Consider the following 54554-nt stretch of genomic DNA (forward strand, 5'->3'; position numbering starts at 1 on the left):
GGGTCAAACGCATCCGAAACCCCCAGCGATTTCGCCGTCGAGGGCATCAGCTGCATGATTCCCTGCGCGCCGCAGCTTGACACCGCGTCGGCTTGAAAGCCGGATTCCGCCTTTGCAACCGCTTTGAGCAGATTTTCCGGTACGCCGTACGCGTCGGCCGCACGCTGAAAAATATCATCCAGATTCTGCCCGACGCTTTGGCTCACCGCGCTTTTCAGCGCTGCGGCGAACCCACCCGCCGCGGCGCCCGCCTTAGCTGTCTGAGGCGCCTGATACTGTGCCGAAGCGACCGCTTCTATTTTCAACGGAGTCTCCCCCTTCTGATTCTTTATTTTTATATCATACCTGAATTTTTGGAAAAAATCAACGATTCCGCTCAGAAAGTGTGTTTTCACCGAAAGATGTTTTCCCTCATAGTATTGAACAGGGATTAGAGGACGGAGGGAGAAACAAAATGTCTTTCGGAATCGCTTTGGCCGGGGGCGGGATCCGGGGCGCGGCCCATGTCGGCGTATTGCTCGCGCTGGAGGAAAACGGCCTCCGGCCGGAATCCGCGGCGGGTACCAGCGCGGGAGGGATTGTTGCGGGGCTTTATGCCGCCGGCGTCTCCGCCGCCCGGCTGAAAAAAATTGTTCTGGAACTGTCGCAATCCGGTCCGTCGTTTTTTGATCCGGACCTGACGGGACTCGCTTCCCTGATCCCGAATTTGCTGTTCCGCAGAACTTCCGGATTTTCGGGACTGCTGAAAGGGAACCGGCTGGAACGGTACCTGTACCGGCTGACCGAAGGGAAATTTCTGTCCGAATCCCACATGCGGATCGTGATTCCCAGCGTTGACCTATGCTCCGACAGCACGATCGCCTGCACCAACACACTGAAAGGGGTTCGCCCGATTCGCCGCGTGCGCTGGACGGATCGGATGCGGTTTTCGGATGCGATGCGCGCCACCTCCGCAGTGCCCGCTGTGTTCCGCCCCAAGATTATCGACTGCATGTGTCTGGTGGACGGCGGCGTGACGGATGTTCTTCCCATCGACCTGCTCCTCGCGGCGGGGGAACGAAACGTGCTTGCCGTGGATGTGTCGGAGGATTACGAGATGCCGAAAAACCTCAGCCTGATTGAAGTTGCTTCGCATTCTCTCGCGATTATGGAAACACGCCTGCGCGAATGCGTTACGCGCGGGGAAAAGATGATCCTCGACCCCGATCTTCCGGAAACCGACGGCCTGCTGAACCTTTCACAGATGCCCATGTGCATGGAAGCCGGATACCGCGCCGCCCAACGGGCGATGCCGCGCATCCGGAGCCTGTTCGCATAAGCGTATCAAAAAAAGAAGCTGCTCTTTACAGCTCCTTTTTTATAATTTATAACTTTTATTCGTGCGGATGATTCTGCAGGTACAAAAGCGCGGAATGCGCGGCGTTCGCGCCGTCGGAGATTGCCGTGACAATCTGGTACAGCTCTTTTTTTCTCAGGTCGCCGGCCGCGAACACGCCGGGGAGCGGTGTTTCGCAGGTTTCCGGAGCCTCAACAAAACCGTCCTTTAACGGCAGAACCCCTTTGAGCAGCTGTGTATTCGGCAAAATCCCGATTGCCACAAACACGCCGTCCAAATCCAGGATTTTCTGTTCCCCGCTGCTCCGTTTCTTCAAAACCAGATGTTCCACCTTTTGCGACCCCTGAATTTCGACGGATTCGTAACCATACAAAAACTCGACGTTTTCGTGTTCCTTCGCGCGTTCGACCAGATATTCCATTGCGCGGAGCTGATCGCTTCGGTTCACCAGAATCACACGTTTACATAATTCTGAAAGCTCGATGGCGTCGCCGACCGCCGTGTTGCCGCCGCCGACCACCGCCACCGTGCGGTTCCGGAAAAAATTGCCGTCGCAGGTCGCGCAATAGGAAACGCCCCGTCCGGTAAACTCCTGTTCGCCCGGAATATTCAGTTTCCGGCGTTCCGACCCCTGCGCCAGAATCACGGTTTTCGCCGAAAAATCGTGTTCCGCCGTACGAATCGTCTTCACCGCGCCCGAAAGTTCCAGTTTCCCGGCGCTTTCCGCCGCCGTTTGCACACCGGCGGACTGAACATGCTCCGAAAGCTTCCGCGCCAGGTCGGTTCCGTAAATCACCGGAAAGCCCGGATAGTTTTCCACAACGTTGGTGTATGCGACCTGCCCGCCCTGTGCCGGTCCCGTCAGCAGGAGCGTGGAAAGCCCCGAACGCGCCGCATAGATGGCGGCGGTCATCCCCGCCGGTCCGCCGCCCGAAATCAACACATCATACAACAAATCCGTATCCCCGCTTTCCATTTATTCTGCTTTCCGCTCCCGTCACAGAGCGGCTTTTACAACGGATTCCAGTTCCTCCGGAGTCACGGTCGGCTCAAACCGGCGCACGCTCTCTCCGTCGCGGCCGATCAGAAACTTGGTAAAGTTCCACTTGATTCCGTCGCCGGTCAGGTTCTCGGGATAATGCTCTTTGATCACGCCGTAGATAACCTTTCCCATTTCCTTTGAAAGCTCAAACCCCTGAAATGCCGCTTTCCCCTTTAACCAGGTGTAAAGCGGATCGGCTTTCGGGCCGTTCACGTCGATTTTTGAAAAAAGCGGAAAGGTTACGCCGTAATTCACTTTGCAGAACGAGGATATCTCGTCGTTGCTGCCGGGGTCCTGTTCCAGAAACTGGTTGCACGGGAAGCCGAGAATCACAAGGCCCTGATCCTTATATTTTTGATAGAGCTTTTCCAATCCTTCGTACTGCGGAGTAAAACCGCATTTGCTCGCGGTGTTGACCGCCAGAACCAGTTTGCCCTTATAATCGGAAAGGGATACCTCCTCTCCTTTGATGTTTTTCATTTTAAAATCGTACAGGCTCATTTTACTCCAACCTTTCATTTATGGAATTGATTGTTATTGTTTTCCTGTTTCTGTTCTTACTATACCACAAGAAAGGCGGCTTGTAAATAGTAATAATTATTATTTTTAAAATAGAAGTGCTCTTCCCCACTGGTTGAAGTCCCGGCTCTTTGATCTTACGTTCAATTCCTCTTTTCTGGGGCTTACCGGCATGGTGTCGGAACGCCTCCACGCAAAGCTGTCCCTATCATGCTTCCTGACAATTTTCCAGAGAATTCCCCCTGGTTCGATTCCTATTCGTATTATTTTCAATAAATTCCCCTTATAGTAAAACAAAGTACATGCTTTGGGAACTCAATCGTCCATCAAAATGAAAGAATCCTATCCCTTGCTGAGAGCATTTCTAATTCCTCAAAAAATAAATAGTTATCTCTATTGCAGCTTGTCAAAGAGACTTCTCATTCAAAATATCTTTCTGTTTTTTCATCAATCTTTCCTTTTGTTATCAAGTTGACTTTAAGATAATTATCATTTAGAATATTAAAAGCAATTCCCAAAAAGGAGATTAAAAGCTTTCATCAGGCCACCCGCAGTGTTAATTACAGTAAAGATATTTAAGTTTAAAGTCCGCTCTTATCCAACACCATATTTATGAGGTTTTGCATTTGTGTGTATGAAGCCTACTTCAAAAAATCGAAATAGCCTTTTTACGAAAGAAAAACATCCGCCTTCGGAAAACCGATGGCGGATGTTTTCATTCTCTTGAGAGCGGCTTTGTTCCGTCGCACCAGGCAGATCGGCCGGCCGCGGGCCGTTAGGCTCAGCAACTTGCCGCCTAGCGCTCGAAGTCGGTGCCGCCGAACTCGGAAAGCCTGAGCCCCCTGTTGTGGTCAAGCGCCCACTGGATGCTCCAGTTGTTGCAAAACAGCAGCAGATTGTTTCCGCGCACATCCTGCACGCGCTTGGTGTCGCTGGTCAGGTCGAGCGTTTTCAGATCGAGCTCCGCACTTTCGATCCAGCGGATTTCCTCATAAGGCAGGGGCGTCATGCGGATTTCCACATTATATTCGTTTTTCAGCCGGTACTGCAGAACGTCGAACTGGAGGGTCCCGACCACGCCGACCACGACTTCCTCCAGACCGGAATCCGGCTCGTGGAAAATCTGAATGGCGCCCTCCTGGGCAATCTGGGTCATTCCCTTGACAAACTGCTTGCGCTTCATGGTGTCCGCCTGCTGCACGCGGGAGAAATGCTCCGGGGCAAAGGTCGGAATTCCCTCGAACCGGAACGGTTTGTCCGCCGCGCAGAGCGTGTCCCCGATGGAAAAGACTCCGGGGTCGAACAGGCCGATGATGTCGCCGGCATACGCTTCCTCGATCACCTCGCGGTCCTGCGCCATCAAATGCTGCGGCTGCGCGAGCTTGACCTTGCGCCCGCCCTGCACGTGGAATACTTCCATTCCCTTTTCGAACTTGCCGGAACAGATGCGGATAAACGCGATGCGGTCGCGGTGCGCTTTGTTCATGTTCGCCTGAATCTTAAAGACGAACGCCGAAAAATCCGGGTCGAACGGATTGACTACGCCGGAATCCGAGTTGCGCGGCAGCGGCGCCGTCGTCATCTGCAAAAATTCCTTTAAAAAGGGTTCCACGCCGAAATTTGTCAGCGCGGAGCCAAAAAACACCGGCGACAGCTTTCCCTCCCGGACAGCCTCCAGGTCAAACCCGTCGCCCGCTCCGTCGAGCAGCTCCACGTCGTCCCTCAGCTTCGCGGCAAAATCCGCGCCGATGGCGGATTCCAGATGCGGGTCGTCAAGCGAAACTTCGGTTGATTTAACTTCTTTGGATTCAAAAACCGCGTCGCTGTTCGCGTGGAAAATCAAAATCTTTTTCGATTCCCTGTCGTAAACGCCCTGAAATTCCTTTCCGGAGCCGATCGGCCAGTTGACCGGGCAGGTGCGGATACCGAGAAGATTTTCGATTTCCTCCATCAGCTCGAACGGGTCGCGCGCGGCGCGGTCCATTTTGTTGATAAACGTGATGATCGGGATATGCCGCAAAGTGCAGACCTTAAACAGCTTTCTGGTCTGCCGCTCGACGCCTTTGGATGCGTCCAGCACCATCACGGCGGAGTCCGCCGCCATCAGCGTGCGGTAGGTGTCCTCCGAAAAATCCTCGTGGCCCGGGGTATCCAGAATATTGATGCAGCATCCGTCATACTGAAACTGCATCACGGAAGAGGTAACGGAAATTCCCCTTTGCTTTTCAATTTCCATCCAGTCGGAAACCGCGTGCCGCTGCGCTTTTTTTCCCTTGACGGAACCGGCAAGAGCGATCGCCCCGCCGTACAGCAGCAGCTTTTCCGTCAGAGTGGTTTTGCCCGCGTCGGGGTGTGAGATGATTGCAAAAGTCCTTCTTCTGCCGATCTCGCTTTGAAAGTCAGACAATCTAGTTCCTCCAGCCTGTACAATAGTATTCTTATTTTAAGACTTTCCGGGTAAATAATCAAATGGTACGGCAAAATATTTTCGAAATCAGGACGGCCCCGTCCGTTTTCCCCCGCGGCTCTCCGGCGCGGCACCCATTGAAAACCGCCCCGCAACATGATAAAATAAGTTTATCCTGCTATGACAGGCTTGGAGGAAAACAATGAACGAACTTAACAGCAACAGCATCAATCCTTCGCGTCAGGTGAAAATCACGGCGGACAGTACGTGCGACCTTTCCGACGCCGTTTTGGAAAAGTATGATATCGACCTGATTCCCCTGTACGTTGCGCTGGGGAACAAGTCTTACCGCGATAAATTTGAAATTTCGCCGGACGACCTGTACGACTATGTCCGGAAGACCGGAAAGCTCCCGAAAACGTCGGCCGTTACGGTCAAGGATTATCTGGACCGGTTTCTGCCGTACAAACTTGCCGGCAGAAGCATTCTCCATTTTACCATCAGCAGCTCCATGTCCGCATGCTACCAGAACGCGGTTATTGCCGCCGAAGAGCTTGGAAACGTCCGCGTGATCGACACCGCCAACCTCTCCACGGGAATCGGTCACCTCGCCGTGCGCGCCGCGGAGCTGGCCGCGTCGGGCCTCGACGCCGACCATATCGCGCGTGCCGTCACGGAGCTGATTCCGAAGGTTGAAACCAGCTTTGTCATCGATACGCTGAGTTACCTGCATAAAGGCGGCCGCTGTTCCGCCGTCGCCGCGCTCGGCGCAAATCTGCTTTCTCTCAAGCCCTGTATCGAGGTTCGCGACGGCGCGATGAAAGTCGGAAAAAAATATCGCGGAACTCTTGAAAAATGCCTGACCTCCTATGTATCGGACCGTTTGCAGGGCCGCGCGGACATCGATTTGCGGCGGATTTTCGTCACGCATTCAAAACTGTCTCCCCGTGTGACGGAATCCATCCTCAAGCAGATCGGCAGGCTGGCAAAGTTTGAAGAGGTCATCGAAACCGAAGCCAACAGCACGGTCTGCACCCACTGCGGCCCCGGAACACTGGGAATTATTTATATGAAAAAATAGTAAAACGCACCCCGACCGGTTTTCAAAGCCGCTCAGGGTGCGTTCTTCCCTATGGATTCAATTTTGCCTTTCCCGATTCGCCTTCGCCGATAGGGCCGCTTCTCTTCCGTGCGCTCCAGCAGATAATCCACGCTGACTTCATACCGATCGGCAAGAGCTCTGGCGGCGTTTTACCCCTTCGCCCTCGCGCTGACCGGAATTCGGATCACTCTGGAAACCGGCTTCCACGCGGCGACGGAAATTCCGAAATCGACCATGCTGTGGATCAAGCCGCCGAGTCCGATCAGCAACAGCGCAAACATGACATAACCGCTGGAGTAAACCGCACTGGAAAGCCGGCCGCCGAAGTAGAAAAACGTAACCACAACCACTTCACTCGCGGCATGGATCACGCCCAGAAAAAGGCCGAACAGGAAAGTCTTCGCCGAAAACATCATCGCAGCCGGCCTCTTCTGCAGCATGACGGAGCCGATCACAACAAAAATGATGTGGCTCAGCGCGCGCAGCGTAATGACCAGCGGAAGCCCCGACAGGAAGAATCCGAGCGTCGTCCCAAGAGTGACCGCCACGGCGACCCCCGGCGAGATAAACATCGCCAGAAAAATCGGCACATGGCTGGCTAAAGTGAACGAAGCCGGCCCAATCACGATTTTTGGAAAGGTCATGGGAATGACGATTCCCACGGCGCACAGCAAAGCCGCGATCGTCATGGTCTGGATGTTCTGCATGGCATTTTTGCGGTTCATAATGATCACTCTCCTCAGACTCCCATTCGGGATATGTCATTTCATATGTCTTTACACCTGTTAAGACTATTCTAGCAGGAGAATGAAAAAAGTCAAGCCCCGACTCTCAATTATTCCCGTTCAAACAAAATATTTTCCTGTTTCAGCTTTTCCAAAACACGCCGGTACGCGTCTTCGTTCGGGCAGGAGATGGTGTGAAGATGCACCCCGCCCGTCAGATCGCATAAGGGAAGCGACCGGCTTTTCTCCAGCTTCCGGACAAAATCGTCCGCGTCAAACCGCGAAAAAATCTGAAGCCGTCCGGAAATCTGGCCGTAAACGGCGTGTTCCACAATCACGTCGAGCACCCCGCAGCCGTTGTCCACGGCGGCATACAGCTCGCGGGCGATGCCTTCCCGGTCATGCCTGCAGGCAACGGTCCGCAGCAGCTCGCCCGGCCGAACCTCTCCGCTTTCCAGGAGGTAGCCCCTGGGCGTTGCGGTGATCGGCTGATTCGCCGCGCGCAAAAGAGCGATATCCCCCACGATGACCTGCCGGCTGACATTCAGTTCTCCGGCCAGTACCCCCGCGCTGACGGGCGAATCGCCGCTCTTTAAAATTTTAAGAATCTGTTCCCGACGTTGTGTTGGATTCACTGCCGACCACACCCTTTCTTTCCGATTATCATACCATAAACGCTTAAAAAAATCACCCCGCAAGGGGGTGATCGAAGCGCCGTTCATAAAACGTCCGTATTATTCTGCCAGGGATTTTTTCAAAGCGGAGATTTTCCTCATATGATTCGCCATCAGATTCGCGACGATCGAACCGGAAAAATTGTGCCACACACTGAAGATCGCGCCCGGAATCGCGGCGGCCGGTGAAAAATGCGCGGCGGCAAGGGTGACGGCAAGCCCGGAGTTCTGCATGCCGACCTCAATCGCCACGGCGTTGCGCTTCGCGGCGTCCATCCCAAACAGCTTCGCACCGAGAAAGCCAAGGCCGTAGCCGCACATATTATGAAGAATCACAACCAGGCAGACCAAAAGGCCGCTTGTCATGATCTTCGCGGCGTTCCCGCCGACGACGGCCCCGATGATCAGCGCGATGGCGGTTACGGAAACCAGCGGCAGAACATCGTTGAACGCGGTAACTTTGTCTCCGAACAGCCTATGGACCATCAGCCCGAGTACAATCGGAAGCAGAACAACCTTGCAGATGGAAAGGAACATCGACCAGAACGACACCGAGACCCAGGTTCCGGCCAGCCACCAGGTCAGCAGCGGCGTCATCAGCGGAGCGGCGGCGGTGGAAACCATGGTCATGCTGACGGAAAGGGCCACGTCGCCCTTGGCGAGATAAGTCATGACGTTGGAAGAAGTGCCGCCCGGACAGGTGCCGACCAATATCACGCCGACCGCCAGGTCGGCGGGCAGCTGGAAAAGCTTTGCCAGCGCGAACGCGACAATCGGCATGACCGTAAACTGGAACAGAAAGCCTGCGAAAACATCCTTCGGTCTGCGGAAAACTTCTCTGAAATCAGAAAACTTGAGCGTTAAGCCCATCCCGAACATCACGACTCCCAGCAGCAGCGTGATGTGAGGAGCAGCCCAGGTAAAGGCACGCGGGGAGAGCAGGGCGACAACGGCGACAGCCAGCGAAAGAACCGCCATGTACTTTCCGGCAAGGTCACTCAGTTTTTTCAAAGCATTCATAATTCTTCCCTCCAAAATTTGAACACATCGAGACAACCGCGCATGATCTGCGGAATCTGCCGCACAGACGCAAAAAGGGCTTTTGCCTCCAAAGAGGCAAAAGCCCTGAAAAGCTTCTGCGGTACCACTCTTCTTGCCGTCCTTCGGGACGGCCGCTCGTTAGGCATCGTTTTCAATGCCCGGCAAGGTAACGGCTGCCGGCCGTTCGCTCCTACGCAGGCCGAAAGGCCCTTCAGATGAATGCTTATGGGTGATATTTCACGCGGTCCCCGCCATGCCTCGCACCGACCGGCAATTCTCTTCCGCGGAGAAAGCACGCTACTTTTCCCAATCATCGCATTTGTCTATCCGTGTTTTTCTTAACTATAAACGACCGTTTCAGATTTGTCAAGAAGTTTTCCCGAAAACTTAACGAGGGCTCCGGCGGTATCCGCCGGAGCCCTGCAATATAAACTGTGTGAATTGTCTTGTCTTTCGTCCCGGCAGAAAACCGATTCGCCAGAAACCGGTTTTGCCGCGGGAAAAAACTCCCCAAATCAATACATCGGAATCACCAATTAAATGTTTCTCCGGTCCGAGCCCACATGCGTTTTTCACTGAGCCGCCTTGTCATTCTGTCCCGGAAGAAAGCTTCATTTCGAAGCCCGAATCAGCTGTGAAAGTAACCTGCGGTGCGCCGGCCGGGCAAAAATCCGTTCCTGCAATAGGCCGTTATCCGCTTCATTCCTTTCCTTGATTTTCTGAAAGTCCCCGCCCAACGAACGACGGCTGCGCTGTCTGCCGGTCCTCATCCCTGCCCATTGGACTCACTCCCTTCTCAGCAGAAAAGTTCGTTTCTTTTCGATGCGCTTCCTTTGTTTCCCTTTCTCCTGCAGCCCCGGCCGCAAATGGGAAACCGCATCGATCTTTGTTTTCCCTTTTCCTTACATTTATATTATAAAGACTATTGTGGTATAAGTCAATATATTTTTTAAAAATATCAAAAAATTTTTAGTATAATTTTTACTCGTATAATTTTCCTGTTGACTTGTCGGCCCTATCAGCGTAGAATGATAACGACGAGAAAACAGAAATGAATCGTAAGGAGAGTTCCCTGATGCAAGACGAATTCGGCCCTGATATCCTGACCCTGGTGGACGATGAAGGCAATGAGCATGAGTTTGAAATACTGGATGTCATCGACAACGACGACGGTTGCTTTTACGCTTTGCTGCCCGTTCTCAGTGACCCTCAGGATAAAATCGACGCAGAAGGAACCTATTATATTTTTGAATCTATAGAAGAAAACGGTGAACAGCAGCTCGCAGAGGTGGATGACGAAGCTCTGCTTGACCGGCTCGCGGAACAGTTTGAAAGCCGGTTTGAGGAGCTGTACAGCGATGAAGACGACGATTCCGACGGCGATTTGCCGGAGGATGAGAATAATATCGAAGACTGATTTTGTTTGTATCCTGCCTGGTGCGCGGATTTGTGCAGAAATAACCCTACAATTATGAATCGGGAGCTTCGGCTCCGGCGGCGGACTTCAGACCTCCCGGCTTTTGCCGGACGAAGGGAGTGCGAAGCCGCCGGGCGGGCACCCACCTGCTACTGGTAGCAGGTTATTCAGCACGTTACGGCCAGGCGGGTCTTTTATATTTATAAAGATTGTCCCTGAATTTCAGGGGCTTTTTTCTTTTTATCCATCATTTTATGGACAAAATTGGCAATAAAAGGTATAATGTGTTTAAAAAGACAACCACCAATTCCGGAAAGGGGTTCCGATGAAATGAGCGATTACAGAATTATAACGGATTCCAATACCGATCTGACCCAAGAGCAGACAGAAAGACTGGACCTTGCCGTCATCCCCATGAGCTTTACGATCGGGGACGACTCCCTGCTGGATTATCCGGACGAACGCGATCTCTCCTCCCATGAGTTTTACCGACGAATTGCCGCGGGCGAAACTTCCACAACCAATCAGATCAGCATTGCCACCTTTACGGAAACCTTCGAGCCGTATCTCGCCGCCGGGCAGGACGTTCTCTACCTCGGCTTTTCCTCAGGCCTGAGCGGAACCTATAACAATTCCGTGATCGCGGCGAAGGAGTTAGCGGCAAAGTATCCGCAGCGCAGAATTGCGACGGCTGACACGCTGGCAGCTTCCATGGGGGAGGGCCTGCTGGTGTACCACGCCGCGATGATGAAGCGCGGCGGCGCTTCCCTGGAGGAAGTCCGAAGCTGGATGGAGCAGAACCGCAACCGAATGCACCATTGGTTCACGGTCGACGACCTGAACCATTTAAAGCGCGGAGGAAGAATTTCCGGCGCTTCCGCTCTGGTCGGGACCATGCTCGGTATTAAGCCCGTCATGCACTTTGACGATCAGGGGCATATCATCCTCATGGAAAAAATCCGCGGGCGCAAGCAGTCGCTGGACTCGTTGATCAGCCACATGGAAAAGACCTGCATCGAACCCGACAAACAGATGATTTTTATCAGCCACAGCGATTCGCCGGAGGGCTGCGAGTACGTCGCCTCCGAGATCAAAAGACGTTTTGGCGTCAACCAGATTGAAACGGCGCCGATCGGGCCGGTTATCGGCGCACACACGGGAACCGGAACCGTCGCGCTGTTTTATCTGGGGCAGGACCGGGAATACGAGCAGCAACAGCAGTAGATAGCGGCCCAAAATAGAAAAGCGGAAAGCTTCCCGACCCGTTTACGGGGTTACGGACGCTTTCCGTTTTTTTGATTTCTGCGAAAGGCAAGGTAATCCTGCAAAATCACCGTAGCCGCGACGGCGTCAATGACCGCTTTGCGCTTTTTCCCGCGCGTATCCGTGTCATTCAGATACCCGTGCGCGGTGATTGTTGTTCCGCGCTCATCCCAAAGCTCGACCGGCAGGCCGCTTTGCGCCTTCAACAGCTCCGCAAACTTTCTGGCGTTTTGGGCGCTTTCGCCCTCCGAGCCGTCCATGTTGCGCGGCAGGCCCACAACGATCTGTTTCACTGCGAGGGTTTTCGCTTCCTGCGCGACGGCTTCGGCCAGCCGTTCCCGGTTCCGCTGAGCCACAACGCGGACCGGCGAGGCCAGCACCTCGCCCTCGTCGCACACAGCCAGCCCGGTTCGCGCCATTCCGAGGTCGACGGCAAGAATCTTCACGGCGCGACCGCCTTGGCGTCCGACAGATCCCTCCCGTTTCTGCGGTAAACGGAAAGCTCCGGCGGAATATGGGAGGCGTCGTTCATTTTGACGACCTTCGCCCTCAGCTCGTCGTCAAAGTCAACCACGCTGACGGCCGTGTTGTCGCACCAGCCGATCTCCCCGACCCGGTCGACCGGCCAGCCCAAAGCATGGCACAACAGGTTCCGGATCGCGCATCCGTGGGAAACGACACAGACGGTTTTTCCCAGATTAGCCCCGGCGATTTCCAACGCGGCCGTCCACATGCGGTCGTAAACCTCCCGCATCGACTCTCCGCCCTCCGCATGGAACTTTCCGGGAAATTCGTTCCAAACGGCAACCATCGGGGAATCCTCGCGCTCAATTTCCGCCCAGGAACGCCCTTCCCAGACTCCGACGTCGATTTCCGAAAGGCGCTTATCCACCTGAATCGGAAGATTGTGGTAGCGGTTGATTGCCTGCGCCGTCTTGAACGCGCGCTTGAGCGGGCTGGAATATATGGCGTCAAACGGCTCGTTGCGCAGGCGCATGGAAACCAGCTCCAGCTGAACCGCGCTGTTTCCGCTGACGTCGCAGTCCGTGCGCCCCTGAAGAACGCCCTTTGTGTTCCCCTCCGCCTCGCAGTGGCGGACGAATACCAATCTTGTCAATTTAGTTTTCCCTCCGTTTTTTTCTCTCTTTCACAGTACGGCGGATTCCCCGGCCTGTGATGATGTTCTCTGCACGCCTCACAATCACCGTGCCGTCTGCATTTGAGGCGCGGGCACGGACAGTTTTCCTTTTTCTCTACCATGGCTTCACCTTCCCGGTCAGCTCCGAAACCGCCGGAATTTCATTCTCATTCAGGTAAGCTTCCAGCCCCTCCAGAATTTTAACCGGCGCGTAGGGATCGGAAAACAGGACGGTGCCGATCTGCACGGCGGACGCACCCGCCAACAGCATTTCCACCACATCCCGCCAGGTTGAAATGCCTCCGAGGCCCACGACCGGGATTTTCACGCGGGAGCTTGCCTGCCAGACCATCCGCAGGGCGACCGGCAGCAGCGCCGGGCCGGAAAGGCCGCCCGTGTTGTTTTTCAGAATCGGGCGGCGGGTGCGAAGGTCGATGCGCATGCCGGTCAGCGTGTTGATCATCGACAGCGCGTCCGCTCCCGCGCCCTCGACCGCCGCCGCGATTTCCCCGATGTCGGTGACGTTCGGGGAAAGCTTAACCATCAGCGGCTTTTTGCAGTACCTGCGAACCGCCGCCGTAACCGCCGCCGCGCTTTCACACGACGTTCCGAAGGCCGCGCCGCCCTGCTTCACGTTCGGGCAGGAGATGTTCAGCTCGACCATGTCAACCTCGGCTTCCGAAAGACGTTCCGCCATTTTGCAGTACTCCTCCGGCGTGTTTCCGGCAATATTCGCGATCACCGCAGTGCCCTGTTCCCGCAGCCAAGGCAGATCCTCCCGGATAAAATGCTCGACGCCCGGGTTCTGCAGCCCGACCGAGTTCAGCATCCCGCCCGGCGTTTCGGCGATGCGCGGCGGCGGGTTGCCGGCCCGCTCCCGGAGCGTCAGGCCCTTGCAGGCGACGCCTCCAAGCGTGGAAAGCGGATAGAACTGTGCGAATTCCCTGCCGAAGCCGAATGTGCCGGAGGCCGCGATCAGCGGATTGCCGAACGTTACGCCCGCAATATTCACCTGTAAATCCGCCATTTTCATTCCTCCCACACAACGGTTTCCGCATCAAAAACCGGGCCGTCTTTGCACACATGCCCAAAATAATCCCCGTTTTCCCCGCGCAGCTTTACCGCACAGCCAAGGCATGCGCCGATTCCGCACGCCATGCGTTCCTCCATCGAAACATAGCACGGAACGCCGCGCTCTGCCGCAAGCTTCGCGATCGCGCGGAGCATCGGCTTCGGCCCGCAGGCAAAAACGACGTCGAACGCAAGGTCCCCGATCAGGTCCAAAACCAGCCCGCGGCGCCCGAACGAACCATCGTCGGTCGCAATGCGGGTTTCGCATCCGGTCGATTCAAAGTCGTCTTTCAGAATCACCGCGTCCCGGCTGCGGAATCCGGCGGCCAGAACCGCGTTTTTCCCGAACGGCTTCGCCGCCTCCAGCAATGGCGGAACCCCGATTCCGCCGCCGACAAACAGCGCCCGGCGGGATGTGTCCCCCAAATCGAAACCGTTCCCAAGCGGCGCGAGCAGGTTGACCGGTTCGCCCGGATTCAGAAGGGACAGCGCCCGGGTCCCCTCGCCCCGAACCTGAAATACAAAGCGCAGCGTGCCGTTTGCGCGATCAATGCCGCAGATTGAAATGGGACGGCGCAGGGTTTTCCCCGGCACCAGAAACTGGGCGAACTGCCCCGCGCGGGCCTTGCGCGCCGCCTCCGCGCAGGAAACGGTCAGGTCAAAAAAGCCGGGCGCGATTTCGGCCTTTTTCAGAATTTCACAGGCTGCCGTATCATAGGATTTCACAGACGGATCCTCCCGATTTTCGTCAGGATCGCGTCGCGCATCTTTTCAGCTTCTTTCGCGGCGGCTTTGGCGTAGTCCTCCGGCGCCGTGTTCTGCTTCTGCCACGCGCAGAGAATGGAGCGGGATGCGTTTACCACCGCGCCGAGGCCGTTTTGCTCGAACGCGGGCGCCGCGTCCTCCGCGCCGCCGCCCTGCGCGCCGTAACCCGGCACCAGGAAAAAGGTTTTCGACAGCATCCCGCGCAGTTCCCCGAGCTGCGCCGGCCAGGTCGCACCGACCACCGCGCCGACCCCGGAGTATCCGTATTTGCCGGGCAGGGCCTCGCCCCACTCCTCACAGTACTGCCCCATCGTCTCATACAGGGGCTCGCCGCCCTCCAGCGCCTGATTCTGAATTTCGTCGGAGGAACGGTTGGAGGTCTTGACCAGCACGAAGATTCCCTTGTCCTCCGCACGGCAGACATCCAAAAGCGGAAGAATCCCGTCGGAGCCGAGGTACCCGTTCACCGTCAGCGCGTCGCCGCCGAACGCGGCCGCCGTTTCGCCCGCAACCTCTGTTTTGCCCAGGTGCGCCGCGGCGTAAGCCTGCATGGTGCTGCCGATGTCGTTGCGCTTGCCGTCCGTAATGACGAACAGCTCTTTTTCCCTTGCGTACGCGATGGTGTCGTGCAGGGCTTTCATCCCCTGCCAGCCGTACATTTCGTAATACGCGCACTGCGGCTTAACGGCCGGAACAATGGGGCACAGCGCGTCGATGATTCCCTTGTTAAATTCCAGAATCGCGGCGGCGGCCCCGTCCAGCGTTTTTCCGTACTGCCGGAACGCCTTTTCCTTTATATCACCCGGGATGTAGTCCAGTTTCGGGTCGAGCCCCGCCACCGTCGGGTTCTGCTTCTTTGCAATGGCTTCAATCAGTCGGTCCAGCGCCATGTTGGTTCCTCCTTACAATTCCTTTTGATAAACAATCATTCCATTCAGGATCGTCATGATGACGCGGCCCGTCAGCTCCATACCCTTCATAACCGCATTCCGGCTCTTCCCGTGCAGTTTTGACGGGTCGACCGTCCAGCGCTCCGCGGGGTCGAACAGCACGACGTCCGCCGAAGCGCCGGGTTCCAGCGTTCCGCCCGGAATGCCGAGCAGGCGCGCCGGAGCGACTGACATTTTCCGGATCAGCTCCGGCAGGGACAGAAGCCCCGGCAGAACCAAAAACGTGATTCCTGCCGCGAGACTGGTTTCCATGCCGACCGCGCCGCTCGGGGCGCTTAGAAAATCCGCCTTCTCCCGCGGCGTGTGCGGCGCGTGATCGGTCGCGATCACATCGATCGTTCCGTCCCGCAGCCCTTCCGCCACAGCTTGGCGGTCTTCCTCCGTGCGAAGCGGCGGATTCATGCGGTAATCCGCGTCGCGCCGCAGCAGCTCCCTTTCGGTCAGAGCAAAATAATGCGGCGCGGTTTCACAGGTAACCGGAGCCCCGCGCCGCTTTGCGTCCCGAATCATCCCGACGGAGGTTTTCGTGCTGACATGGCAGATGTGCACCGGCAGACGATACGCCTCCGCCAGCGCCAGCTCGCGCGCGGTGCCGCAGTCCTCCGCGGCGGCGGGAATCCCCGGAACGCCCAGCGCGCGCGACACCTCGCCCTCGTTCAGCTTCCCGCCGCCCGCCAGCGAAAGGTCCTCGCAGTGGGAAGTGACGAAAAGGCCGAGTTTCGCCGCTTCCCGCATTGCTCCGGCCATCAGAACCGAGTCGGCGACCGGCCTGCCGTCGTCGCTGACCGCCGCGGCTCCGGCCTCTTTGAGTTCTTTCAGATCGGTCGGCTCCGCGCCCGCAAGCCCTTTGGTGATCGCGGCGGCAACATAGACGCGGGCATCCGCTTGTTTCGCCTTATCCAGCACCCCGCGCACCGTTTCCGCGCGGTCCAGAGCGGGGCGCGTGTTTGGCATGCAGAGCAGGCTGGTGACCCCGCCCGCCGCCGCCGCGCGGCAGCCGGACAGAACATCTTCCTTTTCTGAAAACCCCGGGTCACGCAGATGGACGTGCAGGTCCACGAGGCCCGGCGCGGCGACAAGGCCGGACGCTTCGATCACCCGCGCGTCCCCGCAGTCGACCGTTCCGCCCAGCTGCGCGATTCTGCCGCCGCAGATCAGCAGGTCTCCGGTTTCATCCATTGCGCGGGACGGGTCCACAAGCCGCGCGCCGCGAAGCAAGAGTTTTTCCATGTGCACCTCCGTTTGACTGACTGGAAAAAGGGCCTGCCTTACGGCAGGAGCAGATAGGCGGACAGCGCCAGCAGCTCCCGCGCCCAGCAGGCCGAGAAAATATACCACGGCGTATGCGCGGGAACCGCCCACGCCGAAGCGCCGAGCCCGCGCGCAATCGAACAGGCGCGGTATTCATGATATTCGTCCGTGACGATCGCAAGCCCGCGGTTCAGACCGTTTTGACCGATGATCTTTTGTGCGTTTGAGATATTTTCCTGCGTGGAGGTCGACCGGTCTTCCAGAAAAACGCGGGAAGCGCCGACTCCCCGGCTGACCAGACCTTCCCGGATGACTTCCGCTTCCGTGCGGTTTTCGCCGCGCCCCTGCCCGCCGCAGGCAACGCAGGCCGCGGCCGGATGCGCGTTCAGATAATTCGCCGCCGCTTCAATCCGTTCCCTCAGATCCGCGCTGGGAACGTTCCCGCTCACCTTACTGCCCAAAACCAGCACCGTCGCCGTTTCCGGCGGGGCGGAGGCCGCGCCCGAAACCATCAGGCCGGTCAGCGCCGCCGTCCACAGAAGGCCGGCGCAGAACAGAACCAGAACCGCTGTTTTCAGTTTTTTTACCGCGCGGTTTTTGCCGCATAAGGCATTGATCCTGCCGGACAAAAGCACACACGCCAAAATCAACAGACAAACCGCAATCCCTAAAATATTGCCGATATTCAGCACGTTCCAGTGGATCGGCCCGATAAACCAGACAAGCCCCAAAGCGGAAAGGATTCCAAGAACCCAAAGCGCCGCGCGCCTGAATTTTCCCAACGGTATCACCTCTCCGGTTATTATAGCATAAAACCGTACGGGTTCAAACAGATGCGTTTAAAAAAGCGCCCGCCCCAAAAGCAATCTGCTTCAAGGCGGGCCTTTTACCGAAAGTTACCTCATGTACTTCGCAATGACCTCTTTATAAATGTTTTTGTAATTGGCAGCGTCATCTTTGCCAAGGTTCAGCTCTTCATTCGACATGGAATCAACGGACGGCGCGCGCATCAAATTTCGCGTCACAACAGGATAGCGGCCAAGTTCGTTATCAACGGGAGTGTAGTTTCCTCCGTACCACTCTTTCTTTTTAGTTTCATCCGCAAGAAAGAATAAATATTCCTTCCCTGTTTCAGACGGCAGGTAATTTCCATCATATCGAACCGTCTTACTTTGCCCCTCGTCCACGGTAAAATAATTTTCCGCGAGCGGTATGATTTCTCCTTTCGTAAAATTTCCGCGATAAACCTCTGTTATTTTTAACGATGAAACCGTAATCCCCATATAAGGTACTTTTTGCCCCGTTTGTTGCACTTCAAAGTACTGCAGCTTTTGTTTCGCATCATCCTGTAATATCCCCTTGACAATACAAGTACTTTCGTCTTCTATCTTCTTCAATGTCTGTGGAAGCGTCCCTGTTCTATCCAACTTTTCCTGTGAATATTGAACCGTTTTGCTATGAGGCATAGAAGATATCGATTCAGATCTTGCTGTAGTAAATTGGGAGTTCACCGCACAGACTAGTAAAAGGACAAATGTCAAAATCACGCCAGTGAAAAACTTTTTCATCACAATTACCTCCTTCATTTGTAAAGAGCTTTCAAACTAAACACATCATGCGGCTGAATTGTATATGCTCTAAGCGGATCCCACGTTTGTCTCATAATTGCAGTATCTCCGCATGTGGGATGTGCTAGACCAAAAACATGTCCAAATTCATGTGTAATTGTTCGCAATTGGTCCTTAGAATCTTCCGTATTAAAAGATTCCGTATTTAAAAATACTATTGCAAAAGCATATGAAGAACTATCAGTTTCTACATCGTTAATAAAGGTAAGCCTTCCACTTGAATCCTTTTTATATAATTGCGTCTGCGCCAAAACCTCGCTGCTCCCCTTATAATTGAAAGCTGTAGCTTGGATAGCGACAGGTATTTCATTATCAATTTTATTTGTATTGGTAACCTGTACATTCCCATATGAAGCCCTTGAAACATGACCATTCCACTTTTTTATTGCGGTTGTCACATGAAGCAAGGCGTTGTCACCAGCATTGTCATTTTGAATCTCTTTAGCACCAGAAGAACAGATTTGAACATCAAGTCCATCGGGATTCTTCCACTTTCCAGCAAATGTTTCCACATCATACAAAGCGTCCACCGAACACTTGGTAGAATTATTAGACCGGTCCAAATCATTGGTTTTCTTATCCGGATCAACTTTTAACGTGAATGTATACCGTCCCGCTTTATGAAATTCAATGGATAACCGGCCTCTTTTTAAAGTTTTTGCTTCAATGTAAAACGACCGGGAATATAAAGTAGTGCCATTGACGTCCAATTCAACCGGTACATTTTCCGCATCCAACGTCCCCCGATTAGAAAATTCAAAAGTAATTGTTTTGTCCTCCATGGTTGGGGTCACGGAAAAACCAGCCGATACAGAATCAGCTTTCAAGGCGATGCAAGCCTTCCATTGAAAAGTGCCAACGCCCGTGTTGTTGTCGTAGTCAGATTCCTTGACATCTCTCGACTCGTTAACAACTACCTTTATTGTATGAGAACCACCTACTTTACTGTCCATATAAAAGCTGGCCGTTGCCTGCTCCCCCGGGTTCAAAGAACCGGAGGCCTTCATGGACGTCTGATACACATCGTCTACATAAAAGGTAAATACCATGCTATTTACAGAGGCCGAACCCACGTTAGCTACCTTGGAATAAAATTTAATCGGTGTAGCGTCCTCAAACGGCTGTGACATAGCAGATTTGATAGATGTCATCTGTAAATCAGGCAGTGCGGACTGCACTCCCATCTTGTTACTGTCTTTCACGTTTTCAAGCAATTCATCCGGTACCCGGTCCGTATTTTCTACTTTTACATCCGACACCGTGAAAGCCCCAGACAATTTCTCTGGCGCGGAATTGCTAATTTTGGAATTTTCTATTGAAGGTACGTTTACCGTGAAGTCTCCAGACTCATAACTGTCCTTAACTGTTCCGGGAGTTGTGGAACTTTGAGCAAAGGCTGGGCCCGTCACACTAATTGCTAATAGAACTCCCAAAAAACAAGAAATTGCTTTTGTCCTAATTTTTATCATAGTTTTTCCTCACTTTCCGCTCATCTTCATTTTCAATACTGATTTTCATTTTTTCTTACTGCATTGGTATCGCCTTCCTCTTTAAAATATTTCATTAATGTAACAATCGAAGAGGGCGTTTTGTTACAGAAATTTTCGGGATTTTTTTATTTTGTAAGATTTATATAAATTATCTCTGATTATTCAGGATAAAATACGTCAGGATTTTCCTGTAAAGGGGAATCCCTTACAACACCAAAAGATCCGCGAAACAGACCGATCAACTCAAGCCTTAACAAATAACGGCATCGTATGAAAAAATATCACTTTAGCAATGCAATTCGCTGCTTGCGTTTTCCAGCAAGCCGCATTATAATTAATAATTATTGGTTAGGCTGAAAAAACATTAAATTGGAGGTTCATCATGAAACGTGTGTACAACTTTTCCGCAGGCCCATCCATGCTGCCGGAAGCCGTTCTTCGCCGCGCCGCGGACGAAATGCTCGATTATAAGGGCTGCGGTCAATCCGTCATGGAGATGTCCCATCGATCCGGCGAATACGAGGGGATCATCTGTTCCGCGGAGAATTTGCTTCGCGAAGTAATGGAAATTCCCTGCAACTACAAGGTTTTATTCCTGCAGGGCGGCGCCTCCTCCCAGTTCGCGATGATACCGCTGAACCTGATGAACAAACATCATAAGGCGGACTTTGTGCTGACCGGTCAATGGGCGACAAAGGCCTGGAAGGAAGCCGCCCGCTACGGCGAAGGCAATGTGGTCGCGTCCTCCAAGGATAAGACCTTCACCTATATTCCGGAGCTTGACCCCGGCACCTTCTCCAAGGACGCCGATTATTTCCACATCTGCCTGAACAACACGATTTACGGCACCGTTTATCATGAGCTGCCGCAGACCGGCGACGTTCCGCTTGTGGCGGACGTATCCTCCTGCATTCTGAGCGAACCGATCGACGTTTCCAAATTCGGCCTTCTTTACGCGGGCGCGCAGAAAAACATGGGGCCCGCGGGGCTGACGGTTGTAATCGTCCGCGACGACCTGATCGGCGACGCGATGGATTTCACCCCGACCATGCTGAATTACAAGACGCACGCCGACAACGGCTCGATGTTCAACACTCCCCCGTGCTATTCGATCTACATCTGCATGCTGGTGCTTGACTGGCTGAAAAACACCGTCGGCGGGCTTTCCGAAATGGAAAAGATCAACCGAAAAAAGGCCGGTTTGCTTTACGATTTTCTTGACAGCTCCAGGCTGTTCCGCGGCACGGTCGTTCCGAAAGACCGCTCCCTGATGAACGTTCCGTTCGTGACGGGCGATACCGCGCTTGACGCGAAATTTGTTTCGGAAGCGGCGGCGGAGGGCTTTGTCAACCTGAAGGGGCACCGCACCGTGGGCGGAATGCGCGCTTCCATTTACAATGCCATGCCGGTTGAGGGCGTGGAAAAGCTGGTTGCGTTCATGAAGGATTTTGAACGGAAAAACGCGTGAGAACGGAGGAATCAACCCATGTACCAGATTAAGTGCCTGAACAAAATCTCGCCCGTCGGGACCAGCCGTTTCGGCGAAAACTACAGCTGCTCCGACAGCGTGGAAAACCCGGAAGCAATTCTGGTCCGCTCCGCCTCGATGCACGAAATGGAGCTGCCGGCAAACCTGCTGGCGGTTGCCCGCGCCGGAGCGGGGGTTAACAATATCCCGATCGACAAGTGCAGCGAAAAGGGAATCGTCGTGTTCAACACCCCCGGCGCAAACGCGAACGCGGTCAAGGAGCTGGTTCTCGCCGGGCTGCTGATGTCCTCCCGAAGGATCGTGTCGGGAATTGAATGGGCAAAAACCCTGAAAGGCAAAGGGGACGAGGTCGGCAAACTGGTCGAAAAAGGCAAAAGCCAGTTCGTCGGCCCTGAAATCAAGGGAAAAACGCTCGGCGTCATCGGCCTGGGCGCGATCGGAATTCTGGTCGCGAACGCGGCTCACTCTCTTGGGATGGAGGTGCTCGGCTACGACCCGTATCTCTCGGTGGACGCCGCCTGGGGGCTCTCCCGATCCGTAAAGCACGCGCATTCTCTGGACGACATTTACGCGGAAAGCGACTATATCACCGTCCATGTGCCGCTGCTGCCCGATACCAAAGAAATGATCAACGCGGAAGCGATCTCTAAAATGAAAGACGGCGTTCATCTTCTCAACTTCGCGCGCGGCGGGCTGTTCAACCGGCCGGACGTACTGGCGGCGGTGAAATCCGGAAAGGTCGCCACCTATGCGACCGATTTTCCGGACGACAGCCTGCTTGGCGTGGAAAACGTTCTCGCCTTTCCGCACCTTGGCGCCTCCACGCCCGAATCGGAGGACAACTGCGCGCGGATGGCCGCGGACGAGCTGATCGATTATCTCGAAAACGGAAATATCCGCAACGCGGTCAACCTGCCGTCCGTTTCGATGGCGCGCAACGGCTTTACCCGCATCTGCCTGTTCCACAGGAACGTGCCGAACGTCATCAGCAAGCTGTCCGGCATTCTGGCGAACGCGAATATCAACATTGAAAACATGCAGAGCAAGGCGAAAAAGGACTATGCCTATGTGATTCTCGACGTGACCGGAGAAGTCACCGAGGACACCGCCGAGCATCTGGAACAGCTTCCGGAAATTGTGCGCGCGCGCGTGATTCCGGCAAAAAACAAATAAGTATCCTCGCCGCAGCAAGGGAGCCGTTCCCCAACTTGGGAAACGGCTCCCTTTTCGATTGACGTTCTTTCCTCCCGACACGCAGTAGGAGCGTCCGGTGACAATATTTACGTGTCGACCGCTGCTTTCGGTTAATTTCAAATAAGGAGATCCCCGCCTCATATAAAATTGCTCCCGCAGCCGCAGCAATACTCTGTATGATTCTGAAGCGGGCAGATTCTGGAACCAGCTCCCCGAATTAGTTTTCATGCCTGCCGGGAAGTACCCCAATTTCTATCGGTACAGCGACGAGGGCCGTAACATTCTTTTCAGAAACAAGCGAAGATAGCGTGAGATCCACCGCACCCATTTGGCGAGTACGGCGGAAAAGATACGGAAAAACAATGCAATCAGTAAAATGGCCAGAAACATGAAAAATCCGTTTTTCAACGCTTCTATCCAGAACTCCATCTGCAAATCCCTTTCCTCTCAATTTAGTCCCGAAAGCCTACCGCCGACCTCCGTTCTTCAAAAAATAACATGAGGTGGTTAGCTGATACCCGGCCGCATACAGGAGAGACGGGACAAAAATCAGCGCGGGAGTCAGCATCGTCGGCTTGTAGGGAACGATCTGATGCGCAAGGCCCAGGAGCAGGGCCGCGCATAACGCAATTAAAAATACGGAATATGCCAGTTTGATCAGGCAGAGGGATTTTTTTGTAATATCCGCACGGCGCGCCAGAAATAGATCAAGGGTAATCAGCGCCGCAGAAAAAACGGTCAGAAAAAACTTCCAGCCCCATAAGCACCGTGCGGAAGCCTTTGCCGTCATCATCTGCAGCCCGTTTTCGGCAAATGCCATCAAAATGAGCAGCAGCGGTAGCAAAAGCAGATAGACAAGATATGCAGCCCTTTTTTCTTCACCGTTCTCATCTCTTTTTGATTATTTCATAATAACCATAGCACTTATAAATTCTTATGTCAAATAATAGTTCCCATCCCCGGCACAGCCGGGAGTTCTTCCTATACGTGCAAAGTCCTGTTTTTACCGGCTGCGCCTCAAGGCGCCCGGGGCTTTTTCCCGCGAATGACAAAAAACCGGATGCGCTCCATGCGGAGTACATCCGGTTTTCTATTAAATCAAAGAATTACAGAAGTTCGATAATCGCCATTTCGGCTGCGTCCCCGCGGCGGGGTCCGATCTTCGTAATGCGTGTATATCCGCCGTTGCGTTCGGCGTATTTCGGCGCGATCTCAGCAAACAGCTTGTGGGTAACATCTTCCTTCGTTACAAAGCCGTTTACAAGGCGCTTATTGGCAAGAGTATCTTCTTTCGCAATGGTGATCATCTTTTCCGCCATGGAACGGACTTCCTTGGCGCGGGTCACCGTTGTTTCGATTTTACCTTTTTCCAAAAGAAAGGTTACCATCGCCCTGAGCATAGCCGTTCTGTGGTCGGTGGTTCTTCCGAGTTTTCTGGTTCCGGGCATCGAATGTTCACTCCTTTACCTTAGGTTCCGCAAAGGACTATTCATCGTCCTTGCGCAGATTGAAACCGAGAGAGGCCATCTTCCAGACAACCTCTTCGAGGGATTTGCGTCCAAGGTTGCGGACCTTCATCATGTCGTCTTCCGACTTGCCGATGATGTCGCCAACCGTGTTGATTCCGGCGCGCTTGAGGCAGTTGAAGGAACGGACCGAAAGGTCCAGCTCCTCAATCGTCATCTCAAGCACTTTCTCCTTGCCCTTGTCGTCCTTTTCCACCATGATCTCGGTGCTGCTGCCCTTGTCGGACAGGTCAACAAACAGATTCAGGTGTTCGGTCAGGACCTTCGCGGCAAGGGAAACCGCCTCCTGAGCCCCGATCACCCCGTTGGTCCAGACCTCGAGCGTCAGCTTGTCGAAGTCGATGCTCTGGCCGACGCGGGTCGGTTCCACGTTATAGTTCACCTTATAAACCGGAGTGTAAATGGAATCCACGGGAAGCACACCGATAATGCTGGCGCTCATGTTCTGCTTGTTCCGCTCTGCGGAAACATAGCCGCGCCCTTTGTCCAAAGTGAGTTCCATATACAGTTTGGCGCCGTCCCCCAACGTTGCAATGTGCATGTCCGGGTTGAGGATTTCCACCTCGCTGTCGCACTTGATTGAGTCGGCCGTCACTTCACACGGCCCTTCGGCGCAAATCTCAACCGTTTTGGGTCCGTCGCAGTGCAGCTTCGCCGTCAGTCCCTTGATATTCAGGATGATCTCGGTGACATCCTCTTTCACGCCGGGTATGGTCGAAAACTCATGCAGAACGCCGTCGATCTTGATCGACGTTACCGCAACTCCCGGCAAGGACGACAGAAGTACGCGCCGAAGGCTGTTGCCCAGCGTGGTGCCAAACCCCCGTTCCAGAGGCTCGACGATGAATTTGCCGTACGTACCGTCGCCCGATAGTTCATTCGTCTCAATTTTAGGCTTCTCAATCTCGATCATTAGCGACCCTCCTTGATCTGTAGCGGATCAATTTATCTGCCGTGATGGCTCCTGCGCTGCAGAACACGTTACTTGGAGTACAACTCAACAATGAGAGTCTCGTCAACCGCAAGGTCAATCTCTTCACGCGTGGGCAGTGCAAGGATTTTGCCTTCCAGGGTCTCGCGGTTTACGTCAAGCCACTTGGGCACGGGACGGGAAGCATTCGCCTCGAGCACCGATTTGAATTTATCGCTCTTGCGGCTTTTGTCCTTAATCGAAACCACATCGCCCGGTTTCACCAGGAAAGACGGGATGTCGACACGGCCGCCGTTTACGGTAAAGTGACCGTGAACAACAAGCTGGCGGGCTTCCGCTCTGGAGCTGGCCCAGCCGAGGCGGTAAACAATATTGTCAAGCCTGCGCTCCAAAAGGATCAGCAGCTCGTCGCCGGTCTTGCCTTCCTTTTTGGTGGCCATTTCATAATATTTCAAAAACTGGGATTCCAGTACGCCGTAGTAGCGCTTCGCCGTCTGCTTGGCGCGCAGCTGAAGGCCGTACTCAGAGGTCTTCTTGCGGCCCTGGCCGTGCTGGCCGGGCGCATATGCTCTGCGCGTTACCGCGCATTTGTCCGCGTAGCATCTTTCGCCTTTCAGAAAAAGCTTCTGGCCTTCTCTGCGGCAGAGCTTGCAGACGGAATCTGTATATCTTGCCATATTTTGGTTGCACCTCCTAAAAAATCGGTTATACGCGTCTTCTCTTCGGCGGACGGCATCCGTTGTGGGGAATCGGCGTTACGTCCTTGATCATGCTGACCTCCAGCCCGGCGCCCTGCAGCGCGCGGATGGCGGCCTCACGCCCGGAGCCCGGGCCTTTAACGTATACTTCAACCGATTTCATGCCGTGTTCCATGGCCGCTTTCGCAGCGGTTTCCGCTGCGGTCTGGGCGGCAAAAGGAGTGGATTTTCTGGAGCCCCTGAATCCGAGTTCGCCGGAGCTTGCCCAGGAAACCGCGTTGCCCTGAACGTCGGTAATGGTAACAATCGTATTGTTGAAAGTGGACTGAATATGAGCGGAGCCACGATCGATATTCTTGCGTTCACGGCGTCTGCGCACACTGGAACCCTTTTTTGCTCCCGCGTTTTTCTGTGCTGCCATTTATGATATCCCTCCCAGATTATTTCTTCTTGTTGGCCATGGTCTTTCTCGGTCCCTTGCGGGTACGCGCGTTGGTCTTCGTGCGCTGACCCCTGACCGGAAGCCCTCTGCGGTGACGGACACCGCGGTAGCAGCCGATTTCAATCAGCCTTTTGATATCGAACGCGATGTCGCGGCGAAGGTCGCCTTCCACGCGGCAGTGATGCTCGATGTATTCCCTGATTTTTGCCGCGTCGTCTTCCGAAAGATCCCTGACACGGACGTTCGGATCTATGCCTGCTTCCGCGCAGATCTGGGTAGCCGTCTTGCGGCCGATACCGAAAATATAAGTTAGAGCAATCTCAATGCGCTTATCCCTCGGCAGATCAATACCTGCTATACGCGCCATACTGGTTGCACCTCCGTTGTTAGTTAGGTTTGCGCCTTAGCCCTGGCGCTGTTTATGCTTGGGGTTTTCGCAGATCACCATGACCTTACCCTTGCGCTTAATGACTTTGCATTTTTCACACATTTTCTTTACAGAAGGTCTGACTTTCATTCGAGGTCCCTCCTTGCAGAGATCTTCAAGTTATTTCGAACGCCACGTAATGCGCCCGCGCGTCAGGTCGTACGGCGACAGCTCAATGGTAACCTTGTCGCCGGGCAGAATGCGGATGAAATTCATCCTAAGTTTGCCGGAAATATGCGCGAGAATCGTGTGGTGATTGGGAAGCTCCACCGTAAACATGGCGTTCGGCAGGGCTTCGGTAACGATGCCTTCAGTTTCAATTACGTCCTGTTTCGACATACATGTGCCTCCTCTTGTGGAAAGCGGTCCCCGGCTTCAAAAGCGGCAAGGGCCCGTCGAATTTCACGATTGGTCTGCAATGATTGTTCGGGCAGCAGCGTTTTTGTGGGAAAAAGGTGTATCACATTTTTCTTCTTGGGGTGCTGCAGGCTGCGCCGCTTTCCGTCACAAATGGTGACGGAACCGGCCTGTGCCCCAAGCACCGCGAAAAAGCCGCCCTTGTCACGCCCGGCAGCGGACCGGACCACCAGTCCTCTGATGAATTCCATGTCTGCCCCCTTAATCCGGAACGGTCAGAATGACCGGTCCGTCCGGGGTAATCGCAATGGAATGCTCAAAGTGAGCAGCAAGCTTTCCATCCGCCGTGACGGTCGTCCAACCGTCCTCCAGCGTCTGTACTCCCGCCACTCCTTCATTCACCATCGGCTCGATGGCGATGGTCATGCCCGGCAACAGGCGCACGCCCCTTCCGGGGGTGCCGTAATTGGGAACACTGGGGTCTTCATGCATCTTCGCGCCTACTCCGTGGCCGACAAAATCACGTACCACCGAGTAACCGCGAGCTTCGGCATACCGCTGAACCGCGCTGCCGACGTCGCCGAGCCGGTTTCCGGCCACGGCGGCCCGGATGCCCTCGTAAAGGCTTTCCCGCGTCGCGTCCATCAGGGCCTGTGCCTCCCGGCTGACCTTGCCGCACGGAAAGGTAAAGGCGTTGTCACCGACGAAACCCTCATAGGTCGCGCCGACGTCAATACTGACGATGTCGCCCTCCCTGATGATCTGTCTTTTGCTTGGTATGCCATGGATGACTACATTGTTTACGGAAACACAGGCGCTGGCTGGAAATCCGCCGTACCCGAGGAATGTGGGCTTCGCGCCCGCTTTCTCGATTGTGCGGCGGGCCACATGGCTGATTTCCCACGTGGAAACGCCAGGCTCAACCGCGGCACCCGCTGCTTTCAGCGCGTTCGCCGCGATCCGGCCCGCCTGCCTCATGATTTTAAGCTCTCTTGCAGTTTTCAAAACGATCATAAAATCAAGCCTCGATTGCATCGAGTACGGCCCGGGTCGTATCGGAAACAATGTCGCAGCCCTGCACTACGCGGAGCTTGCCTTGTTTCTCATAATATGCCTTAAGAGGTTCCGTTTGCTCGTGATATACTTTCAGCCGCGCCTGAATCGTCTCCGGCTGGTCATCCTTGCGCTGAACAAGGGTGCCTCCGCAAAGGTCGCACACGCCCTCCACCTTTGGCTTTTTGTTTACCACATGGTAGGAGGCGCCGCAATTTTCGCAGACACGGCGTCCGGACAGCCGGGCAAGAATTGTTTGTTCCGAGACCTCGATGTCGATGACCCGGTCGATGACGATGCCCATGTTGTCCAGAGCCTCGGCCTGGGGAATGGTACGCGGAAAGCCGTCCAGAATAAACCCGTTCTTGCAGTCCGGTTCGGCGAGGCGCTCACGGATAATTCCGATCACGATCTCGTCCGGAACCAGCTTGCCGGATTCCGTATAGGCCTTCGCGCGCAGTCCCATCTCCGTGCCGCTTTTCAGCGCGCTTCGAATGATATTGCCCGTTGATATAGTGGGAATTCCCTTTTCGCGGGAAAGGACCTCCGCCTGGGTCCCCTTCCCCGCTCCGGGTGCGCCAAGAAAAATAAAATTCATATGAACCACTCCTTCATCAATCGAGGAAGCCTTTGTAATGCCGCATCATCATTTGTGATTCCATCTGTTTTACGGTTTCCAGGGCTACGCCGACAAGAATCAGGATGGATGTGCCGCCGACCGAAAGATTGCTCATCCCGGTTGTCGCGCCGAAAATAATCGGCATCAGCGCAATAAACGCAAGGAACAGCGAGCCGATAAAGGTTACCTTGGAAAGGACCCTGGCAATGTAATCACTGGTCGACTTGCCCGGACGAATGCCGGGAATGGTGCCGTTGCTCTGACGAAGATTATTGGCCATCTCAATGGGATTATACTGAATTGTCATATAAAAATATGCAAAGAGAATAATGAGAAGGAAGTACAAAAACGAGTAGAGCCATCCCGTCGAAGAGAACGCGTCAAAGAAGCTTCTCCAGAATCCCGTGGCAACACGGTCGCCCATGAAGAGCTGAATAGTGCTTGGAATCACAAGGATTGAGCTGGCAAAGATAATCGGCATAACGCCGGACATTCCGATTTTGATCGGAATATGGCTGCTCTGCCCGCCGTACATTTTCCGCCCGACCACGCGCTTCGCGTACTGAACGGGGATACGGCGTTCGGCGTCATACATAAAGACGATGACCCACACGATCACGAGGAACAGAACGGCAAACATCGGAACCAGGAAGTAATACTTTCCGAAGCTGGTCGGGTCCTGAGACGCGGCCTGCCAGAAAGTGCCCAATGTCTGGATTGTGTGCGGCATTCTTGCGACAATGCCGGCGAACAGCAGAATGGAAATTCCGTTGCCGATGCCGAACTGGTTGACCTGCTCGCCCAGCCACATCATCAGCGCGGCGCCCGCCGTGAAGGTCATGATAATGACGAACGCGGCAAACACAGCCTGCCAGCCGTGTGTGTATTCTGCGATCGGAGTTCCCTGATAGGAGCTGTTGCGCAGATAGAAATAATAGGAGGTCCCCTGAATCAGAGCCAGCACGATTGCCACATAACGGGTAATCGCACCAAGGCGCTTTCGCCCTTCCTCCCCTTCCCTCGCCATGCGCTCCAGAGCCGGAATCGCGACGGTGAGAAGCTGGATGACGATGGAACTGTTAATGTACGGCGTAACGCTCATTGCAAACAGCGTTGCGTTTGCAAAGGCGCCGCCGGACAGCATGTCTAGATAACTCAGCGCCGTTCCGGTCTTGCCGACCTCCGTCATTAATCCTTTCAGGGCGTCCGTGTTCAAGAACGGTACAGGGATGGCCGCGCCGAAACGGAATACGACGATAATGAACAGCGTAAAGAGCATCTTTTGACGGAGATCGGGAATCGACCAGGCATTCTTGATGGTTTTGAACACCTCAGATCACCTCGGCCTTCCCGCCAGCGGCCTCGATCTTCTGCCTGGCGGATTCAGAGAAGGCAGAAACCTTTACATTCAGCTTTTTCTCCAGCTTGCCGTTGCCGAGGATCTTGACCCCGTCGCAGCAAACCTTGACAATGCCCGCATCGATGAGTGCCTGTGTGTCGACCGTTGCGCCGTCTTCAAACTTGTTGAGGGTGCCTACGTTCACAGTCTTGACGCTGCTGGCAAAAATATTGGTGAAGCCCCTTTTCGGGAGGCGGCGCTGCAAAGGCATCTGGCCGCCTTCGAAGCCCGGACGAATTGAGCCTCCGGAACGCGCCTTCTGGCCCTTGTGGCCTTTGCCCGCGGTTTTACCCTGGCCGGAGCCTGCCCCTCTTCCGATCCTTTTGGGCTCTTTTGTGGACCCCGGTACCGAAGTTAGATCATGTAACTTCATACATTCGCACCTCCTTATCTTACGCTTTGCTTACCTCGATGAGGTGGATAATTTTCTGCACCTTACCTTTGGTCTGCTCATTTTCGGGCTGAACCGATGAATCGCCGATTTTGGTAAGACCAAGGGACCGGGCGGTTGCAATCTGGTCCTTCTTGCTGCCGATCAGGCTTTTGACCAGCGTGATTTTCAGCTGTTCCATCCTGCGCGCCCTCCTTATGCAAATAATTCTTTAACCGATTTACCGCGCGTTTTTGCGACCTGTTCCGCACTGCGGAGTTTTTTCATGCCGTCCAGCGTCGCGCGGACGACGTTGCACGGGTTGTTGGACCGAAGCGCCTTGGTACGGATGTCGCGGATGCCGGCGGCTTCCACGACCGCACGGACCGGGCCGCCGGCGATGACGCCGGTACCGGGTGCGGCGGGTTTCATCAGGACTCTGCCCGCGCCGTACGCGCCGATAATTTCATGCGGAATGGTCGATCCGCGCATGGAAACTTTGATCAGGTTCTTTTTCGCGTCTTCAATTCCCTTGCGAATCGCGTCGGGAACTTCGCCCGCCTTGCCGATGCCGAAACCGACGGTTCCGTTGCCGTCGCCGACAACGACCAGTGCCGCGAACTTGAAAATGCGGCCGCCCTTTACGGTTTTCGAAACGCGGTTGATGGCAACCACATGCTCTTTCATTTCCGTTTGTGATGCGTCAAATCTAGCCAAAAGTTTTTCCTCCTCCTTTGTCAGAACTTGAGGCCGCCCTCACGGGCGCCTTCGGCCAGCTCTTTGACGCGGCCGTGGTAAAGATAGCCGCCGCGGTCAAAAACGACCTGTTCAATGCCCTTTTCGACGGCGTGTTTTGCAATCAGCTCGCCAACCTTGCGTGCGGCTTCCTTGTTTCCGCCGTTACCATTAAAATCCTTGTCCAGTGAGGAAGCCGAGGCAAGCGTTACTCCCCTGACATCGTCAATCACCTGGGCGTAGATGTTGTTGGTAGAGCGAAATACATTCAGGCGCGGGCACTCGGCCGTGCCCGAAATCTTGCCGCGCACTCTGCGGTGGCGGTTCAATCTGGCTTTGTTGGTGTCAGCCTTATTCACCATTTATGATTCACTCCTTCATTACTTCTTTGCGCCCTTACCGGCTTTGCCTTCCTTGCGGCGGACGTGTTCATCCGCGTAGCGGATTCCCTTGCCCTTATACGGCTCCGGCGGACGTTTCTCGCGGACTTCAGCTGCGAACTGCCCGACCTGCTGCTTATCAGGGCCAAGGATCACGATCTTGTTCGCCGTGGGGCATTCAATGGTAATGCCATCCACTTCCGGAACCGTTACCTGATGGGAATAACCGAGGTTCATGACCAGGTTCTTCCCCTGCTTCAGAACACGGTAACCGACGCCGTTGACGTCCAGTTCCTTCTTAAAGCCCTCCGTTACGCCGACCACCATATTGTGAATGAGCGAACGGGTCAGGCCGTGCAGGGATCTGTTTTCTTTTTCATCGTTGGGACGGGTCACATGAATCAGGTTTTCCTCAACGCTGACGGTCATATTCGGATGAACCCTCTGCGTCAGGGTCCCCTTCGGGCCCTTCACCGATACAACGCTGCCGTCAACCGATACGGTGACGCCGGCGGGAATATTTATGGGTTTTCTTCCAATTCGCGACATTGCTGCACCCCCTTGTTACCAAATAAACGCGAGAACTTCGCCGCCCACGTTCTGCTTGCGGGCTTCGCGGTCCGTCATGACTCCCTTGGAAGTCGAGATGATCGCGATGCCCAGGCCTTTCATGACCTTGGGCAGCTCCTCGGCGTTGGAATAAATGCGAAGGCCCGGCTTTGAAACTCTGCGCAGGCCGTTAATGACGGTGGTTTTTCCCTCGCCATATTTCAGGTTCACTTTGATGATTCCCTGCTTGCCGTCCTCTATCACCGTATAGTTCCGGACATAACCCTCGTCCACCAGAATCTGCACAATCGCTTTTTTCATGTTGGAAGCGGGGATCTCCACGGAATCATGCTTCGCGGAACTCGCATTGCGGATGCGGGTAAGCAAATCGGCAATCGTATCTGTAATCTGCATGCCGTCTCCTCCTTCTTTACCAGCTCGCCTTTTTTACGCCGGGAATCTCGCCCTTATAGGCAAGCTCCCTAAAGCAGATGCGGCAGATACCGAATTTGCGAAGATAGGCGTGCGGCCTGCCACAGATTTTGCAACGGTTGTACTCACGGGAAGAGAATTTCTGTTCCCTTCTCTGTTTGACCTTCATAGAAGTTTTGGCCACAAGAATCCCTCCTTATTTCGCAAACGGGGCGCCGAGCAGCGTTAAAAGCTCTCTGGATTCCTCGTCGGTTTTCGCGGTCGTCACAAAGCAGATGTCCATTCCGCGGACCTTGTCGATTTTATCGTAATCAATTTCCGGAAAAATCAGCTGTTCCTTGACGCCCATGTTGTAGTTGCCCCTGCCGTCGAAGGAATTCGGGTTAATGCCGCGAAAGTCCCTGACGCGCGGAAGCGCCACGTTGAAAAGGCGGTCCACGAATTCATACATTCTGTCGCCGCGCAGCGTAACCTTGACGCCGATTTTCATCCCGGCGCGCACTTTAAAGTTCGCGACGGACTTTTTCGCGGTGGTCACAACGGGTCTCTGCCCGGTAATAATGGAAAGGTCGCTCATTGCGGAGTCGATCACCTTGGAATTTTCCTTGGCTTCGCCGGCGCCAATGTTAATCACGATCTTATCCAGTTTGGGAATCTGCATGACGCTTTTGTAGGAAAACTTCTTCATCAGCGACGGTGCGATTTCCCTCTGATATATCTCCTTCATCCTTGCCATGTTTATCCTCCTTACAGCGCTTCGCCGCATTTTTTGCAAATGCGTTCCTTCGTGCCGTCCTCATACAGCTTGTGAGAGACACGGGTGGTTTTGCCGCAGTGGGGGCAGACAAGCTGAACCTTGCAGGCGTACAGGGCGCCCTCGGCTTTCACGATGCCGCCCTCCTCGCCCATTTTACGGGGCTTTACATGTTTACTCACCATGTTAATGCCCTCTACAATGACCTTACCCTCTTTGGGGCTGACTTGAAGGACTTTGCCCTTCTTGCCGCGGTCTTTGCCGTTTAAAACAATAACGGTGTCACCGGTTTTAACATGAATCTTTTTTATCATCAGCGAGCACCTCCCATTAAAGCACTTCAGGGGCAAGACTTAAAATCTTTAAATAGTCCCTGTCGCGCAATTCCCTGGCCACCGGGCCAAAAATACGTGTGCCCGTTGGATTTTTGTCGTCCTTGATGAGCACGGCGGCGTTCTCGTCGAATCGGATATAGGTCCCGTCCTCGCGGCGAACACCCGAAGCGGTGCGCACGATCACCGCCTTGACCACGTCGCCCTTTTTCACGGTGCCGCCCGGCGCCGCTTTCTTGACCGACGCGACAACGACATCGCCGATATTAGCGTACCTTCTGCCGGTACCGCCAAGCACGCGGATGCACATAAGCTGCTTCGCGCCGGTATTGTCGGCAACGTTGAGGTATGTCTGTTGTTGTATCACGGTGCGTTCCTCCTTTGCTTAGGGGCCAAGATTACTTGGCCTTCTCCAATATCTTGACAAGACGCCATCTTTTGTCCTTGCTTAACGGACGGGTTTCCATCACGCGCACGCGGTCGCCGATGGTGCATTCGTTGTTTTCATCATGCGCCTTCAGGCGAATGGTGCGCTTGACTACTTTCTTGTAAAGCGGGTGCTTCACGCTGTCTTCCACCGCAACGACGATGGTTTTATCCATTTTGTTGCTGACGACTTTGCCTACCTCGGTTTTTCTGATATTTCTGTCGCTCACGCTTAATCCTCCCTTCCGTTACGCATTGGCGCTGTCTTTGAGTTCATTTTCGCGCAAAACGGTCTTGATGCGGGCGATATCCTTCTTAACAGCCTTAATACGCATCGGGTTGTCGAGCTGATTAATGGTAAGCTGGAAACGGAGGTTGAAAAGCTCGGCCTTTAAATCCTTCAGCTTGCTTTCAAGCTCTTCCGCGCTTAATTGTCTGACTTCCGTTGGCTTCATGACTGCTCACCATCCGTTTCTTCCTTGGCAACAAATTTGCACCGGATCGGCAGTTTGTTGGATGCGAGACGAAGAGCTTCCCTTGCGGTCTCTTCGGAAACGCCGCCCATTTCAAACATAATGCGGCCCGGTTTCACAACGGCCACCCAGTACTCGGGGGCGCCTTTACCGGAGCCCATGCGGACCTCGGCGGGTTTTTTGGTCACCGGTTTATCCGGGAAAATTTTAATCCAGACCTGCCCGAATCTTTTGGTGTAACGGGTCATGGCAACACGGGCCGCCTCGATCTGGTTGGCGGTAATCCATGCCGGTTCCAACGCCTGAAGGCCATACTGACCGTAAGCAATCTGATTGCCGCGGGTACATTTGCCGGTCATGCGGCCGCGCTGTACTTTGCGGTATTTCACGCGCTTTGGCATCAGCATTATTTGCTGCCCCCTTCCCTGCGGGGCTTGCGGCTGTCCTGCAGCACCTCGCCCCTGTAGATCCAGACTTTCACTCCGATCCGCCCGTAAGTTGTGGCGGCCTCGGCAAAGCCGTAATCGATATCGGCACGAATGGTCTGCAGAGGAATCGTGCCGTCATGATACTGTTCTCTTCTCGCGATTTCCGCGCCGCCCAGGCGGCCGGAGACCTGCGTTTTAATTCCCTTGGCGCCCATCTTCATGGCGCGGCCGATGCTCTGTTTCAGCGCACGGCGGAAGGAAATTCTCTTTTCGAGCTGCTGCGCGATGTTTTCGGCAACCAGCTGCGCGTTCAGGTCCGGGCTTTTCACCTCGACGATATTAATCGTAACGGGTTTGCCCAGCGCCTTTTCGCACTGAAGACGAAGTTTGTCGATTTCACTGCCGCCCTTGCCGATGACAATGCCCGGCTTCGCGCAGTGAATATGAAGGCGAACTTTGGAAGCGTCGCGTTCAATCTCTATTTTCGGTACGCCTGCCGGTTTCAGCTGCTTTAACAGCTGCTTGCGCAGCTTGTAGTCTTCGACAAGCGTGTCGCCGAAGGCGCTGTCCTTCGCAAACCAGCGGGAATCCCAGTCTTTGATAATGCCCACACGGAACCCGTGCGGATTGACTTTCTGGCCCATAATTTACCTCCTCCTTACGCTTATTCCTGTTCTTTGAGCACCATGGTCACGTGCGAAGTCCTCTTTAAAATCTGGAACGCACGCCCCTGCGCTCTTGGACGGATGCGTTTGAGGATCGGACCAGGGGAGACAAAGCACTGAGAAACATACAGTTTGGAAACATCCATATTGTGATTGTTCTCGGCGTTGGCCATGGCCGATTTCAGCAGTTTTTCAAGGCTCTCGCTCGCGGCCTTCGGCGTATGCTTCAGGATAGCCATCGCAACGTCGACCGGTTTGTTGCGGATCAGATCCAGAACAATCTGAACCTTGCGGGGAGAGATGCGGGCGTATTTCAGATAAGCCCTTGCTTCCATGCGATACACTCCTTTCAGCCGTTATTTGCCCGGCGCCGTTGTTTTAGAGCCGGAATGTCCCTTGAAGGTACGGGTGGGGGCGAACTCGCCCAGCCTGTGACCCACCATGTCCTCCGTTACATAAACCGGGACATGCTTGCGGCCGTCGTGAACCGCTATCGTATGGCCGACAAAGTCGGGGAAAATCGTTGAGGACCTGCTCCAGGTCTTGACGATTTTCTTTTCGCCGGCCGCATTCATCTCCTGAATCCTTTTAAGCAGCACAGGCTGAACATAAGGACCCTTTTTTATGCTTCTGCTCATAACTTGCAAGCTCCTTTCTGCACGCCTTATTTGCCGTTTCTACGCTTGACAATCATCTTGTCGGAGCGATTGTGATGAGCGCGGGTCTTGTAACCCAGGGTCGGCTTGCCCCACGGGGTAACCGGTCCGGGGCGTCCGATTGGGGCTCTGCCCTCGCCGCCGCCGTGCGGGTGGTCGTTCGGGTTCATGACGGAACCGCGTACGGTCGGCCTGAAGCCCATATGGCGTTTGCGCCCGGCCTTGCCGATCTTCATGTTTTCGTGGTCTACGTTGCTGACCTGGCCGATTGTCGCCATACAGGTGATCGGCACGTTGCGAAGTTCGCCGGAGGGCAGGCGCAGCAGCGCCATTCCGTTTTCCTTCGCCATCAGTTGGGCCATGATGCCTGCCGCGCGGGCAAGCTGGGCTCCCTTGCCGGGATACAGTTCAACGTTGTGGATGAACGTACCGGTCGGGATGTTTTCCAGCGGAAGCGCGTTGCCGGGCTTAATGTCCGCGGAAGCGCCGGAAACCACCGTATCGCCGACCTTCAGTCCATCGGGAGCGATGATGTAGCTCTTGTCGCCGTCTTCATACTGAACCAGCGCGATGAACGCGGAACGGTTCGGGTCGTACTCAATGCTGACGACCTTGCCCGGCGCGTCGAATTTCTGGCGCTTGAAATCGATCAGACGGTACTTTCTGCGGTTCTTGCCGCCGCGGTGGCGGACGGTGATGCGGCCGTAGCTGTTGCGGCCGGAATTGTTCGGAAGGGACTCTAAAAGGCTCTTTTCCGGTGCCTTTTTCGTCAGGATCTTATAATCCGTAACGGACATGTTGCGCCGGGAAGCCGTGGTCGGTTTAAAATTTATGGTTGGCATTCTTTCACACTCCTCATGATGGCTTTGCGGGGAAATGCCGCTTCCCCATCCATGCCTCTGCTCTATTTCATGCAGGCAGAGATTACATCATGCCTTCAAAAAATTCAATCGTTTTGCTGCCCTCGGTCAGGGTGACAACCGCTTTCTTCCAGGAGCTGGTGTAGCCCTGGGTTTTGCCCTGACGGCGCAGATGGCCGCGGACGTGGAGGGTGTTGACCTTGTTGACCTTCACGCCGAACAGTTCTTCCACGGCGCGGGCAATATCAATTTTTGTCGCGGATTTGGCAACTTCGAAGGTGTACCTTTTCTCGCCGATGCCGGCCATGCTTTTCTCCGTCACAATCGGGCGGAGGATAATATCCTGTGCTGCCATTTAAGCATACACCTCCTCAATCTGAGCCACCGCGTCCTTGACGACAATGAATTTGTCGGCGTCCAGAATATCGTAGACGTTCAGCGTGTTGACCACAGCGGTCTTTACGCCGGGGATGTTCCGGGAGGAAGCAATCACTTTTTCGTCCACGTTCGGCAGAACAATCAGGGCCTTTTTGTCGGATCCGATTGCGCTGAGCATCGCCGCGACGGATTTGGTCTTGTATGCGTCCAGGGAAATGCTGTCGAGCACGATCATAGCGCTGTCGAGCACCTTGCTGGAAAGAGCGGATTTCATCGCGAGACGGCGCACCTTCTTATTCAGCGTATAGCTGTAGTCGCGCGGCTTCGGTGCGAAAACGATACCGCCGTGTCTCCACTGCGGAGAACGCGTGGAGCCCTGTCTTGCGTGGCCCGTACCCTTCTGCCTCCACGGTTTTCTGCCGCCGCCGGAAACTTCCGCGCGGGTTTTTGCCGACTGTGTGCCCTGGCGCAGATTTGCAAGATGGTTTACCACCATGTCGTGCATCACCGTTTTGTTCGGTTCAATTCCGAACACCGCCTCGGCCAGGTCCATCTTTTCGACTTCCTTGCCGGCCATATCAAGTACTGCTACTGTAGGCATTCCGATTCCTCCTTCCCTTACGCCCTGGCAGCTTTCACGCTGTCGCGGATCACTACAATGCCGCCGTTGGGGCCGGGAACAGCGCCCCGGATGGCGATCAGGTTGTTTTCAACGTCCACCTTCGCAACGGTCAGGTTCTGCACCGTTACCTGCTCCGCGCCCAGATGGCCGGCCATCTTCATGCCGGGCAGTACCCTGGACGGAGTCGAACACGCGCCGTTGGAGCCGCCGTGGCGGGCAACAGGGCCGGAACCGTGGGTTTCCTTCAGGCGCTGGAAGTTCCAGCGCTTGATGACGCCGGCGTATCCTTTTCCTTTACTGGTACCGGTTACGTCGATCTTGTCGCCGGCTTCAAAGACATCCGCTTTGATCAGGTCGCCGACGTTGTAAGACGACGTATCCTCAAAGCGGAACTCACGAAGCGTTTTCTTCGGGGCGACGTCCGCTTTGGCAAAATGCCCCTTCATCGGTTTGGTCACCTTTGCCGCTTTCAGATCGCCGTAGCCCATCTGAACGCTCTCGTAGCCGTCGTTTTCCGCGGTCTTCTTCTGCGAAATCACGCAGGGGCCGGCTTCCACGACCGTTACGGGGATGACTTTGCCGTTTTCGTCAAAGATCTGCGTCATGCCGATCTTCTTGCCGATAATCCCTTTTTTCATTCCTTATTACCTCCTGTGCAGGTTATTGGTTGGCTTAATAAGCCAACTTGACCCCGGCCGCCGGTTGGTTAAAGTCAGAGCTTAATCTCAACTTCAACGCCTGCGGGGAGCTCCAGACCCATCAGGGCCTCAACCGTCTTGTTTGACGGGCGCAGAATGTCGATCAGTCTCTTGTGGGTTCTCATCTCAAACTGCTCGCGGCTGTCCTTGTATTTATGAACGGCGCGCAGAATGGTGATGATCTGCTTTTCGGTCGGGAGCGGAACGGGTCCGGAAACCCTTGCGCCCGTACGCTTTGCGGTTGCAACAATCTTTTCGGCGGACTGGTCCACCAGCTGATGGTCGTACCCTTTGATTCTGATCCTGATTTTCTCCTTGACTGCCACTGGAAAATCGCCTCCTTATTGTAGTTGGCGGGCGACGTTTAAAACCTGAACACCGTGCCGGGTGTTTCTTCATTTCCAAATGAAAAACCGGATTTCTTTTTTCAGACGAAATCCGGGTAGGTTCAAAACGTCTGAGCGCAAAAGGCCGCAAAGCGGAACCCTCCGCACGCTCAAAATATTTGTCGCCCGGTTTAAAATCGGACATACTCCACGGAAAAACCGGCGCATTTGCGCCGCAACCTCCCGCTTCAACGCATATCTGTCGCAGTCGTGCTTTATTATAATACCACACTCGCCCCCGGTTTGCAACCATTATTTTTCGCGCGAACGAGGAAATTTATTCCTCATACAATAACATTAATAGAAAAGGATTTTCCGCGGTATGGACCGTGGAAAATCCAAGTCATTTAAATGAAATTCTTCCACACAGCGTTATTCGTCACAAAAGGTTTTATCTCATCGTAACCAATCGTAACCCGAAGCAGCTTGCTCTGAGACATCACCGCAAAACCTACTCCGCTTTCCGTAAAATACATCGAGGTTTTGTCGAGATCCTTCTTAAGCGCGGAAGCGGTTGCTGCCGAAGCATATTCCGAGCTGAACTGTGCTTTCGCATCCTTTGCAAGAGCCGCGTAAAAGGAATCGCTTTCTTTTATTAAATCCGAAAAAGACAGAGCGGTTCCGGTAGTCAGGTTAAGGTTGACGGTTCGAAGAGCGTGCGTCGTCTTTCCTTTTGGGGAAAGAGTAACATATTCGTTAAAGCCGATGCTGATAAAGGTTTTTCCCTGATAAGTTGCGTCTCCGGCTGTCTTTACCCTCGTCTTGACTTTTTTGGCGCCGGTTCCAAGGGAATTAACAGTTTTCAGCGCGCAGTTTTTAATCGCGGCATTCACTTTGTCCTGCTGCGAGGCAAGACCGGTCAGTTGAGGATAGGATACCGAGTAGTCGTTGTTATCCTTTTTTAATGAGAAGTCGACCGATTTGATTTTGTAATTACCGTCATTTTTTGAAGCCTCCGCTTTGGCAGTCGGCGCTCTGGAAGCGTCCTGAAAAGCGGGAGTTACCGAAGAAGTATCGGACGTAACCCCCGAATAGAGGCTTGCGGAGGAGGATGTCCCGCCTGCCGACGAAGATGAGCCCGCAGACGTGCTTCCACCCGACGAAGCGGGCACGGACGAACCGGAAGAAGCTCCGTTCTGGCCTTGGCATGCGGCAGAGGACGCCAGAATCGCGGCCGATAAAAGGATCATGAGTATTTTTTTCATCAAATTAATTCGCACTCCCATTATTATGTTGAAGTCGTTGATATTCGTACCGCCGGAAAACAGAAAAAAGGCAGGAAGTCTTTTCTTTATTCTTGCGCTATTATTTTACTCGTAATCATTGGGGGATTCAAGTAACAAATTTTTGCAGAATTGTCACAAAACTATGAACAGTCTGAAAGGATCTGTTACTCTTACATCTTCTTGGAATAATAGTTGGAAAAGTATACAAAAAGAATCAGTTCAACGGCGATTAAACCGGCGGCTGTCAAAATCAAATACGGCGCTGCGCCCATGACGCCAAGCACAATTATAAAACTGTCAAGGACATAATTCATATATTTCGCGGTCTTTGCCCCCGCTTTTTCCCGAATCCTGACATTGCGTTCGTCGTTGACTTCAATCTGCTTGATTCTTCGGACCTCTTCCGTTTCCGCGGCGGAAACGAGCAGGGAATCCGCAAACCACCCCACGCCCAGCACTGCCGCCGCAGCGCCGATTCCAATGCAAAAACCGGAAATCGTTTTTTGACTTTCCGCGGTGAGCCCGAACCCGCCGGCTGCAATCAAGGCTCCCCCGGCCAAAGCCAGTAGTAAAAACCACACTTGCCTGCGTTTCATTTAATTTCCTCCTCATAGAGAAAAATTTCTTCAATCGCCAGATGAAAATACCGGGCAATCTTGAACGCCAATAAAATGGATGGGTTATAGCGTCCGTTTTCCAGAGAGCCGATTGTTTGCCGGGACACCTCCAGCACGTCGGCCAACTGTTCCTGACTGATCCCGTACTGTTTCCGGATCTGCTCCAGCCTGTTTTTCATATTCGAGCCTCTTTATGAAATGTAAAGTTCGCTTTCCATTACCAGAATACGCCGAAATACAGAAAATGTCAAGCCTGCTTTCCATTTTTACGGGAAGCAAAAGCCGCGGGAAAATCCGCGGCTCTATTAGTAAGATACCCGATTAATACGCCTTGCCCCAGTAAACCAGTTTTTCCGCCGGTTTTCCGCAGCAGACGCAGGCGCCGTGCTCATGCTCGTGCCCGAACGGGATACAGCGGGAAGAAACCCCCGCGACTTCCTTGAGCTTTTCCTCGCACGCCGGGTCGCCGCACCACATGGCCCGAATAAAGCCGGGCTTCGAATCGGCGATTTCTTTCATCTCGTCAAGCGACTTTGCCTCATAGGTTTTGCCCTCGCGGTTTTTCAGCGCTTTTTCATACATATCGTTCCTCACGCGCTCCAACTGCTCCGCGACGGCGTCTTCCAGATTGTCGAGCGGAACAAACACCTTTTCCCGGTCGGTGCGGCGGACCAGCACGCACTGATTTTTTTCGATATCCTTCGGCCCGATTTCCAAACGAAGCGGCACGCCCTTCATCTCATACTGGGCAAATTTCCACCCGGGCGACTGGTCGGAATCGTCCGTTTTCACGCGAAAGCGCTGTTTCAGCCGGGTTTCAATCTCCTTCGCCTTGTCTAGCACGCCGGGTTTATGCTGCGCGACCGGCACGATCATCACCTGAATCGGGGCGACCGCCGGCGGCAGAACCAGGCCGCTGTCGTCGCCGTGAGTCATGATAATCCCCCCGATGATCCGGGTGCTCATGCCCCAGGAGGTCTGGAACGGATGGCACAGGGAATTGTCCCTGCCCTGGAATGTCACGTTGAACGCCCTGGCGAAGCCGTCGCCGAAATAGTGGCTGGTTCCGGATTGGAGCGCTTTACCGTCGTGCATCATAGCTTCAATCGTATAGGTCGCAACCGCGCCCGCGAATTTCTCGCTTTCGGTCTTCTGCCCGCGCAGAACCGGAATGGCAAGCTGTTTTTCGCAGAAGTCCGCGTACACATCCAGCATCCGTAAAGTTTCCGCACGCGCGTCCTCTTCGGTTTCGTGCATGGTGTGGCCCTCCTGCCAGTGGAATTCCACCGACCGCAGGAACGGGCGGGTCGTTTTTTCCCAGCGGACAACGGAGCACCACTGGTTGTACAGCTTCGGCAGATCCCTCCAGGAGTGAATCACGCGCGCGTAATGCTCGCAGAACAGCGTCTCCGAAGTCGGGCGCACGCAAAGGCGCTCCGGCAGCTTCTCGCTGCCGCCCGTCGTCACCCACGCGACCTCCGGCGCAAAGCCCTGCACATGCTCCTTTTCCTTGTTTAAAAGGCTTTCCGGAATAAACAGGGGCATTGAGACGTTCTCATGCCCAAGCTCTTTAAAACGCGCGTCCAGATAGTCCCGGATATTTTCCCAGATGGCCCAGCCGTACGGCTCGATGACCATACACCCGCGCACGCTGGAATAATCCATCAGCTCCGCCTTTTTCACAATATCCGTGTACCATTGGGCGAAGTCCTCCTCCATGGGAGTGATGGCCTCCACCATTTTTTTCTGTTCCGCCATTGCTGTTTCCCCTTTATCCTCAAGTCCGCGGTCCGCTTTTGCGGAACCGTCGGTATCGTCAGTCCTTGTTTTTCGTCCAGCGGTTTAAAGCTACGATCACCAGAAAGATCAGCAGCATGACGACAAAAATTCCCGCCATGCCCTTGCCCATCAGCTCCAGCGAGCGGCCGACGTCGGCGCCGTTCACCGGGCCGACCGGCCCCTGATAGTCGGAAAGTAAAAATCCGTAATTCACCCCGGCGCCTCCTTTACGCTAAAAAGTTACTTGCAAGCGACAAAATGATGCCGCCCGCAACGACCGAACCGATCTGCCCCGCCACATTCGCGCCGATGGCGTGCATCAGCAGGTGGTTCTGGTTGTCCTCTTTCAATCCCATCTTTTGAATCACGCGCGCCGACATCGGGAAAGCGGAAATCCCCGCCGCGCCGACCATCGGGTTGAATTTTCTGCCCTCGGGCAAAAACAGATTCAGCAGCTTTGCAAACAAAACCCCGCCGACCGAATCGAACACAAAGGCGACGAGCCCGAGCGCCATCACCGCCAGCGTGTTCCAGCGCACAAACACGTCCGCGCGCATCTGGAACGCGATCGTGATGCCGAGGAAAATGGTGATCAAATTCGCAAGCGGGCCCTGCGCGGCCTTGGAAAGGCTTTCGAGCCGCCCGCATTCCCGAATCAGGTTGCCGAACATCAGCAGTCCGACCAGCGCGACGGAATCCGGGGCGATCAGCCCGGCGATCATGGTAACGATGATCGGAAACAGAATTTTCGTCGTCTTGGAAACGGAATCCGGCTGATACGGCATGCGGATGCTCCGTTCCTTTTTGGTTGTGACCAGCCGGATGGCAAACGGCTGAATCAGCGGCACCAGCGCCATATAGGAATAGGCCGCGACGGCGACGGCCCCTTTGTAGGCGCTGTCCAGAACCTGGGAAACCAGGATGGAAGTCGGCCCGTCCGCAGCGCCGATCACGCCGATCGACATCGCGTCCCGCAGCGGGAAGCCGAGCAGGACCGCGGCGCTGATCGTGAAGAAAATTCCGAACTGCGCGGCGGCTCCGAACAAAATCATCCTCGGGTTCGACAGCAGCGGCCCGAAATCGATCATGGCGCCGATGCCGACAAAAAGCAGCAGCGGCATGGCCTCCGAAGAGGCGATTCCCTTGTTGAACAGCCATTCGATAATGCCGTTGTCCCCCAGAACGCCCGTGTAAGGCAGGTTGACCAGGATGGCCCCGAAGCCCATCGGCAGAAGCAGGGAGGGCTCAAAATCCTTTTTGACGGCCAGCCAGATCAAAAGTCCTCCGACCGCCCACATGACGGCCATCTGCGGGGTAACGCCGGAAACCCCGTGCAGCAAAAAGTCAAATTGACTCAACAGCTTTGACACTCCTTTATTTTTGGCAGCCCCGGCAGAAGGAACCAAAGCTTTCCGTTCTTTTCGTCATTCAGGAATCATTATAGCGGAAACTCCGCGTCATTTCAAGAAAAAACCGGCCCGGTTTTAAACGGAACGTAAAAAAATCCGCCATGCTGCCGCACGGCGGATGACAGGATTCGTCTTGCTCAGACGTGGTCCTCAATGTATTTGACCAGCTCCCCGACCGTCTTGATATTTTCGACTTCCTCGTCGGGAATTTCGATTTCAAATTCATCCTCGATTGACATCAGAAGGTCGACCACGTCGAGAGAGTCCGCCCCCAGATCATCGGCAATATTCGTATCGGCAGTAATCGTATCCTCCTCAACGTCAAACTGCTCGCTTAAAATCGCCTTAACCTTTTCGAAAACCATGATATATCCTCCTTAGATCTTAAAAAAATCACTCATGTGCAAAACAAAAATCCCAGTGTGGACAAAGGAATCCCGGCTGTGCTAAAATTGCACAGGGTGATTTACCCTGGAGTCCCGGGTTCTGAATGCCTATCCACATATTATTAGCAATGCTTCGCTTTGTCAATCATTTTTTTGATTTTATTTCTTGGGGGTCGTTTGATTTGGAAACCTTGCATTTTGCCGTCCTCGGCCATCCGATCGGCCACACTATGTCCCCGCTGATTCATTCCCGCCTTTTCTCCCTTTCCGGCACCGCCGCGCGGTACGCCGCCCTCGACGTCGCGCCGGAATCGCTCGGCGATTTTCTTTCCGGGCGCGGCGAGTGGAACGGATTCAACATCACTATCCCCCACAAGCGTGCCATTATACCTTTTTTGGATTCGCTCGACCAAAAAGCTCTGCTGACCGGCTCGGTCAACACCGTAAGAAACGAAGCCGGAAAACTCACCGGGTACACAACGGACGGCGACGGCTTCCGTCTTGCGCTGGAACACGCCGGAGTCTTTCTTCGGGACTGCCGCACGGTCATCCTCGGAGCGGGCGGAGCCGCGCGCGCCATGGCCTTCGAAACCGCGCTCGCCGGAGGGCGGGTCACGGTGGCGGCAAGGGAGCATTCCCTTGGCGCCGCCAAAGAGCTCTGCGCGGATCTGACCCGCAAAATTCCCGGCGCGGCGGCGGACGCCTGCCCGATCGGGGAAATTTCCGGCGGGATGGACCTTCTGGTCAACGCGACGCCCGCCGGCATGTACCCGAACGTCAACTCCTGCGCGGCCGAGGAAGACCTGATCCGGCGCGCGGGCTGCGTGTTCGACGCGGTTTACAATCCGGACGAAACCATGCTGATCCGTCTCGCGGAGAAAAACGGCATTCCGGCGGTCCGAGGCATGGCCATGCTGGTGTGGCAGGCCGCCGCCGCACAGACGATCTGGACGGGCGCCCGGTTTCGCGCGGAAGAAATCGGCCGTCTTTGCGGGGACGCCGTGCTGGAAATGAAGAAGAAATTCGGGAATCTCGTTCTGTGCGGATTCATGGGCAGCGGAAAGACAACCGTCGGCAGGCTCCTGGCCGAACAAACCGGCCGCCGCTTTCTCGACATGGACCAGTGGATTGAAGAAAAGGAGGGCTGTTCCGTCGCGCAGATTTTCACGAAACGGGGCGAAAGCGGATTCCGCGCCCTGGAGCGGGAAGCGGCTTGCGAGCTTTCACGGAAAACGGGGCTGGTCATCGCCGCCGGAGGCGGGGCTCTGCTGGACCCGGAAAACGCGCGGGCGCTCCGCTCCGGCGGTACCGTCATCCTGCTCGACGCGTCCCTGAACGCCGTGCGGTCAAGGCTGGAAGGCGACCGGACGCGCCCTCTTCTGCGGGACGGCGGCGGGGAACTGGAGCGGCTCTACGGCGCGCGCCTGCCCGTTTACCGGGAACGCGCGGATGTAGCCGTGCCCGCGGACGGCTCGCCGGAAGAAACGGCCCGCCTGGTGCTGAAAGCGCTGGAACCCGTCCGCTGACTCAGCTCCGCGCAATCTCGTCGATTTCGCTCGTGTAAACGCGGAACGAATCCTTCCCGCTCTTTTTCGCCGCGTACATCGCGGCGTCGGCCTTCCGGAACAGCTCCTCATAGGAGTTTCCGTCATACGGATAAAAGGAGATCCCGACGCTTCCCGAAACGCAGACCGGTCCGGAGATGCTGTTCTCCCGGAACGCGTTCCCGATGCATTCCGCCTTTTTCACCACCAGATTGACGGAGGTAATGCCGCGGAGGAACACGACGAATTCATCCCCGCCGATGCGTCCGACGATATCCTCCTCCCGGAACAGCCGCTTGATCCGCGCCGCCGTTTCCACGATCAACTCGTCGCCTTTGAGATGCCCCAGGCGGTCGTTCACATTCTTAAAGTTGTCGATATCGATGACAAAAAGGGCATGGCGCTCTTCCCTTTCGCTGCGGGCTATCACCTTTTCGATCTTGCCGACCGCCGTAACCCGGTTGTAAAGGCCGGTCAGCAGGTCGTGCTCCGCCCGCTGCCGCAGGGCGATCGACTCCTTTTTGCGCCGGTCGATGTCGGAGATGACGACGATCAGGCGCGCGGCTTTCCCCTGCTCGTCGAAAAAGGCCGCCGGGTGCACGTTGCACCAGATATAAACGCCGTCCGCCCCGAGAAAGCGAAATTCGTCGTCCTCCAGAACCTCTCCGTGCAGCAGCCGGTCCGCTTTTTCCGTCAGCCTTCTCCGGTCCGGCTCATAAATCAGCGAAAGCTCCGGCAAATCCGCCATCAGATTGCCGTATTGCGGGAATCCGGTCCCGAATCTCGCCGTGAAAGCAGGCGAATAATAGATACGGCTGGTTTTCAGGTCGAAATCAACGACCGGATCGGCTGCGTGCTCCAGAATCATACGGTAGCGCTCTTCGGTGGCGGCCAGCTCTTCCTGCGCCTTCTGGGTCTCCGTGATATCCATCAACACGCTGTACAGCCAGACGTTCCCGTTGCAGTCCTCCTGCACTCTGGATTTGTCGAGAACCCAGATCAGGCGGCCGCTTTTCCCCATAATCCGGTAAGTCAGCTCCGCGGCCCCGTCGCGCCTCATGCGGCCGCCCGCCTGCCGCAGCAGAAGGTCGCGGTCTTTTTCATAGATCATCTGAATAAAGCGGCTGCCGAACTCCGCGGCGATCTCATCCCTGCGGTAGCCCGTCATGCGGCAGAATCCCTCGCTGACAAAATTCAGCGTCAGGAATTCGTCGCTCCTGCAGCGCAGCACGCCGCAGGGGACGTTGGCCGTCAGGGCCTCCAGCTCCTGCGCCTGTTCCAGCCGCTGTCTGCGGGAACGCCTGCGCAGGGTAATGTCCTCCAACACGCCGCTGAAAAACTCTGCGCCGTCCTGATCCTTCTGCAGTCTGACCCGGTAGGAAGCCCAGATGTGATGCCCGTCCTTTTTAATCAGACGGAGCTCCGGATTTGCAAACCCCTTTGCCCTGATTTCTTCCCTAATACGCTCCCAGTCGACCGGCGGATTGTTTCGAAGGACCGGTTCCGGGCCTTCTTCCAGCAATGCGGAGATCTCGTCCTTCGCATACCCAAGGGTCCTGAAAAAGGCTTTGCTCGCATACAGGATCGACAGCCGGCTGTCCGGCTTGCAGCACAGCAGGCTGCATCCGAGGTCGTCGATCAGCTGTTCCAGATTCAAACTCCCCATTCCAGCTGCTTCCTTCCGGTCAACTTCCATATCATGGTAAATACTTGCTTATATTCTATCAACACACCGGAAAGAATTCAAGTATCACATAAAATATTTTCGCTGGGAAATTATTTTATTGAAACTTACCGGACGGAACCTCTTCCCGCAAGCGGAGCAGCGAAAAAAGCTTGACACAGCCCGAATGCTGTATTATGATACAAAAAAGACACGGAGAAAGGAAATTCCTTCATGAAGTTTTCATTCAGCGCGCGATTTACGTTTTACGGATACCCCCGCTATTCTTTTGCGGATGGGTTTTATCGCGTATGCCTGAAAACTGACTGTGAGCTTTCCCGTGCCGCGGGGCGCAGGCCGTAACGATTTCGGCCGTTGCCCTGACAGAGTCCATATCGGCGGAGCTGGCAGCAGCCCCGCCGTTTTTTTATACCCATCGGGGGCTTTTTGCTCCCGGAGGCGCCGGGTTGCCGCCCGTCCGTCAGAATCAGGAGGAACAGAAAATGATTATTGTACTGAAACCGGACTGCACACAGCAGCAGATCAGCGATTTCTGCGCGTCCCTTCGCGAAGAATACGGCGTTAAGGTGAACACCTGGGTGGGGACGCAGAGCACCGTGCTCGGCCTGATCGGCGACACCTCCGCGATCGACATCGACTCCGTCGCGGCGCAGGAGCTTGTGGAAAGCGTCAAGCGCGTACAGGAGCCTTACAAAAAGGCAAACCGGAAGTTCCACCCGGACGATACGGTCGTAACCCTGCCCGGCGGGCAGAAAATCGGCGGCGGAGGCCTTTCCCTGATCGCGGGCCCGTGCTCGGTGGAAAGCAGAGAGCAGATCTGCGGCATCGCGCGGCGGGTCAAAACGGCGGGCGCCTCCTTCCTGCGCGGCGGCGCGTTCAAGCCCCGCACCTCTCCGTATTCGTTTCAGGGACTGAAAGCCGGGGGGCTTGAGCTTCTGAGCGAAGCGAAGAAGGAAACCGGACTTCCCATCGTCACCGAGCTGATGAGCGAAAAGCACATCGATCTGTTTCTCGAAAGCGGGGTTGACGTGATTCAGGTCGGCGCGCGCAACATGCAGAATTTCGAGCTGCTTAAGGAGCTCGGCAAAATCCGCAAGCCGATTCTGCTCAAACGCGGCCTGTCGAACACGATCGAAGAGCTTCTGATGAGCGCGGAGTATATCATGGCGGGCGGCAACAATCAGGTCATCCTCTGCGAGCGCGGAATCCGCACGTTCGAGCCCTACACGCGCAACACGCTCGACATCTCCGCCATTCCGATCTTAAAGCGCTGTTCCCATCTTCCCGTCGTTGTGGACCCCAGCCACGCCTCCGGGCACTCCTGGCTGGTGGAACCGCTGGCGCTCGCCGCGGTGGCCGCCGGCGCGGACGGCCTGATCATCGAGGTCCACAACAATCCCGCTAAGGCCCTTTCGGACGGCGCGCAGTCCCTGACGCCCGACCAGTTTGAACAGACCGCCGCCCGGCTGAAAGCGGAGGCGCTGGCCTTCGGAAGAGCATTGGACTAACCGCCGCTTTTCTGCTATAATGTGTGAAATCAAAAAGAAAGCAGAAGGGGGTATCTTCCCATGAATCAAAAGATCGTCGTCGCGGGGCTCGGGCTGATCGGAGGTTCGCTTGCGAAAGCATTCCGAAAATACAGCGACTGCAGGGTCACCGGCATCGACAGCGACCCCGGCGTGATCGACGCCGCGCTCCAATGCGGAGCCATCCGGCGGCAGGCAACTCCGGAGGACCTGAACGCTGCGGATCTTGTGTTCCTCTGCCTTTACCCCCAGGCGGACATCGACTTTTTAAAGGAGCACGCCTCCGCCCTTCGCCCGGGCTGCATCGTAACCGACGTGTGCGGGGTCAAATCGTTTTTAAGCCCGCGCCTTTCGGAAATCGCGGAAAAGCACGGGCTGATTTACATCGGTGGCCACCCGATGGCGGGAAAGGAAAAGGGCGGCTTCGCGAACAGCGACGCCGACCTGTTTTCCGGCGCAAGCTACCTGCTGGTTCCCTGCGGCGCGCCGCGCGGCGCGGTCGACCTGATGACGGCGGTCGCGGTCGAGCTCGGCTTCGGCGGAACCGTCGTCACCACGCCGGAAGAGCACGACCGCGAAATCGCCTTTACCAGCCAGCTTCCCCACGCGCTGGCCTGCGCCTATGTCAAAAGCCCGCGGTGCCCGGGGCACGCCGGTTTTTCGGCGGGAAGCTACCGCGACGTCTCGCGGGTCGCGAGCGTCAACGAATCCATGTGGGCCGAGCTGTTTCTGGACAACCGCGAGGCGTTGACCGAAGAGCTGGACACGCTGATGGGAAACCTGCGGGAAATTCGCGACGCGGTCGGCTCAAACGACGCCGAAGCCCTGCGTTGCCTCCTGCGGGAGGGCCGCCTGATTAAGGAAAGGCTGGGAGAAGCATGAACCTGAAGATCAACACCGCAAAGCCCTATCAAATTCTGATTGAACGCGGCTGCCTCCGCCGCGCCGGCGAAGAGGCCGCCCGCGTGTTTCCCGGCGGCGCGAAAACCGTGATCGTCACGGATTCCAACGTGGGGCCGATCTACGCGCACGCCGTGGCCTCATCCCTGGAAGCCGCCGGATTTCAGTCCTCGGTCTTCCCCTTTCCTGCGGGGGAAGAGCACAAGCGGACGACCAACATTCTTGGAATGTACGCCGCTTTTTCAGACCGGGGGCTGACGCGGAGCGATTTCGTCGTCGCGCTCGGCGGAGGGGTGACGGGCGACATGGCCGGATTCGCCGCCGCAACCTATTTAAGGGGAATCCGCTTTCTGCAGATTCCAACCTCCCTGCTCGCGCAGATCGACTCTTCCGTCGGCGGAAAAACCGGGGTCGATCTTCCACAGGGAAAGAATCTGGTCGGCGCGTTTCACCAGCCGTCTTTGGTTCTCATCGATCCGGATACGCTTTCGACCCTGCCGGACGCGTTTTTCGCGGACGGACTGGGCGAGGCGATCAAATACGGCTGTATCCGCGACGGCGAGCTGTTCGGGAGGATCGCGGCGGGCGGGGTCAAAGACGAGATCGAGCCGATCATATATAGGTGCGTGGACATCAAACGGGAATTCGTCGAACGGGACGAGCTGGACAACGGCGACCGGATGCTGCTGAATTTCGGCCACACGTTCGGCCACGCGCTGGAAAAGCTGCACGCCTACAAGGACCTGACGCACGGCGAAGCGGTCGGGATCGGCATGGTGATGATGAGCCGGTGCGGCGAGGCGGCGGGTCTGACGGAACCCGGAACAGCGGAAAAAATCGCCCGCGTCCTTTCGGAATACGGCATGCCGGTATCCGACCCGGCGGACCCGGATCTCATCCGGGAAGCCACTCAGGTTGACAAGAAGAGCCGCGGGGACAACATCAATCTGGTTCTTCTCAGGCACATCGGCGAAAGTTTTCTGCATCCGATTCCTCGTGCGGAGCTCGGACGGTTCATGGAGGCCCTGTCATGAGTCTGGTCCGGTTTGCTCCCGCCGTGCTCGGCGGCCGGGTTCGGGTTCCCGTTTCCAAAAGCGCGGCGCACCGCGCGATGATTTGCTCGTTTCTCGCGGGCGCGCCGGACCCCCTTCCCTCCGGCGAAGCGGTCAGCGAAGACCTTGCCGCGACCCGTTCGGCGCTCGCCGCGCTGAATGCGGCGAAACGCAGGGAAGCAGCCCGCGTCGACTGCGGGGAATCCGGTTCGACTCTGCGATTTTTAATTCCGGTCGCCGCGGCGCTCGGAATCCCGTCCGTCTTTACCGGGCGGGGGCGCCTTCCTGAAAGACCGCTGGGGGTTTACCTGAAATGCTTGCCCCCGCAGGGGGTGACCTGCGAAAGCGGCGGCGGCCTGCCGCTGAGAATTTCCGGCAGGCTGAAGCCCGGCGTCTTCTCCCTGCCCGGGAACGTCAGCTCCCAGTTCATCACGGGGCTGATGCTCGCCCTCCCCCTTCTGGGCGGCGACAGTGAAATTGTTCTGACCTCCCCGCTGGAATCCGCCGGATACGCGGAGATGACGGTACAAATTCTGAAAGAGCACGGCGTCGGAATTTTTTCATCCGAAACCGGCTGGAAAGTGCCGGGAAACCAGAAGTACCTCCCCTGCCGCTGCGAAATCGAGCGCGACTGGTCCCAGGCCGCGTTCTTTCTGGCGGCGGGGGCTCTCGGCGGGCATGTGGAGCTGGATGGCCTGCGGCCCGATTCCGCGCAGGGCGACCGCGCGGCGGAGGAGCTGTTCCGCCGCTTCGGCGCGCGCCTTGGCTGGAACGGCGGCATTCTGACCGCCGAACCGGGCGAGCTGTGGGGAATCGAAATCGACGCTTCTCAGATTCCCGATCTGGTGCCGGTTCTCGCCGCAGCCGCCGCGCTCGCGAAAGGGCGCACGGTGATTCGCAACGCGGGGCGGCTGCGCCTGAAGGAAAGCGACCGGCTCGCCGCGATGGCCGACGGGCTTTCCGCCGTCGGTGCGGCGGTAAAACAAACGGCGGACGGACTTATCATAGACGGGTCCCCGCAGCTGCGCGGCGGAGCGGCGGACGGACGGAACGATCACCGCGTCGTGATGGCGATGGCAATCGCCGCGCTTCGGGCGGATGGGGACGTCACCGTGACGGACGCCGAAAGCATCCGGAAAAGCTACCCGGATTTTTTCCGGGATTACAACGCGTTGGGAGGAAAAGCGAATGATCTGGGGTAATCGGATCCGGCTGACGGTTTTCGGCGAAAGCCACGGCCCGGCGATCGGCGCCGTGCTGGAGGGGCTGCCCGCGGGTGAGACGGTCGATTTGGAGAAAGTCGCCCTCCAGATGGCGCGCCGCGCACCGGGGCGGGACTCATCCTCCACGCCGCGGAAAGAGGCGGACGCGCCGAAAATCCTGAGCGGACTGCTGGACGGGCGCACAACCGGCGCGCCGCTGTGCGCCGTAATTGAGAATACCAACACGCGCTCCGGCGACTATGAAAACCTGCGGGACGTTCCGCGCCCCGGGCACGCGGATTATACGGCGCATTTCCGCTACGGCGGCTTTAACGATGTGCGCGGCGGCGGGCATTTTTCGGGCCGGCTGACCGCGCCGCTGGTATTCGCCGGGGCGGTCTGCCGCCAAATTCTGCGGCAGCGCGGTATTGCGGTCGGCGCGCATGTCCTTTCGGTTCACGGCGTCTCCGACACGCCGTTCGACCCTACGGATCTTCCCGTTTCTCTTCTCGATGATCTGGCCTCCCGCTACTTTCCCACCGTTGACCCGCAGGCCGAAGCCGCCATGCGCGGGGAAATCGAGCGCGCGCGGCAAAAGCTGGACAGCGTCGGCGGCCTGGTCGAATGCGCCGTCTGCGGCCTTCCCGCCGGAGCGGGCGGCCCGCTGACGGACGGGGCGGAATCTTTGTTTTCCTCGATTCTGTTCGGCATCCCCGCATGCAAGGGCGTGGAATTCGGCGCGGGCTTCTCCGCGGCCGATCTGTTCGGAAGCGAAAACAACGACCCGTTTCTGTTTGACAAAGACGGAGCAGTCCGAACGGAGACAAATCACGCGGGCGGCATTCTCGGGGGCATCACCACCGGGATGCCGCTGGTCTTCCGCGCCGCGTTTAAGCCGACGCCGTCCATCGGCACGCCTCAGCGCAGCGTCAATCTGAAAAGCGGCGCCGCCGAAGAACTGGCGGTCAAAGGTCGGCACGATCCCTGCATCGTTCCGCGCGCGGTTCCCGTGGTGGAAGCCGCCGCCGCGCTGGCCGCCATGAATCTGCTGTAATCATGAATGGAAACCGGCGCGCCGCCGGGAATGGAGCTGTTGACATGACACTGGAAGAACTGAGAAAACAGATCGACGAAATCGACGACGGAATTCTGGAGCTGTTCCTGAAACGGATGGCATGCGCAAAGCAGGTCGCGGAAGTCAAGCGGCAAAAGGGACTTCCGATTTTCAATGAAACGCGGGAACTGAAAATTCTGGACGACGTTTGCCGAAAGGCCGGGGAGTACGGCGGACAGGCCCGCATCCTTTATGCCAACCTGATGGCGATGAGCCGGGAAGCCCAGCACAGCGCCCTCGGCAGCGGAACAGAACTGCGGCAAGCGGTGCTGAAGGCCTCCCGCTTTCCGAACAAACCGCGCTCGGTCGCCTGTCTTGGCGAAAAGGGCTCCTATTCGCACGAAGCGCTTTCCCGCCTCTACCCGGAAGCGGAACCCGTTTTTTTCCCGGACTTTCCCTCAATTTTCGCCGCCGTTGAAAATGGCCGGGCGGATCTCGGCGTCCTGCCGGTCGAAAACTCCTCCGCCGGATCCGTCAACGAGGTCTATGACCTGATTTTAAAGTACCGGTTTTCCATTGTTTCCGCAATCAGCCTTTCGGTGCGGCACTGTCTCGCATCCCGTGAAACGGAACTTCATGAGATTCAAACGGTTTATTCCCACCCGCAGGCACTGCGGCAATGCGCCGGATACCTGAAGAAACGGGGGGTTTCCTCCGCGGAATGCTCCAGCACGGCGGGGGCGGCCAAGCTTGCGGCAGGGAAGCGCAAAACGGCGGCCCTTTGCTCGGAGCACGCGGCGGCGCAATACGGCCTGAACATTCTGGACCGGAACGTTCAGGATTCCGACGGCAACCGCACCCGCTTCATCGCGATCGGGCAAAATCTGCTGATTCCGCCGCAGGCGAACAAAATCAGCCTTTGTTTCGCCGTGCCGCACCGCACCGGCACGCTTTACACCGTTCTGGCCCGTTTCGCGGCCTCCGGACTGAATCTTACAAAGATCGAATCCCGCCCGATTCCCGGACGGAATTTTGAATATGATTTCTATCTGGATTTTTCCGGTTCCGTCGCGGACC

The 54554-nt window shown here is 55.7% G+C and carries 70 protein-coding genes, 1 other RNA gene and 1 other annotated feature (2 of these 72 cut by a window edge); of the genes, 14 read left to right on the forward strand and 57 right to left on the reverse strand.

Translation table 11 applies throughout. The features are described 5' to 3' along the window. Positions 1-305: the 5' end (the start) of a lytic transglycosylase domain-containing protein gene (locus tag CAFE_RS16720; RefSeq protein WP_083210295.1), read on the reverse strand. It extends 379 nt beyond the left edge of the window; the window shows 305 of its 684 coding nt (coding positions 1-305); its start codon is at positions 303-305; the stop codon falls past the left edge of the window. A gap of 149 nt (positions 306-454) precedes the next feature. On the opposite strand from CAFE_RS16720, the gene CAFE_RS16725 reads away from it, so the two are divergent. Next, the gene (locus tag CAFE_RS16725; RefSeq protein WP_156991256.1) at positions 455-1318 is read left to right on the forward strand and encodes a patatin-like phospholipase family protein; all 864 of its coding nucleotides are present in this window, start codon (positions 455-457) and stop codon (positions 1316-1318) included. A gap of 55 nt (positions 1319-1373) precedes the next feature. Here CAFE_RS16725 and CAFE_RS16730 read toward each other — a convergent pair whose 3' ends face one another. The 3 genes from CAFE_RS16730 to CAFE_RS16740 all read right to left on the reverse strand — a co-directional run bounded on the left by CAFE_RS16730 (position 1374) and on the right by CAFE_RS16740 (position 5304). Next, entirely contained in the window at positions 1374-2312 is a 939-nt protein-coding gene (locus CAFE_RS16730; RefSeq protein ID WP_228724940.1) for an NAD(P)/FAD-dependent oxidoreductase, read from the reverse strand. A gap of 21 nt (positions 2313-2333) precedes the next feature. Then, the gene (locus CAFE_RS16735) at positions 2334-2879 is read right to left on the reverse strand and encodes a glutathione peroxidase (RefSeq protein ID WP_066650311.1); all 546 of its coding nucleotides are present in this window, start codon (positions 2877-2879) and stop codon (positions 2334-2336) included. An 814-nt stretch (positions 2880-3693) separates the two neighbouring features. After that, positions 3694-5304 carry a peptide chain release factor 3 gene (locus CAFE_RS16740; protein WP_156991257.1) on the reverse strand — a complete coding sequence of 537 codons (1611 nt, stop codon included), beginning with the start codon at positions 5302-5304 and terminating at the stop codon, positions 3694-3696. Positions 5305-5506: 202 nt separating this feature from the next. Here CAFE_RS16740 and CAFE_RS16745 point away from each other — a divergent pair, with 202 nt between their 5' ends. Next, a complete protein-coding gene (locus CAFE_RS16745; RefSeq protein WP_156991258.1) occupies positions 5507-6385 on the forward strand; it encodes a DegV family protein in 879 nt (292 codons plus the stop codon). Positions 6386-6555: 170 nt separating this feature from the next. On the opposite strand, the gene CAFE_RS16750 is transcribed toward CAFE_RS16745, so the two are convergent. The 3 genes from CAFE_RS16750 to CAFE_RS16760 all read right to left on the reverse strand — a co-directional run bounded on the left by CAFE_RS16750 (position 6556) and on the right by CAFE_RS16760 (position 8825). Continuing rightward, positions 6556-7131, reverse strand: a complete 576-nt coding sequence (locus CAFE_RS16750) for a hypothetical protein (protein ID WP_066650306.1) — start codon at positions 7129-7131, stop codon at positions 6556-6558. A 110-nt stretch (positions 7132-7241) separates the two neighbouring features. Next, entirely contained in the window at positions 7242-7766 is a 525-nt protein-coding gene (locus CAFE_RS16755) for a transcription repressor NadR (protein WP_066650303.1), read from the reverse strand. A gap of 99 nt (positions 7767-7865) precedes the next feature. Then, a complete protein-coding gene (locus CAFE_RS16760) occupies positions 7866-8825 on the reverse strand; it encodes a bile acid:sodium symporter family protein (protein ID WP_156991259.1) in 960 nt (319 codons plus the stop codon). 89 nt (positions 8826-8914) lie between these two features. Further along, positions 8915-9169, reverse strand: a binding site (T-box leader). A gap of 728 nt (positions 9170-9897) precedes the next feature. Between CAFE_RS16760 and CAFE_RS16765 the strand changes: the two genes are divergently transcribed. From CAFE_RS16765 to CAFE_RS16775, 3 genes are all read left to right on the forward strand, one after another. Continuing rightward, positions 9898-10263, forward strand: coding sequence for a DUF1292 domain-containing protein (locus CAFE_RS16765; protein WP_228724941.1), 366 nt, complete (start codon positions 9898-9900; stop codon positions 10261-10263). Between the two features lie 7 nt (positions 10264-10270). Continuing rightward, positions 10271-10459: non-coding RNA, 6S RNA (ssrS, locus tag CAFE_RS16770), on the forward strand. A gap of 134 nt (positions 10460-10593) precedes the next feature. Then, positions 10594-11487, forward strand: coding sequence for a DegV family protein (locus CAFE_RS16775; RefSeq protein WP_156991260.1), 894 nt, complete (start codon positions 10594-10596; stop codon positions 11485-11487). A gap of 50 nt (positions 11488-11537) precedes the next feature. Here CAFE_RS16775 and ruvX read toward each other — a convergent pair whose 3' ends face one another. The 9 genes from ruvX to CAFE_RS16820 all read right to left on the reverse strand — a co-directional run bounded on the left by ruvX (position 11538) and on the right by CAFE_RS16820 (position 19798). Further along, positions 11538-11972: a Holliday junction resolvase RuvX gene (gene ruvX / locus CAFE_RS16780; RefSeq protein ID WP_066650291.1), complete on the reverse strand. Its 435-nt coding sequence runs from the start codon at positions 11970-11972 to the stop codon at positions 11538-11540. Then, on the reverse strand, positions 11969-12643 hold the full coding sequence (locus CAFE_RS16785; protein ID WP_066650290.1) for a histidine phosphatase family protein: 675 nt from the start codon (positions 12641-12643) through the stop codon (positions 11969-11971). Before CAFE_RS16785 ends, ruvX begins: the two co-directional genes overlap by 4 nt. Before the next feature lie 136 nt (positions 12644-12779). Further along, positions 12780-13691: a dihydroorotate dehydrogenase gene (locus CAFE_RS16790; protein ID WP_139104166.1), complete on the reverse strand. Its 912-nt coding sequence runs from the start codon at positions 13689-13691 to the stop codon at positions 12780-12782. A 2-nt stretch (positions 13692-13693) separates the two neighbouring features. Continuing rightward, positions 13694-14461 carry a dihydroorotate dehydrogenase electron transfer subunit gene (locus tag CAFE_RS16795; protein WP_330594077.1) on the reverse strand — a complete coding sequence of 256 codons (768 nt, stop codon included), beginning with the start codon at positions 14459-14461 and terminating at the stop codon, positions 13694-13696. Continuing rightward, the gene (pyrF, locus tag CAFE_RS16800) at positions 14458-15390 is read right to left on the reverse strand and encodes an orotidine-5'-phosphate decarboxylase (protein ID WP_156991261.1); all 933 of its coding nucleotides are present in this window, start codon (positions 15388-15390) and stop codon (positions 14458-14460) included. The genes CAFE_RS16795 and pyrF overlap by 4 nt, the downstream gene beginning before the upstream one ends. A 12-nt stretch (positions 15391-15402) precedes the next feature. Then, positions 15403-16680 (reverse strand): dihydroorotase, encoded by a 1278-nt coding sequence (locus CAFE_RS16805; RefSeq protein ID WP_156991262.1) that lies wholly within the window; start codon positions 16678-16680, stop codon positions 15403-15405. A 38-nt stretch (positions 16681-16718) separates the two neighbouring features. Beyond that, the gene (locus tag CAFE_RS16810; protein WP_156991263.1) at positions 16719-17483 is read right to left on the reverse strand and encodes a YdcF family protein; all 765 of its coding nucleotides are present in this window, start codon (positions 17481-17483) and stop codon (positions 16719-16721) included. A 114-nt stretch (positions 17484-17597) separates the two neighbouring features. Continuing rightward, on the reverse strand, positions 17598-18269 hold the full coding sequence (locus tag CAFE_RS16815; protein WP_156991264.1) for a hypothetical protein: 672 nt from the start codon (positions 18267-18269) through the stop codon (positions 17598-17600). 14 nt (positions 18270-18283) lie between these two features. After that, positions 18284-19798 (reverse strand): CARDB domain-containing protein, encoded by a 1515-nt coding sequence (locus CAFE_RS16820; RefSeq protein WP_156991265.1) that lies wholly within the window; start codon positions 19796-19798, stop codon positions 18284-18286. A gap of 403 nt (positions 19799-20201) precedes the next feature. Here CAFE_RS16820 and serC point away from each other — a divergent pair, with 403 nt between their 5' ends. Continuing rightward, complete coding sequence (gene serC, locus CAFE_RS16825) at positions 20202-21287, forward strand: 3-phosphoserine/phosphohydroxythreonine transaminase (protein WP_156991266.1); 1086 nt, start codon at positions 20202-20204, stop codon at positions 21285-21287. Positions 21288-21305: 18 nt separating this feature from the next. Further along, positions 21306-22481, forward strand: a complete 1176-nt coding sequence (locus CAFE_RS16830; RefSeq protein ID WP_066650275.1) for a phosphoglycerate dehydrogenase — start codon at positions 21306-21308, stop codon at positions 22479-22481. A 487-nt stretch (positions 22482-22968) separates the two neighbouring features. Here CAFE_RS16830 and CAFE_RS16835 read toward each other — a convergent pair whose 3' ends face one another. The 40 genes from CAFE_RS16835 to acpP all read right to left on the reverse strand — a co-directional run bounded on the left by CAFE_RS16835 (position 22969) and on the right by acpP (position 44494). Further along, entirely contained in the window at positions 22969-23322 is a 354-nt protein-coding gene (locus CAFE_RS16835) for a hypothetical protein (protein ID WP_156991267.1), read from the reverse strand. A gap of 286 nt (positions 23323-23608) precedes the next feature. Further along, on the reverse strand, positions 23609-23950 hold the full coding sequence (gene rplQ, locus CAFE_RS16840) for a 50S ribosomal protein L17 (protein ID WP_066650273.1): 342 nt from the start codon (positions 23948-23950) through the stop codon (positions 23609-23611). A 37-nt stretch (positions 23951-23987) separates the two neighbouring features. After that, the gene (locus tag CAFE_RS16845; protein WP_066650272.1) at positions 23988-24941 is read right to left on the reverse strand and encodes a DNA-directed RNA polymerase subunit alpha; all 954 of its coding nucleotides are present in this window, start codon (positions 24939-24941) and stop codon (positions 23988-23990) included. A gap of 68 nt (positions 24942-25009) precedes the next feature. Further along, complete coding sequence (gene rpsD, locus CAFE_RS16850) at positions 25010-25636, reverse strand: 30S ribosomal protein S4 (RefSeq protein WP_066650271.1); 627 nt, start codon at positions 25634-25636, stop codon at positions 25010-25012. Between the two features lie 28 nt (positions 25637-25664). Beyond that, positions 25665-26078: a 30S ribosomal protein S11 gene (rpsK, locus tag CAFE_RS16855; RefSeq protein ID WP_156991268.1), complete on the reverse strand. Its 414-nt coding sequence runs from the start codon at positions 26076-26078 to the stop codon at positions 25665-25667. A 19-nt stretch (positions 26079-26097) separates the two neighbouring features. Continuing rightward, positions 26098-26466, reverse strand: coding sequence for a 30S ribosomal protein S13 (rpsM, locus tag CAFE_RS16860; protein ID WP_066650269.1), 369 nt, complete (start codon positions 26464-26466; stop codon positions 26098-26100). Positions 26467-26502: 36 nt separating this feature from the next. Further along, complete coding sequence (gene rpmJ / locus CAFE_RS16865) at positions 26503-26616, reverse strand: 50S ribosomal protein L36 (RefSeq protein WP_066650268.1); 114 nt, start codon at positions 26614-26616, stop codon at positions 26503-26505. Positions 26617-26646: 30 nt separating this feature from the next. After that, positions 26647-26865, reverse strand: a complete 219-nt coding sequence (gene infA / locus CAFE_RS16870) for a translation initiation factor IF-1 (RefSeq protein WP_066650266.1) — start codon at positions 26863-26865, stop codon at positions 26647-26649. Then, positions 26847-27134, reverse strand: coding sequence for a KOW domain-containing RNA-binding protein (locus tag CAFE_RS16875; protein WP_066650265.1), 288 nt, complete (start codon positions 27132-27134; stop codon positions 26847-26849). The genes infA and CAFE_RS16875 overlap by 19 nt, the downstream gene beginning before the upstream one ends. Before the next feature lie 10 nt (positions 27135-27144). Next, complete coding sequence (map, locus tag CAFE_RS16880) at positions 27145-27897, reverse strand: type I methionyl aminopeptidase (RefSeq protein WP_066650261.1); 753 nt, start codon at positions 27895-27897, stop codon at positions 27145-27147. Between the two features lie 4 nt (positions 27898-27901). Then, entirely contained in the window at positions 27902-28534 is a 633-nt protein-coding gene (locus CAFE_RS16885) for an adenylate kinase (protein WP_156991269.1), read from the reverse strand. A gap of 16 nt (positions 28535-28550) precedes the next feature. Then, positions 28551-29885, reverse strand: a complete 1335-nt coding sequence (secY, locus tag CAFE_RS16890) for a preprotein translocase subunit SecY (protein ID WP_066650256.1) — start codon at positions 29883-29885, stop codon at positions 28551-28553. Position 29886: 1 nt separating this feature from the next. Beyond that, positions 29887-30327 carry a 50S ribosomal protein L15 gene (rplO, locus tag CAFE_RS16895; RefSeq protein ID WP_066650251.1) on the reverse strand — a complete coding sequence of 147 codons (441 nt, stop codon included), beginning with the start codon at positions 30325-30327 and terminating at the stop codon, positions 29887-29889. 19 nt (positions 30328-30346) lie between these two features. Next, positions 30347-30526: a 50S ribosomal protein L30 gene (gene rpmD, locus CAFE_RS16900; protein WP_066650249.1), complete on the reverse strand. Its 180-nt coding sequence runs from the start codon at positions 30524-30526 to the stop codon at positions 30347-30349. A 14-nt stretch (positions 30527-30540) separates the two neighbouring features. Then, the gene (gene rpsE / locus CAFE_RS16905) at positions 30541-31041 is read right to left on the reverse strand and encodes a 30S ribosomal protein S5 (RefSeq protein WP_066650247.1); all 501 of its coding nucleotides are present in this window, start codon (positions 31039-31041) and stop codon (positions 30541-30543) included. Between the two features lie 20 nt (positions 31042-31061). Continuing rightward, the gene (gene rplR / locus CAFE_RS16910) at positions 31062-31421 is read right to left on the reverse strand and encodes a 50S ribosomal protein L18 (RefSeq protein ID WP_066650246.1); all 360 of its coding nucleotides are present in this window, start codon (positions 31419-31421) and stop codon (positions 31062-31064) included. Positions 31422-31439: 18 nt separating this feature from the next. Beyond that, positions 31440-31988: a 50S ribosomal protein L6 gene (gene rplF, locus CAFE_RS16915; RefSeq protein ID WP_066650245.1), complete on the reverse strand. Its 549-nt coding sequence runs from the start codon at positions 31986-31988 to the stop codon at positions 31440-31442. Positions 31989-32003: 15 nt separating this feature from the next. Next, the gene (gene rpsH / locus CAFE_RS16920) at positions 32004-32402 is read right to left on the reverse strand and encodes a 30S ribosomal protein S8 (RefSeq protein ID WP_066650244.1); all 399 of its coding nucleotides are present in this window, start codon (positions 32400-32402) and stop codon (positions 32004-32006) included. Between the two features lie 16 nt (positions 32403-32418). Beyond that, a complete protein-coding gene (locus CAFE_RS16925) occupies positions 32419-32604 on the reverse strand; it encodes a type Z 30S ribosomal protein S14 (protein WP_066650243.1) in 186 nt (61 codons plus the stop codon). A 12-nt stretch (positions 32605-32616) separates the two neighbouring features. Next, positions 32617-33156 (reverse strand): 50S ribosomal protein L5, encoded by a 540-nt coding sequence (rplE, locus tag CAFE_RS16930; RefSeq protein ID WP_156991270.1) that lies wholly within the window; start codon positions 33154-33156, stop codon positions 32617-32619. Positions 33157-33167: 11 nt separating this feature from the next. Next, positions 33168-33485, reverse strand: coding sequence for a 50S ribosomal protein L24 (gene rplX, locus CAFE_RS16935; protein WP_330594086.1), 318 nt, complete (start codon positions 33483-33485; stop codon positions 33168-33170). A gap of 19 nt (positions 33486-33504) precedes the next feature. Continuing rightward, the gene (gene rplN, locus CAFE_RS16940) at positions 33505-33873 is read right to left on the reverse strand and encodes a 50S ribosomal protein L14 (protein ID WP_066650235.1); all 369 of its coding nucleotides are present in this window, start codon (positions 33871-33873) and stop codon (positions 33505-33507) included. 31 nt (positions 33874-33904) lie between these two features. After that, positions 33905-34162 carry a 30S ribosomal protein S17 gene (rpsQ, locus tag CAFE_RS16945; protein ID WP_066650234.1) on the reverse strand — a complete coding sequence of 86 codons (258 nt, stop codon included), beginning with the start codon at positions 34160-34162 and terminating at the stop codon, positions 33905-33907. Positions 34163-34180: 18 nt separating this feature from the next. Further along, positions 34181-34387, reverse strand: coding sequence for a 50S ribosomal protein L29 (gene rpmC / locus CAFE_RS16950; protein ID WP_066650233.1), 207 nt, complete (start codon positions 34385-34387; stop codon positions 34181-34183). After that, positions 34384-34812, reverse strand: a complete 429-nt coding sequence (rplP, locus tag CAFE_RS16955) for a 50S ribosomal protein L16 (protein ID WP_066650232.1) — start codon at positions 34810-34812, stop codon at positions 34384-34386. The genes rpmC and rplP overlap by 4 nt, the downstream gene beginning before the upstream one ends. Next, positions 34812-35477 (reverse strand): 30S ribosomal protein S3, encoded by a 666-nt coding sequence (gene rpsC / locus CAFE_RS16960; RefSeq protein ID WP_066650231.1) that lies wholly within the window; start codon positions 35475-35477, stop codon positions 34812-34814. Before rpsC ends, rplP begins: the two co-directional genes overlap by 1 nt. Before the next feature lie 20 nt (positions 35478-35497). Next, a complete protein-coding gene (gene rplV / locus CAFE_RS16965) occupies positions 35498-35833 on the reverse strand; it encodes a 50S ribosomal protein L22 (protein ID WP_066650230.1) in 336 nt (111 codons plus the stop codon). A gap of 21 nt (positions 35834-35854) precedes the next feature. Continuing rightward, positions 35855-36136 (reverse strand): 30S ribosomal protein S19, encoded by a 282-nt coding sequence (rpsS, locus tag CAFE_RS16970; RefSeq protein WP_066650228.1) that lies wholly within the window; start codon positions 36134-36136, stop codon positions 35855-35857. Positions 36137-36162: 26 nt separating this feature from the next. Further along, the gene (gene rplB, locus CAFE_RS16975) at positions 36163-36996 is read right to left on the reverse strand and encodes a 50S ribosomal protein L2 (RefSeq protein ID WP_066650227.1); all 834 of its coding nucleotides are present in this window, start codon (positions 36994-36996) and stop codon (positions 36163-36165) included. An 82-nt stretch (positions 36997-37078) separates the two neighbouring features. Next, positions 37079-37369, reverse strand: a complete 291-nt coding sequence (gene rplW / locus CAFE_RS16980) for a 50S ribosomal protein L23 (protein WP_066650226.1) — start codon at positions 37367-37369, stop codon at positions 37079-37081. Continuing rightward, positions 37370-37993 carry a 50S ribosomal protein L4 gene (gene rplD, locus CAFE_RS16985; RefSeq protein ID WP_066650223.1) on the reverse strand — a complete coding sequence of 208 codons (624 nt, stop codon included), beginning with the start codon at positions 37991-37993 and terminating at the stop codon, positions 37370-37372. Positions 37994-38010: 17 nt separating this feature from the next. Further along, on the reverse strand, positions 38011-38652 hold the full coding sequence (gene rplC / locus CAFE_RS16990; protein WP_066650221.1) for a 50S ribosomal protein L3: 642 nt from the start codon (positions 38650-38652) through the stop codon (positions 38011-38013). Between the two features lie 74 nt (positions 38653-38726). Next, positions 38727-39038, reverse strand: a complete 312-nt coding sequence (gene rpsJ / locus CAFE_RS16995) for a 30S ribosomal protein S10 (RefSeq protein WP_066650219.1) — start codon at positions 39036-39038, stop codon at positions 38727-38729. Between the two features lie 407 nt (positions 39039-39445). After that, entirely contained in the window at positions 39446-40306 is an 861-nt protein-coding gene (locus CAFE_RS17000; protein WP_139104165.1) for a hypothetical protein, read from the reverse strand. 188 nt (positions 40307-40494) lie between these two features. Then, positions 40495-40920, reverse strand: coding sequence for a hypothetical protein (locus CAFE_RS17005; protein ID WP_156991272.1), 426 nt, complete (start codon positions 40918-40920; stop codon positions 40495-40497). Further along, entirely contained in the window at positions 40917-41120 is a 204-nt protein-coding gene (locus CAFE_RS17010) for a helix-turn-helix transcriptional regulator (RefSeq protein ID WP_156991273.1), read from the reverse strand. Before CAFE_RS17010 ends, CAFE_RS17005 begins: the two co-directional genes overlap by 4 nt. Before the next feature lie 142 nt (positions 41121-41262). Then, on the reverse strand, positions 41263-42699 hold the full coding sequence (gene proS / locus CAFE_RS17015; protein WP_156991274.1) for a proline--tRNA ligase: 1437 nt from the start codon (positions 42697-42699) through the stop codon (positions 41263-41265). Between the two features lie 58 nt (positions 42700-42757). After that, positions 42758-42934, reverse strand: a complete 177-nt coding sequence (locus CAFE_RS20520; protein WP_156991275.1) for an OadG-related small transporter subunit — start codon at positions 42932-42934, stop codon at positions 42758-42760. A gap of 13 nt (positions 42935-42947) precedes the next feature. Further along, the gene (locus CAFE_RS17025) at positions 42948-44027 is read right to left on the reverse strand and encodes a sodium ion-translocating decarboxylase subunit beta (protein ID WP_156991329.1); all 1080 of its coding nucleotides are present in this window, start codon (positions 44025-44027) and stop codon (positions 42948-42950) included. Positions 44028-44266: 239 nt separating this feature from the next. Then, positions 44267-44494, reverse strand: a complete 228-nt coding sequence (acpP, locus tag CAFE_RS17030; RefSeq protein WP_066650204.1) for an acyl carrier protein — start codon at positions 44492-44494, stop codon at positions 44267-44269. A 203-nt stretch (positions 44495-44697) separates the two neighbouring features. On the opposite strand from acpP, the gene aroE reads away from it, so the two are divergent. Then, the gene (gene aroE / locus CAFE_RS17035) at positions 44698-46041 is read left to right on the forward strand and encodes a shikimate dehydrogenase (protein ID WP_166525172.1); all 1344 of its coding nucleotides are present in this window, start codon (positions 44698-44700) and stop codon (positions 46039-46041) included. Position 46042: 1 nt separating this feature from the next. Here the strand turns inward: aroE and CAFE_RS17040 are convergent, their stop codons facing one another. Continuing rightward, positions 46043-47725 (reverse strand): sensor domain-containing protein, encoded by a 1683-nt coding sequence (locus CAFE_RS17040; protein ID WP_066650200.1) that lies wholly within the window; start codon positions 47723-47725, stop codon positions 46043-46045. 500 nt (positions 47726-48225) lie between these two features. On the opposite strand from CAFE_RS17040, the gene aroF reads away from it, so the two are divergent. The 6 genes in view from aroF to pheA are tightly spaced (at most 60 nt apart) and all read left to right on the forward strand, a layout consistent with a single transcriptional unit that may run on beyond the window. Continuing rightward, the gene (gene aroF / locus CAFE_RS17045; RefSeq protein WP_066650394.1) at positions 48226-49251 is read left to right on the forward strand and encodes a 3-deoxy-7-phosphoheptulonate synthase; all 1026 of its coding nucleotides are present in this window, start codon (positions 48226-48228) and stop codon (positions 49249-49251) included. 60 nt (positions 49252-49311) lie between these two features. After that, entirely contained in the window at positions 49312-50151 is an 840-nt protein-coding gene (locus CAFE_RS17050; protein WP_156991277.1) for a prephenate dehydrogenase, read from the forward strand. Further along, positions 50148-51203, forward strand: coding sequence for a 3-dehydroquinate synthase (aroB, locus tag CAFE_RS17055; protein WP_156991278.1), 1056 nt, complete (start codon positions 50148-50150; stop codon positions 51201-51203). The genes CAFE_RS17050 and aroB overlap by 4 nt, the downstream gene beginning before the upstream one ends. Then, entirely contained in the window at positions 51200-52423 is a 1224-nt protein-coding gene (gene aroA, locus CAFE_RS17060; protein ID WP_156991279.1) for a 3-phosphoshikimate 1-carboxyvinyltransferase, read from the forward strand. The genes aroB and aroA overlap by 4 nt, the downstream gene beginning before the upstream one ends. Further along, entirely contained in the window at positions 52410-53477 is a 1068-nt protein-coding gene (aroC, locus tag CAFE_RS17065) for a chorismate synthase (protein WP_156991280.1), read from the forward strand. Before aroA ends, aroC begins: the two co-directional genes overlap by 14 nt. A gap of 44 nt (positions 53478-53521) precedes the next feature. After that, positions 53522-54554, forward strand: the 5' portion of a protein-coding gene (gene pheA, locus CAFE_RS17070) for a prephenate dehydratase (protein WP_156991281.1). Its footprint extends 83 nt past the window's final position; the window shows 1033 of its 1116 coding nt (coding positions 1-1033); it begins with the start codon at positions 53522-53524; its stop codon lies off the right edge, out of view.

It is taken from the genome of Caproicibacter fermentans, assembly GCF_009746625.1.
Classification (GTDB): domain Bacteria; phylum Bacillota; class Clostridia; order Oscillospirales; family Acutalibacteraceae; genus Caproicibacter; species Caproicibacter fermentans.

What these genes read in the sequence shown, in the direction of transcription:
- CAFE_RS16725 (WP_156991256.1), top strand. Translation starts at nt 455, where the DNA reads ATGTCTTTCGGAATCGCTTTGGCCGGGGGCGGGATCCGGGGCGCGGCC.
- CAFE_RS16730 (WP_228724940.1), bottom strand. Translation starts at nt 2,312, where the DNA reads ATGGAAAGCGGGGATACGGATTTGTTGTATGATGTGTTGATTTCGGGC.
- CAFE_RS16735 (WP_066650311.1), bottom strand. Translation starts at nt 2,879, where the DNA reads ATGAGCCTGTACGATTTTAAAATGAAAAACATCAAAGGAGAGGAGGTA.
- CAFE_RS16745 (WP_156991258.1), top strand. Translation starts at nt 5,507, where the DNA reads ATGAACGAACTTAACAGCAACAGCATCAATCCTTCGCGTCAGGTGAAA.
- CAFE_RS16750 (WP_066650306.1), bottom strand. Translation starts at nt 7,131, where the DNA reads ATGAACCGCAAAAATGCCATGCAGAACATCCAGACCATGACGATCGCG.
- CAFE_RS16760 (WP_156991259.1), bottom strand. Translation starts at nt 8,825, where the DNA reads ATGAATGCTTTGAAAAAACTGAGTGACCTTGCCGGAAAGTACATGGCG.
- CAFE_RS16765 (WP_228724941.1), top strand. Translation starts at nt 9,898, where the DNA reads ATGAATCGTAAGGAGAGTTCCCTGATGCAAGACGAATTCGGCCCTGAT.
- CAFE_RS16775 (WP_156991260.1), top strand. Translation starts at nt 10,594, where the DNA reads ATGAGCGATTACAGAATTATAACGGATTCCAATACCGATCTGACCCAA.
- CAFE_RS16790 (WP_139104166.1), bottom strand. Translation starts at nt 13,691, where the DNA reads ATGGCGGATTTACAGGTGAATATTGCGGGCGTAACGTTCGGCAATCCG.
- pyrF (WP_156991261.1), bottom strand. Translation starts at nt 15,390, where the DNA reads ATGGCGCTGGACCGACTGATTGAAGCCATTGCAAAGAAGCAGAACCCG.
- CAFE_RS16805 (WP_156991262.1), bottom strand. Translation starts at nt 16,680, where the DNA reads ATGGAAAAACTCTTGCTTCGCGGCGCGCGGCTTGTGGACCCGTCCCGC.
- CAFE_RS16815 (WP_156991264.1), bottom strand. Translation starts at nt 18,269, where the DNA reads ATGAAAAAGTTTTTCACTGGCGTGATTTTGACATTTGTCCTTTTACTA.
- CAFE_RS16820 (WP_156991265.1), bottom strand. Translation starts at nt 19,798, where the DNA reads ATGATAAAAATTAGGACAAAAGCAATTTCTTGTTTTTTGGGAGTTCTA.
- serC (WP_156991266.1), top strand. Translation starts at nt 20,202, where the DNA reads ATGAAACGTGTGTACAACTTTTCCGCAGGCCCATCCATGCTGCCGGAA.
- CAFE_RS16830 (WP_066650275.1), top strand. Translation starts at nt 21,306, where the DNA reads ATGTACCAGATTAAGTGCCTGAACAAAATCTCGCCCGTCGGGACCAGC.
- CAFE_RS16835 (WP_156991267.1), bottom strand. Translation starts at nt 23,322, where the DNA reads ATGGCATTTGCCGAAAACGGGCTGCAGATGATGACGGCAAAGGCTTCC.
- rplQ (WP_066650273.1), bottom strand. Translation starts at nt 23,950, where the DNA reads ATGCCCGGAACCAGAAAACTCGGAAGAACCACCGACCACAGAACGGCT.
- CAFE_RS16845 (WP_066650272.1), bottom strand. Translation starts at nt 24,941, where the DNA reads ATGATCGAGATTGAGAAGCCTAAAATTGAGACGAATGAACTATCGGGC.
- rpsD (WP_066650271.1), bottom strand. Translation starts at nt 25,636, where the DNA reads ATGGCAAGATATACAGATTCCGTCTGCAAGCTCTGCCGCAGAGAAGGC.
- rpsK (WP_156991268.1), bottom strand. Translation starts at nt 26,078, where the DNA reads ATGGCAGCACAGAAAAACGCGGGAGCAAAAAAGGGTTCCAGTGTGCGC.
- rpsM (WP_066650269.1), bottom strand. Translation starts at nt 26,466, where the DNA reads ATGGCGCGTATAGCAGGTATTGATCTGCCGAGGGATAAGCGCATTGAG.
- rpmJ (WP_066650268.1), bottom strand. Translation starts at nt 26,616, where the DNA reads ATGAAAGTCAGACCTTCTGTAAAGAAAATGTGTGAAAAATGCAAAGTC.
- infA (WP_066650266.1), bottom strand. Translation starts at nt 26,865, where the DNA reads ATGTCGAAACAGGACGTAATTGAAACTGAAGGCATCGTTACCGAAGCC.
- CAFE_RS16875 (WP_066650265.1), bottom strand. Translation starts at nt 27,134, where the DNA reads ATGGAATTCATCAGAGGACTGGTGGTCCGGTCCGCTGCCGGGCGTGAC.
- map (WP_066650261.1), bottom strand. Translation starts at nt 27,897, where the DNA reads ATGATCGTTTTGAAAACTGCAAGAGAGCTTAAAATCATGAGGCAGGCG.
- CAFE_RS16885 (WP_156991269.1), bottom strand. Translation starts at nt 28,534, where the DNA reads ATGAATTTTATTTTTCTTGGCGCACCCGGAGCGGGGAAGGGGACCCAG.
- rplO (WP_066650251.1), bottom strand. Translation starts at nt 30,327, where the DNA reads ATGAAGTTACATGATCTAACTTCGGTACCGGGGTCCACAAAAGAGCCC.
- rpmD (WP_066650249.1), bottom strand. Translation starts at nt 30,526, where the DNA reads ATGGAACAGCTGAAAATCACGCTGGTCAAAAGCCTGATCGGCAGCAAG.
- rplR (WP_066650246.1), bottom strand. Translation starts at nt 31,421, where the DNA reads ATGGTGAATAAGGCTGACACCAACAAAGCCAGATTGAACCGCCACCGC.
- rplF (WP_066650245.1), bottom strand. Translation starts at nt 31,988, where the DNA reads ATGTCGCGAATTGGAAGAAAACCCATAAATATTCCCGCCGGCGTCACC.
- rpsH (WP_066650244.1), bottom strand. Translation starts at nt 32,402, where the DNA reads ATGCAGATTACAGATACGATTGCCGATTTGCTTACCCGCATCCGCAAT.
- rplE (WP_156991270.1), bottom strand. Translation starts at nt 33,156, where the DNA reads ATGGCAAGGATGAAGGAGATATATCAGAGGGAAATCGCACCGTCGCTG.
- rpmC (WP_066650233.1), bottom strand. Translation starts at nt 34,387, where the DNA reads ATGAAGCCAACGGAAGTCAGACAATTAAGCGCGGAAGAGCTTGAAAGC.
- rplP (WP_066650232.1), bottom strand. Translation starts at nt 34,812, where the DNA reads ATGCTGATGCCAAAGCGCGTGAAATACCGCAAAGTACAGCGCGGCCGC.
- rpsC (WP_066650231.1), bottom strand. Translation starts at nt 35,477, where the DNA reads ATGGGCCAGAAAGTCAATCCGCACGGGTTCCGTGTGGGCATTATCAAA.
- rplV (WP_066650230.1), bottom strand. Translation starts at nt 35,833, where the DNA reads ATGGAAGCAAGGGCTTATCTGAAATACGCCCGCATCTCTCCCCGCAAG.
- rpsS (WP_066650228.1), bottom strand. Translation starts at nt 36,136, where the DNA reads ATGAGCAGAAGCATAAAAAAGGGTCCTTATGTTCAGCCTGTGCTGCTT.
- rplB (WP_066650227.1), bottom strand. Translation starts at nt 36,996, where the DNA reads ATGCCAACCATAAATTTTAAACCGACCACGGCTTCCCGGCGCAACATG.
- rplW (WP_066650226.1), bottom strand. Translation starts at nt 37,369, where the DNA reads ATGGCAGCACAGGATATTATCCTCCGCCCGATTGTGACGGAGAAAAGC.
- rplD (WP_066650223.1), bottom strand. Translation starts at nt 37,993, where the DNA reads ATGCCTACAGTAGCAGTACTTGATATGGCCGGCAAGGAAGTCGAAAAG.
- rplC (WP_066650221.1), bottom strand. Translation starts at nt 38,652, where the DNA reads ATGAAAAAAGGGATTATCGGCAAGAAGATCGGCATGACGCAGATCTTT.
- CAFE_RS17005 (WP_156991272.1), bottom strand. Translation starts at nt 40,920, where the DNA reads ATGAAACGCAGGCAAGTGTGGTTTTTACTACTGGCTTTGGCCGGGGGA.
- CAFE_RS17010 (WP_156991273.1), bottom strand. Translation starts at nt 41,120, where the DNA reads ATGAAAAACAGGCTGGAGCAGATCCGGAAACAGTACGGGATCAGTCAG.
- proS (WP_156991274.1), bottom strand. Translation starts at nt 42,699, where the DNA reads ATGGCGGAACAGAAAAAAATGGTGGAGGCCATCACTCCCATGGAGGAG.
- CAFE_RS17025 (WP_156991329.1), bottom strand. Translation starts at nt 44,027, where the DNA reads ATGGCCGTCATGTGGGCGGTCGGAGGACTTTTGATCTGGCTGGCCGTC.
- acpP (WP_066650204.1), bottom strand. Translation starts at nt 44,494, where the DNA reads ATGGTTTTCGAAAAGGTTAAGGCGATTTTAAGCGAGCAGTTTGACGTT.
- CAFE_RS17040 (WP_066650200.1), bottom strand. Translation starts at nt 47,725, where the DNA reads ATGGGGAGTTTGAATCTGGAACAGCTGATCGACGACCTCGGATGCAGC.
- aroF (WP_066650394.1), top strand. Translation starts at nt 48,226, where the DNA reads ATGATTATTGTACTGAAACCGGACTGCACACAGCAGCAGATCAGCGAT.
- CAFE_RS17050 (WP_156991277.1), top strand. Translation starts at nt 49,312, where the DNA reads ATGAATCAAAAGATCGTCGTCGCGGGGCTCGGGCTGATCGGAGGTTCG.
- aroB (WP_156991278.1), top strand. Translation starts at nt 50,148, where the DNA reads ATGAACCTGAAGATCAACACCGCAAAGCCCTATCAAATTCTGATTGAA.
- aroA (WP_156991279.1), top strand. Translation starts at nt 51,200, where the DNA reads ATGAGTCTGGTCCGGTTTGCTCCCGCCGTGCTCGGCGGCCGGGTTCGG.
- aroC (WP_156991280.1), top strand. Translation starts at nt 52,410, where the DNA reads ATGATCTGGGGTAATCGGATCCGGCTGACGGTTTTCGGCGAAAGCCAC.